This is a genomic window from Mycobacterium sp. 29Ha (assembly GCF_032883055.1).
Classification (GTDB): Bacteria; Actinomycetota; Actinomycetes; order Mycobacteriales; family Mycobacteriaceae; genus Mycobacterium; species Mycobacterium gallinarum.
Genome location: NZ_JAMQTI010000005.1, coordinates 170,860 through 228,177, shown reverse-complemented (window position 1 = coordinate 228,177; position 57,318 = coordinate 170,860). Strand labels below are relative to the sequence as shown.

General features: G+C 64.9%; 57 protein-coding genes and 1 pseudogene (2 of these 58 cut by a window edge). 28 read left to right on the top strand and 30 right to left on the bottom strand.

From position 1 onward, the window contains the following. Positions 1-105, bottom strand: partial view of an endonuclease domain-containing protein gene (locus M1248_RS08940; protein WP_163730418.1) — the 5' portion only. 756 nt of this gene lie to the left of the window's left edge; the window shows 105 of its 861 coding nt (coding positions 1-105); its start codon is at positions 103-105; its stop codon lies beyond the left edge, outside the window. A 137-nt stretch (positions 106-242) separates the two neighbouring features. Beyond that, entirely contained in the window at positions 243-1,091 is an 849-nt protein-coding gene (locus tag M1248_RS08935) for a Bax inhibitor-1/YccA family protein (protein ID WP_163730419.1), read from the bottom strand. 155 nt (positions 1,092-1,246) lie between these two features. On the opposite strand from M1248_RS08935, the gene M1248_RS08930 reads away from it, so the two are divergent. From M1248_RS08930 to M1248_RS08920, 3 genes are read left to right on the top strand one after another with little or no spacing between them, the layout of a single operon-like run. Beyond that, positions 1,247-2,296, top strand: a complete 1,050-nt coding sequence (locus M1248_RS08930) for an enoyl-CoA hydratase/isomerase family protein (RefSeq protein ID WP_163730420.1) — start codon at positions 1,247-1,249, stop codon at positions 2,294-2,296. Beyond that, entirely contained in the window at positions 2,293-3,069 is a 777-nt protein-coding gene (locus M1248_RS08925; protein WP_163730421.1) for an enoyl-CoA hydratase, read from the top strand. The genes M1248_RS08930 and M1248_RS08925 overlap by 4 nt, the downstream gene beginning before the upstream one ends. Positions 3,070-3,078: 9 nt before the next feature. After that, positions 3,079-4,779 (top strand): alpha/beta hydrolase, encoded by a 1,701-nt coding sequence (locus M1248_RS08920; protein ID WP_163730422.1) that lies wholly within the window; start codon positions 3,079-3,081, stop codon positions 4,777-4,779. Here the strand turns inward: M1248_RS08920 and M1248_RS08915 are convergent. Beyond that, complete coding sequence (locus M1248_RS08915) at positions 4,776-5,162, bottom strand: rhodanese-like domain-containing protein (RefSeq protein ID WP_163730423.1); 387 nt, start codon at positions 5,160-5,162, stop codon at positions 4,776-4,778. The genes M1248_RS08920 and M1248_RS08915 overlap by 4 nt on opposite strands. Continuing rightward, a complete protein-coding gene (locus M1248_RS08910; protein WP_317148118.1) occupies positions 5,159-5,695 on the bottom strand; it encodes a cysteine dioxygenase family protein in 537 nt (178 codons plus the stop codon). Before M1248_RS08910 ends, M1248_RS08915 begins: the two co-directional genes overlap by 4 nt. A 270-nt stretch (positions 5,696-5,965) precedes the next feature. Here M1248_RS08910 and lpqV point away from each other — a divergent pair, with 270 nt between their 5' ends. Together lpqV and M1248_RS08900 are read left to right on the top strand one after the other, a co-directional pair. Further along, a complete protein-coding gene (gene lpqV, locus M1248_RS08905; RefSeq protein ID WP_163730425.1) occupies positions 5,966-6,412 on the top strand; it encodes a lipoprotein LpqV in 447 nt (148 codons plus the stop codon). A 15-nt stretch (positions 6,413-6,427) separates the two neighbouring features. Next, positions 6,428-7,378 (top strand): patatin-like phospholipase family protein, encoded by a 951-nt coding sequence (locus M1248_RS08900; protein ID WP_317148117.1) that lies wholly within the window; start codon positions 6,428-6,430, stop codon positions 7,376-7,378. A gap of 1 nt (position 7,379) precedes the next feature. Here the strand turns inward: M1248_RS08900 and M1248_RS08895 are convergent, their stop codons facing one another. After that, entirely contained in the window at positions 7,380-8,231 is an 852-nt protein-coding gene (locus tag M1248_RS08895) for a patatin-like phospholipase family protein (RefSeq protein WP_232076158.1), read from the bottom strand. Positions 8,232-8,283: 52 nt separating this feature from the next. On the opposite strand from M1248_RS08895, the gene M1248_RS08890 reads away from it, so the two are divergent. From M1248_RS08890 to M1248_RS08880, 3 genes are read left to right on the top strand one after another with little or no spacing between them, the layout of a single operon-like run. Next, positions 8,284-9,009 (top strand): HAD family acid phosphatase, encoded by a 726-nt coding sequence (locus tag M1248_RS08890; protein WP_317148116.1) that lies wholly within the window; start codon positions 8,284-8,286, stop codon positions 9,007-9,009. Between the two features lie 7 nt (positions 9,010-9,016). Continuing rightward, positions 9,017-10,060 (top strand): zinc-binding dehydrogenase, encoded by a 1,044-nt coding sequence (locus tag M1248_RS08885; RefSeq protein ID WP_317148115.1) that lies wholly within the window; start codon positions 9,017-9,019, stop codon positions 10,058-10,060. Continuing rightward, a complete protein-coding gene (locus tag M1248_RS08880; RefSeq protein ID WP_163730429.1) occupies positions 10,057-10,803 on the top strand; it encodes an SDR family NAD(P)-dependent oxidoreductase in 747 nt (248 codons plus the stop codon). Before M1248_RS08885 ends, M1248_RS08880 begins: the two co-directional genes overlap by 4 nt. Here M1248_RS08880 and M1248_RS08875 read toward each other — a convergent pair. Continuing rightward, complete coding sequence (locus M1248_RS08875; RefSeq protein WP_163730430.1) at positions 10,800-11,849, bottom strand: dihydrodipicolinate reductase; 1,050 nt, start codon at positions 11,847-11,849, stop codon at positions 10,800-10,802. The genes M1248_RS08880 and M1248_RS08875 overlap by 4 nt on opposite strands. A 144-nt stretch (positions 11,850-11,993) precedes the next feature. Between M1248_RS08875 and M1248_RS08870 the strand changes: the two genes are divergently transcribed. The 5 genes from M1248_RS08870 (at position 11,994) to M1248_RS08850 (ending at position 16,947) form a co-directional block, all read left to right on the top strand. Then, positions 11,994-13,133, top strand: coding sequence for a BTAD domain-containing putative transcriptional regulator (locus M1248_RS08870; protein WP_163730431.1), 1,140 nt, complete (start codon positions 11,994-11,996; stop codon positions 13,131-13,133). 49 nt (positions 13,134-13,182) lie between these two features. Then, entirely contained in the window at positions 13,183-14,931 is a 1,749-nt protein-coding gene (locus M1248_RS08865) for a serine/threonine-protein kinase (RefSeq protein WP_317148114.1), read from the top strand. Between the two features lie 118 nt (positions 14,932-15,049). Then, positions 15,050-15,391 carry a DUF732 domain-containing protein gene (locus tag M1248_RS08860; protein WP_163730433.1) on the top strand — a complete coding sequence of 114 codons (342 nt, stop codon included), beginning with the start codon at positions 15,050-15,052 and terminating at the stop codon, positions 15,389-15,391. Between the two features lie 41 nt (positions 15,392-15,432). After that, the gene (locus M1248_RS08855) at positions 15,433-16,623 is read left to right on the top strand and encodes a lipid-transfer protein (protein WP_317148113.1); all 1,191 of its coding nucleotides are present in this window, start codon (positions 15,433-15,435) and stop codon (positions 16,621-16,623) included. A gap of 18 nt (positions 16,624-16,641) precedes the next feature. Then, complete coding sequence (locus M1248_RS08850; RefSeq protein WP_174262093.1) at positions 16,642-16,947, top strand: hypothetical protein; 306 nt, start codon at positions 16,642-16,644, stop codon at positions 16,945-16,947. Between the two features lie 53 nt (positions 16,948-17,000). Here the strand turns inward: M1248_RS08850 and M1248_RS08845 are convergent, their stop codons facing one another. Together M1248_RS08845 and M1248_RS08840 are read right to left on the bottom strand one after the other, a co-directional pair. Continuing rightward, positions 17,001-17,297, bottom strand: a complete 297-nt coding sequence (locus M1248_RS08845; protein ID WP_083126716.1) for a hypothetical protein — start codon at positions 17,295-17,297, stop codon at positions 17,001-17,003. Positions 17,298-17,449: 152 nt separating this feature from the next. Continuing rightward, a complete protein-coding gene (locus tag M1248_RS08840) occupies positions 17,450-18,835 on the bottom strand; it encodes a cation:dicarboxylate symporter family transporter (protein ID WP_317148112.1) in 1,386 nt (461 codons plus the stop codon). Positions 18,836-18,933: 98 nt separating this feature from the next. On the opposite strand from M1248_RS08840, the gene M1248_RS08835 reads away from it, so the two are divergent. Genes M1248_RS08835 through M1248_RS08825 form a run of 3 tightly spaced genes read left to right on the top strand, consistent with a single transcriptional unit; the run spans position 18,934 to position 22,093 of the window. Next, positions 18,934-19,824, top strand: coding sequence for an alpha/beta hydrolase (locus M1248_RS08835; RefSeq protein WP_317148111.1), 891 nt, complete (start codon positions 18,934-18,936; stop codon positions 19,822-19,824). A gap of 20 nt (positions 19,825-19,844) precedes the next feature. Continuing rightward, a complete protein-coding gene (locus M1248_RS08830) occupies positions 19,845-21,410 on the top strand; it encodes a sensor histidine kinase (protein ID WP_317148158.1) in 1,566 nt (521 codons plus the stop codon). Next, the gene (locus M1248_RS08825; protein WP_317148110.1) at positions 21,407-22,093 is read left to right on the top strand and encodes a response regulator; all 687 of its coding nucleotides are present in this window, start codon (positions 21,407-21,409) and stop codon (positions 22,091-22,093) included. The genes M1248_RS08830 and M1248_RS08825 overlap by 4 nt, the downstream gene beginning before the upstream one ends. A 9-nt stretch (positions 22,094-22,102) precedes the next feature. Here M1248_RS08825 and M1248_RS08820 read toward each other — a convergent pair whose 3' ends face one another. The 5 genes and pseudogenes from M1248_RS08820 to M1248_RS08800 form a co-directional block, all read right to left on the bottom strand. Next, complete coding sequence (locus M1248_RS08820; RefSeq protein WP_410506642.1) at positions 22,103-23,161, bottom strand: YncE family protein; 1,059 nt, start codon at positions 23,159-23,161, stop codon at positions 22,103-22,105. Between the two features lie 440 nt (positions 23,162-23,601). Further along, entirely contained in the window at positions 23,602-24,099 is a 498-nt protein-coding gene (locus tag M1248_RS08815) for an ATP-binding protein (protein ID WP_232076161.1), read from the bottom strand. Continuing rightward, the gene (locus M1248_RS08810) at positions 24,096-24,443 is read right to left on the bottom strand and encodes an STAS domain-containing protein (protein ID WP_163687177.1); all 348 of its coding nucleotides are present in this window, start codon (positions 24,441-24,443) and stop codon (positions 24,096-24,098) included. The genes M1248_RS08815 and M1248_RS08810 overlap by 4 nt, the downstream gene beginning before the upstream one ends. A 228-nt stretch (positions 24,444-24,671) precedes the next feature. Next, positions 24,672-25,179, bottom strand: a pseudogene (locus M1248_RS08805) (nucleoside deaminase). A 32-nt stretch (positions 25,180-25,211) separates the two neighbouring features. Continuing rightward, positions 25,212-26,495, bottom strand: a complete 1,284-nt coding sequence (locus tag M1248_RS08800; RefSeq protein WP_317148109.1) for a ClC family H(+)/Cl(-) exchange transporter — start codon at positions 26,493-26,495, stop codon at positions 25,212-25,214. 148 nt (positions 26,496-26,643) lie between these two features. Here M1248_RS08800 and M1248_RS08795 point away from each other — a divergent pair, with 148 nt between their 5' ends. Continuing rightward, positions 26,644-27,888 (top strand): serine hydrolase domain-containing protein, encoded by a 1,245-nt coding sequence (locus M1248_RS08795; protein WP_163730441.1) that lies wholly within the window; start codon positions 26,644-26,646, stop codon positions 27,886-27,888. A gap of 64 nt (positions 27,889-27,952) precedes the next feature. On the opposite strand, the gene M1248_RS08790 is transcribed toward M1248_RS08795, so the two are convergent. Further along, positions 27,953-28,564 (bottom strand): TetR/AcrR family transcriptional regulator, encoded by a 612-nt coding sequence (locus M1248_RS08790; RefSeq protein ID WP_163730442.1) that lies wholly within the window; start codon positions 28,562-28,564, stop codon positions 27,953-27,955. An 82-nt stretch (positions 28,565-28,646) separates the two neighbouring features. Here M1248_RS08790 and M1248_RS08785 point away from each other — a divergent pair, with 82 nt between their 5' ends. After that, positions 28,647-29,780: a Rieske 2Fe-2S domain-containing protein gene (locus M1248_RS08785; protein ID WP_163730443.1), complete on the top strand. Its 1,134-nt coding sequence runs from the start codon at positions 28,647-28,649 to the stop codon at positions 29,778-29,780. Here the strand turns inward: M1248_RS08785 and M1248_RS08780 are convergent, their stop codons facing one another. After that, positions 29,781-30,203: a nitroreductase family deazaflavin-dependent oxidoreductase gene (locus M1248_RS08780; RefSeq protein ID WP_163730444.1), complete on the bottom strand. Its 423-nt coding sequence runs from the start codon at positions 30,201-30,203 to the stop codon at positions 29,781-29,783. Positions 30,204-30,344: 141 nt separating this feature from the next. Here M1248_RS08780 and M1248_RS08775 point away from each other — a divergent pair, with 141 nt between their 5' ends. Next, the gene (locus M1248_RS08775) at positions 30,345-30,719 is read left to right on the top strand and encodes a hypothetical protein (protein WP_163730445.1); all 375 of its coding nucleotides are present in this window, start codon (positions 30,345-30,347) and stop codon (positions 30,717-30,719) included. Positions 30,720-30,806: 87 nt separating this feature from the next. Here M1248_RS08775 and M1248_RS08770 read toward each other — a convergent pair whose 3' ends face one another. Then, positions 30,807-31,685, bottom strand: a complete 879-nt coding sequence (locus M1248_RS08770; RefSeq protein WP_317148108.1) for a cutinase family protein — start codon at positions 31,683-31,685, stop codon at positions 30,807-30,809. Between the two features lie 486 nt (positions 31,686-32,171). On the opposite strand from M1248_RS08770, the gene M1248_RS08765 reads away from it, so the two are divergent. Next, positions 32,172-34,193 carry a hypothetical protein gene (locus tag M1248_RS08765; RefSeq protein WP_163730447.1) on the top strand — a complete coding sequence of 674 codons (2,022 nt, stop codon included), beginning with the start codon at positions 32,172-32,174 and terminating at the stop codon, positions 34,191-34,193. A 114-nt stretch (positions 34,194-34,307) separates the two neighbouring features. Then, positions 34,308-35,138, top strand: a complete 831-nt coding sequence (locus M1248_RS08760; RefSeq protein ID WP_163730448.1) for a lysophospholipid acyltransferase family protein — start codon at positions 34,308-34,310, stop codon at positions 35,136-35,138. Positions 35,139-35,333: 195 nt separating this feature from the next. Here the strand turns inward: M1248_RS08760 and M1248_RS08755 are convergent, their stop codons facing one another. The 4 genes from M1248_RS08755 to M1248_RS08740 form a co-directional block, all read right to left on the bottom strand. Beyond that, positions 35,334-35,588, bottom strand: a complete 255-nt coding sequence (locus tag M1248_RS08755; RefSeq protein ID WP_317148107.1) for a hypothetical protein — start codon at positions 35,586-35,588, stop codon at positions 35,334-35,336. 89 nt (positions 35,589-35,677) lie between these two features. Further along, a complete protein-coding gene (locus tag M1248_RS08750) occupies positions 35,678-37,177 on the bottom strand; it encodes a M28 family peptidase (RefSeq protein WP_317148106.1) in 1,500 nt (499 codons plus the stop codon). 224 nt (positions 37,178-37,401) lie between these two features. Continuing rightward, a complete protein-coding gene (locus M1248_RS08745; protein ID WP_317148105.1) occupies positions 37,402-39,054 on the bottom strand; it encodes an acyl-CoA synthetase in 1,653 nt (550 codons plus the stop codon). Between the two features lie 90 nt (positions 39,055-39,144). Next, entirely contained in the window at positions 39,145-39,375 is a 231-nt protein-coding gene (locus M1248_RS08740) for a hypothetical protein (RefSeq protein ID WP_163730451.1), read from the bottom strand. 227 nt (positions 39,376-39,602) lie between these two features. Here M1248_RS08740 and M1248_RS08735 point away from each other — a divergent pair, with 227 nt between their 5' ends. Then, a complete protein-coding gene (locus M1248_RS08735; RefSeq protein WP_317148104.1) occupies positions 39,603-41,978 on the top strand; it encodes a bifunctional diguanylate cyclase/phosphodiesterase in 2,376 nt (791 codons plus the stop codon). Positions 41,979-42,027: 49 nt separating this feature from the next. Here the strand turns inward: M1248_RS08735 and M1248_RS08730 are convergent, their stop codons facing one another. From M1248_RS08730 to M1248_RS08700, 7 genes are all read right to left on the bottom strand, one after another. After that, positions 42,028-42,510 (bottom strand): hypothetical protein, encoded by a 483-nt coding sequence (locus M1248_RS08730; RefSeq protein ID WP_163730453.1) that lies wholly within the window; start codon positions 42,508-42,510, stop codon positions 42,028-42,030. Between the two features lie 49 nt (positions 42,511-42,559). Then, entirely contained in the window at positions 42,560-43,876 is a 1,317-nt protein-coding gene (locus M1248_RS08725; RefSeq protein WP_317148157.1) for an amidohydrolase family protein, read from the bottom strand. Positions 43,877-44,284: 408 nt separating this feature from the next. Beyond that, positions 44,285-45,463 carry a thiolase family protein gene (locus M1248_RS08720; protein ID WP_317148103.1) on the bottom strand — a complete coding sequence of 393 codons (1,179 nt, stop codon included), beginning with the start codon at positions 45,461-45,463 and terminating at the stop codon, positions 44,285-44,287. Then, positions 45,463-45,897, bottom strand: a complete 435-nt coding sequence (locus M1248_RS08715; protein WP_163730457.1) for a Zn-ribbon domain-containing OB-fold protein — start codon at positions 45,895-45,897, stop codon at positions 45,463-45,465. The genes M1248_RS08720 and M1248_RS08715 overlap by 1 nt, the downstream gene beginning before the upstream one ends. Then, on the bottom strand, positions 45,890-47,314 hold the full coding sequence (locus M1248_RS08710) for an aromatic ring-hydroxylating dioxygenase subunit alpha (protein WP_317148102.1): 1,425 nt from the start codon (positions 47,312-47,314) through the stop codon (positions 45,890-45,892). The genes M1248_RS08715 and M1248_RS08710 overlap by 8 nt, the downstream gene beginning before the upstream one ends. Positions 47,315-47,330: 16 nt before the next feature. After that, on the bottom strand, positions 47,331-48,233 hold the full coding sequence (locus tag M1248_RS08705; protein WP_163730459.1) for an SDR family NAD(P)-dependent oxidoreductase: 903 nt from the start codon (positions 48,231-48,233) through the stop codon (positions 47,331-47,333). 84 nt (positions 48,234-48,317) lie between these two features. After that, a complete protein-coding gene (locus tag M1248_RS08700) occupies positions 48,318-49,208 on the bottom strand; it encodes an enoyl-CoA hydratase/isomerase family protein (RefSeq protein WP_163730460.1) in 891 nt (296 codons plus the stop codon). A gap of 87 nt (positions 49,209-49,295) precedes the next feature. Between M1248_RS08700 and M1248_RS08695 the strand changes: the two genes are divergently transcribed. From M1248_RS08695 to M1248_RS08685, 3 genes are read left to right on the top strand one after another with little or no spacing between them, the layout of a single operon-like run. Continuing rightward, positions 49,296-49,733 carry an SRPBCC family protein gene (locus M1248_RS08695; protein ID WP_163730461.1) on the top strand — a complete coding sequence of 146 codons (438 nt, stop codon included), beginning with the start codon at positions 49,296-49,298 and terminating at the stop codon, positions 49,731-49,733. Continuing rightward, positions 49,730-50,923 (top strand): acyl-CoA dehydrogenase family protein, encoded by a 1,194-nt coding sequence (locus tag M1248_RS08690; protein WP_163730462.1) that lies wholly within the window; start codon positions 49,730-49,732, stop codon positions 50,921-50,923. The genes M1248_RS08695 and M1248_RS08690 overlap by 4 nt, the downstream gene beginning before the upstream one ends. Then, positions 50,913-51,989 carry an acyl-CoA dehydrogenase family protein gene (locus tag M1248_RS08685; RefSeq protein WP_317148101.1) on the top strand — a complete coding sequence of 359 codons (1,077 nt, stop codon included), beginning with the start codon at positions 50,913-50,915 and terminating at the stop codon, positions 51,987-51,989. The genes M1248_RS08690 and M1248_RS08685 overlap by 11 nt, the downstream gene beginning before the upstream one ends. On the opposite strand, the gene M1248_RS08680 is transcribed toward M1248_RS08685, so the two are convergent. The 3 genes from M1248_RS08680 to M1248_RS08670 are packed head-to-tail and all read right to left on the bottom strand — an operon-like array spanning position 51,973 to position 54,852. Beyond that, complete coding sequence (locus M1248_RS08680) at positions 51,973-52,392, bottom strand: nuclear transport factor 2 family protein (protein WP_317148100.1); 420 nt, start codon at positions 52,390-52,392, stop codon at positions 51,973-51,975. The two genes, M1248_RS08685 and M1248_RS08680, sit on opposite strands and share 17 nt — an antisense overlap. Further along, positions 52,389-53,609: a cytochrome P450 gene (locus M1248_RS08675; RefSeq protein ID WP_317148099.1), complete on the bottom strand. Its 1,221-nt coding sequence runs from the start codon at positions 53,607-53,609 to the stop codon at positions 52,389-52,391. Before M1248_RS08675 ends, M1248_RS08680 begins: the two co-directional genes overlap by 4 nt. 28 nt (positions 53,610-53,637) lie before the next feature. After that, positions 53,638-54,852 carry a cytochrome P450 gene (locus tag M1248_RS08670; RefSeq protein ID WP_163730466.1) on the bottom strand — a complete coding sequence of 405 codons (1,215 nt, stop codon included), beginning with the start codon at positions 54,850-54,852 and terminating at the stop codon, positions 53,638-53,640. A 169-nt stretch (positions 54,853-55,021) separates the two neighbouring features. Here M1248_RS08670 and M1248_RS08665 point away from each other — a divergent pair, with 169 nt between their 5' ends. The 3 genes in view from M1248_RS08665 to M1248_RS08655 are tightly spaced (each overlapping or abutting the next) and all read left to right on the top strand, a layout consistent with a single transcriptional unit that may run on beyond the window. After that, complete coding sequence (locus M1248_RS08665) at positions 55,022-57,064, top strand: CoA transferase (protein WP_232076163.1); 2,043 nt, start codon at positions 55,022-55,024, stop codon at positions 57,062-57,064. After that, on the top strand, positions 57,045-57,284 hold the full coding sequence (locus M1248_RS08660; RefSeq protein WP_163730468.1) for a hypothetical protein: 240 nt from the start codon (positions 57,045-57,047) through the stop codon (positions 57,282-57,284). Before M1248_RS08665 ends, M1248_RS08660 begins: the two co-directional genes overlap by 20 nt. Beyond that, positions 57,281-57,318 carry the start of a thiolase family protein gene (locus tag M1248_RS08655; RefSeq protein ID WP_163730469.1) on the top strand. It continues 1,081 nt past the right edge of the window, so 38 of the gene's 1,119 nt are visible here — the first part of the coding sequence; it begins with the start codon at positions 57,281-57,283; its stop codon lies beyond the right edge, outside the window. Before M1248_RS08660 ends, M1248_RS08655 begins: the two co-directional genes overlap by 4 nt.

Below are 57,318 nucleotides of genomic sequence, written 5' to 3'. Positions count from 1 at the left end.
GAGGTAGACGTCGGGATACACAGCACGGAAACGCGTACGCAGTTGGTGCTTGTTTCTGACGGTGCCGTCGCGCAGGGCCTCACTGCCGAGGAAGGGATTGTCCACGCCCGCACTGTGGTCAGGCGATCAGACGCGTTCCGCGGCATAACGAAACACACCACCGCCGGATGTGGATGAATCAGGGATTGTGGAGACACGAAAAAAGCCCGGCACATTTCGTGCCGGGCCTTTCGCGGTGACTGCTAGTCGCTGTTGAAGTACGACAGCAGCCGCAGGATCTCGAGGTACAGCCAGACCAGCGTGACGGTCAGGCCGAGGGCGACGCCCCACGCGGCCTTCTCCGGCGCACCGGCGCGAATCAGCTGGTCGGCCTGGTCGAAGTCGATCAGGAACATGAAGGCCGCCAGTCCGATGCAGACCAGCGAGAAGATGATCGCCAGTGGACCACCGCTGCGCAGGCCAAAGCCCTCGCCGCCGCCGACACCGAAGATCGCGAGCACGAAGTTGAGCAGCGCGATGGCCACCACGCCGAACAGGGCCGCGACCATCATTCGCGTGAACTTCGGCGTCACCCGAATGGCGCCGGTCTTGTAGACGACGAGCATGCCGACGAACACACCGACGGTTCCGAAGATCGCCTGCGCGATCATTCCGGGGCCACCGGTGGAGACGAGGTTCGCGAACAAGAACGACGCGGCGCCCAGGAAGAGGCCCTCGAGCGCGGCGTAACTCAGCACGATCGCCGGGTTGTCCTGCTTGCGTCCGAATGTCGCAATCAACACCATCGCCAGACCGCCGAGGGCGCCGACGAGCACGAACGGCATCATCAGCGCGACGTTCTGCGCCACCAGGAAGTACGACAAGACGCCGACAGCCGTCACCACCGCAAGGGTGATGCCCGTCTTGGTGACGACATCGTCGATGGTCAGCGGCCGGGAGACACCCGTCTGCCGCTGGTCGGGATACTGCGTCACATATGGATCGGCCTGTACCGCCTGCGCACCGTAGCCTGCGGCTCCGGTACCAAACTGCGCATAGCCACCCTGCCCCTTGGGCAAGGAACGAAATACCGGGTTGCTGGACTCCCGCACCGTCGGTTCCTCTCTGATGCTTGGTTCGACTCGTTGACGAACACTCGATCAACGACTGACGATCCCGGACGGTTCCCGAAAGAACCTCCCAGGGTCTTCACAGGAAACCCTACCCGGCGAAGCTCCAGGCGGGTTGACGATCTAGATTGCATTCCGTGGACGAAAACGAGGATGTCCTAGTAAAGGTGCGGCAGGGCGTCGGCCTCATCACCCTCAACCGGCCCAAGGCCATCAATTCGCTCACCCATCCGATGGTCAACGCGATCTCACCCGTGCTGACCGATTGGGCAGCCGACGACAATGTCCAGACCGTCGTCATCGACGGTGCAGGTGAACGTGGCCTGTGCGCGGGCGGCGACCTCGTCGCGCTCTATCACAGCGCCCGTGCCGAAGGCCCCGACAAAGGCAAGGTCGCCCGAAGCTTCTGGTACGACGAGTACCGCCTCAACGCCCAGATCGGCCGGTTCCCCAAGCCTTATGTCGCCCTGATGGACGGCATCGTGATGGGCGGTGGTGTCGGCATCGCCGTACACGGCAGCGTCCGCGTCGTCACAGATACCACCAAGATGGCGATGCCCGAGGTCGGTATCGGCTTCATCCCCGATGTCGGCGGCACGCTCATCCTGTCGCGCGCCCCGGGCCTGCTCGGGCTGCACGCCGCCCTCACGGGTGCGACGTTCGGCGCAGGTGACGCGATCGCCATGGGCTTCGCCGACCACTTCGTGCCGCACGATGCGATAGCCGCGTTCAAGGAAGCCGTCATCGTCGACGGCGTCGACGGCGCCCTCACCGCCTACGCGGCCGAGGCGCCCGCGAGTCAGTTTCTGGCGCAACGGGAATGGATCGACCGGTGCTATGCCGAGGCGACCCCGCTCGAGATCGTCGCCGCACTACGCGCCGAAGACACCGACCCCGCCACCGAAGCCGCCGACCTGATCGAAGCCAAATCCCCCACCTCGGTGTCTGTTGCGCTGGAAGCCGTGCGACGAGCCGCCAAGCTCGACACACTGGAAGACGTGCTGCGCCAGGAATACCGGACCACATGCGGGGCGCTGCGCAGTCACGATTTCGAAGAGGGCATCCGCGCTCAGGTCATCGACAAGGACCGCAATCCCAAATGGTCGCCCGCCTCGCTGGCGGCCGTCACCCCCGCCGACGTCGAGTCCTACTTCGCGCCGGCCGATCGCGAACTGGAGTTCTCATGAGCTACGAGACCATTCTGGTCACGCGCGACGACCGCGTCGGCACCATCACGCTGAACCGCCCGAAGGCGCTCAACGCGCTCAACAGCCAGGTGATGAACGAAGTCGTCTCGGCCGCAGCGGAATTCGACAACGATCCGGATATCGGCGCGATCATCGTCACCGGCAGCGGCGAGAAGGCCTTCGCCGCCGGCGCCGACATCAAAGAGATGGCCGAACTGTCGTTCGCCGACGTGTTCTCCTCAGACTTCTTCGCGGCGTGGGGCAAGTTCGCCGCGACGCGGACGCCGACCATCGCCGCGGTCAACGGCTACGCACTGGGCGGCGGTTGCGAGCTCGCGATGATGTGCGATCTGCTGATCGCCGCCGACACCGCGAAATTCGGTCAGCCCGAGATCAAGCTCGGCGTGCTCCCCGGTATGGGCGGCTCGCAGCGTTTGACCCGCGCCATCGGCAAGGCCAAGGCGATGGACCTGATCCTCACCGGGCGCAACATGGACGCCGACGAAGCCGAACGCGCAGGCCTGGTGTCCCGCGTCGTGCCCGCGGACACGCTGCTCGACGAGGCCAACAAGGTCGCCAAGGCCATCGCCGGGATGTCGCTGTCAGCGTCGCGGATGGCCAAGGAGGCCGTCAACCGCGCCTTCGAATCGACGCTGGCCGAGGGACTGCTCTACGAACGCAGGCTCTTCCACTCCGCCTTCGCCACCGACGACCAGACCGAGGGCATGAACGCGTTCACGGAGAAGCGCCCACCGAACTTCCGCCACCGTTAATCTGCGTGGGTGACAGACACCGCTGAGGCTGTTGAGGACGCGCCGCCGCAGGAGGAGTCGCCCCCCAAGCCGGATTGGTGGGTCCGCCGTTACACGTTCTTCGGAACGGCACTCGGGCTTGTCTTCATCTGGTTCTCCTTGACGCCCTCGCTGCTGCCGCGCGGGCCCCTATTCCAAGGCATCGTCAGCGGCGCCGCTGGTGCGATCGGATACGGCCTCGGGGTGTTCGGGGTTTGGCTCGTGCGCTATATGGGATCGAGGGACTCCAGCCCACCGGCGCCGCGGTGGGCCTGGCTGACACTCGTGGGAGTCGGGGTCATATGCCAGATCCTGATGATCTTCTACTTCCACAGGTGGCAGGACGAGGTCCGCGACCTCAACGGCGTACCACGCCTGGAGTTCTGGGACTACCCCTGGTGCGCATTCCTGTCCATCGTGGTGCTCTTCATCTTCGTCGAGATCGGCCAGCTCATCGGCAGGTTGGTGCGCTTCCTGGTCCGCCAGCTGGAACGCGTTGCGCCGCCACGTGTTTCGGCTGTGGTGGTGGTGGTCCTGCTGCTTGCGCTGAGTATCGCGCTGCTCAACGGCGTGGTGGTGCGTTTCGGTATGAGCGCCTTGAACAAGACATTCGCCGCGGCCAACGACGAGACCGATCCCGAGTTCGCGGCGCCGACGTCCCCATTGCGTTCAGGCGGTCCCGGCTCGGCGATGTCATGGGAATCGTTGGGCCACCAGGGGCGGGTGTTCGTCTCGGCAGGACCGACCGTCGACGACCTCACCGAGTTCAACGGCCGGCCCGCCATCGAACCGATCCGCGCCTATGCCGGACTGCATTCGGCGGACGGCATCAAGGCGACGGCGGCGCTGGCCGCCCAGGAGTTGCAGCGCAAGGGCGGGCTCGATCGTGCGGTGGTCGCCGTCGCGACGACGACCGGTACCGGCTGGATCAATGAGGCCGAGGCCTCGGCGCTCGAGTACATGTACAACGGCGACACGGCGATCGTGTCCATGCAGTACTCGTTCCTGCCGAGCTGGCTGTCGTTCCTCGTCGACAAGGAGAACGCCCGACAGGCGGGGCAGGCGCTGTTCGAGGCGGTCGACGCGCTGATCCGCGAGATGCCGGAGGCTCAGCGGCCACGGCTGGTGGTGTTCGGTGAGAGCCTTGGCTCGTTCGGCGGCGAGGCACCGTTCCTGGCGCTGAACAATCTCATCGCCCGCACCGACGGTGCGCTGTTCTCCGGCCCGACGTTCAACAACACCATCTGGACTCAACTCACCCGTGATCGCGACGCGGGCTCGCCGGAGTGGCTGCCCACCTTCGACAGGGGCGAGAACGTCCGCTTCGCCGCGCGCTCGGACAATCTGAACCGGCCGGAAGGGGCCGAGTGGGGCAATCCCCGCGTGGTGTACCTCCAGCACGCGTCGGACCCGATCGCCTGGTGGAATCCGGATCTGTTGTTCGCCGAACCGGATTGGCTCAAAGAACCGCGCGGCTATGACGTGTCGGGGCGCATGCAGTGGATACCGATCGTCACCTTCCTACAGGTTTCCGCGGATATGGCGGTGGCCGTCGACGTGCCCGACGGTCACGGCCACGTCTACGTCAAGGACGTCGCCAACGCCTGGGCGGCGATCCTGGAGCCGCCGGGCTGGACGCCGCAAAAGACGGAGAAGCTGCGCCCGCTACTGTCCAACGACGAAAACGCTTAGACGAGAACGCCTTCGGCCTTCAGCGCGTGGTAGCCACCGATGACGTCGGTGGAGCGGTGCAACCCCAGGTCGAGCAGGGCTGCAGCGGCCAGGCTGGACGTGTAGCCCTCCGAGCACAGCACCACCCATTCGACGTCGTCGTCCACGGCCTGCGCAAGACGGGCGTCACTGGTGGGGTCGCAACGCCATTCGAGCACGTTGCGTTCGACGACCAACGCCGCCGGAACGTCGCCCTCGCGGTCGCGCTGGGCCTGAGGCCGGATGTCGACCAGCACCGCGCCACGGGCCAGCGCCGCGGGCACGTCCTGCGCGCTCATCCTGGTCAGCCTGCTGCGGGCGTCGTCGAGAATGCGGTCGATGCGGCTACCCAACGTCGCTGTCATCCTTCCGGCTCATCCGTGAGTTCGGTGCGCTTGCGGCGCAGCGTATTCCGGTGCGTGACCTCGTAGTACGACATCGCGGTCAACGGTGGCGAGTATGCGTGCACACTCAGCGTCGGCGCCACCCGAGCGGCGGGCGCAACCGGTGCGGCGGTGTGGCGATCGGGCGTCCACACCACGTCGTGAACCCAGCCCAGCGGAAACGCAGCCTGATCCCCCGCGTTCAGCCGCCGGCGCTTGAATACCCGACCGTCCCAGCGAGTTTCCTTCAGCGCGCCGGACACCACGGTCAGCGCTCCGAGCGAGCCGCCGTGGTCATGCAGCTCGGTCGAGCGGTCCGGGACCCAGCTGATCAACCAGACGTCGAGTTCTTCGTCGCCGTGCAGCCGCGTGAACCAGCGGTCGTTCGCCGGCAGGCCGCCGGCTGGCAACAGATCGTCGTAGCGGCCGGACAGCACGTCGTCGGCGTACCGGTCAGTGGCGTACAGCAGATCGGGTGGGCGCAGCCGAGTGGGCAGCGACAAGGTGGAAACCATGAAGACTCCAGCAATGACGAACGGAAAGGGATCGGGGCACGCGCGTCAGGCGCAACAGTCCCCGTCGCACATCAGCAGGTATCCGGTCGTCACAGGGGCAGTCTGGCATGTCAAACCGATCCTGACGGCTGCGCTGAAGCCCTGTGGCGTTAACGCCACGGTCAACAACCTGGTCAGGCGGCCACGTGCACGGCGGCCCGCAAGATTCACGGTGATCCGAAGTAGACGGGTGCCGATCGCGGCGACGCGGCCATTGCATACATTGGCCGTATGCGCAGGCATTTCCGTTGGGCCGCCCACGCGGTGGCACTCGTGGTCGTCGGCACCGCAATAGCCACCGGGTGCTCGTCCGGAGATGACGGTGAACCGGTCACCTCGACGCCGGAGACGACGTCCGCCACGGAACCCTCCGACACGCCCACCGCAGCACCCGGCGATGTCGCGGTCTCCCCCGGCGGCGTCACGACCGCCGTCGGGGCGCCTGCGGACTCCACCGAAGACGAGTACTTCAAGGCGTGCCAGGCGGCGCGCGACTGGATGGGCAAGCAGGGCGGTGACCCCAAGTCGCAACTCGAGCCCTATCTGAAGAGCGTGCAAAGTGCCGACGCCGCTCCCGGACCGGGAACGTTCGGCACGCCGTGGTCTGCGCTCCCACCGGAGCGGCAGGCCGCGGTGATCGTGGCTGCCCAGGCCGCCGCGGACGCCCTGTGCGGATAAGCGCAGAATGACCTCATGGCCGGCAAGCGAGTGGCCCTCGCCCTCGGCAGCGGAGGAGCGCGCGGTTACGCCCACATCGGGGTGATCGACGAGCTGCAAGATCGTGGCTTCGAGATCGTCGGCATCGCGGGGTCGTCGATGGGCGCCCTCGTGGGTGGGCTGCAGGCCGCCGGCAAGCTCGACGATTTCGCCGAATGGGCCAGGGCGCTCACCCAGCGGGCGATCCTGCGCCTACTCGATCCGAAGATCACCGCCGCGGGGGTCCTGCGTGCCGAGAAGATTCTCGACGCGGTCCGCGACATCCTCGGTGAAGTGACGATCGAAGAGCTGCCGATCCCGTACACAGCGGTCAGCACCGATCTGCTGACGGGAAAATCGGTATGGCTGCAACGCGGGCCCGTCGACGCCGCGATCCGGGCGTCGATCGCCATTCCGGGAGTGATCGTGCCGCACGTGCTCGACGGCCGGCTGCTGGCCGACGGCGGCATCCTCGATCCGCTGCCCATGGCGCCGATATCGGCCGTCAACGCCGACCTGACGATTGCGGTGAGCCTGGCCGGCAGCGAGGCGGGCGGCGACGAGCCCGAGGGCGACGGGCCAAGGGCGACTACGGAATGGCTGGGCCGGATGTGGCGGAGCACGACGGCGCTGTTCGACACCGGCCAATCCGAAGAGAGCGAGAACAAGCTCGTCGACACCGCCAAAGAGGCGGGCGCAAGAGAGGTATCGGTGCCACGGCTCGGCAGCTTTGAGGTGATGAACCGGACGATCGACATCGCGCAGGCCGCACTGGCCCGCCACACGTTGGCGGCCTATCCCCCCGACGTGTTGATCGAGGTGCCGCGAACCGCATGCCGCAGCCTGGAATTCCACCGTGCCGCAGAAGTCATCGACATCGGCCGCGCACTCACCGCCGCTGTGCTCGATGGGCTGGAGAAACCCGAAACCGTTTCCGCCGAGGCCTGATTCAGCGGTGCAGGAAGGCCGCGACCTCGGCCGCCACCCGCCTGCCCTGCTCACGTCCCGCCACCGCGGACGGTGCGCGACAGGCCGGATCCAACGGATTGGGACCGAAGGCTGTCAGCGACTCGTCGTCGGCGAACACCGCGAACACCGCGCCGGAGAAGTCGTCGACCTCCTCGACCGCTCCGGTGCCGAACGGTGATGGGGACGTCCGGCCCTGTGGCAGTAGCGCCACCACGACATCGCAGTCGGCGGCGAGTTCGAGATTGACGGTGCTGCCGACCCCGCCGTCCATGAATCGTCTACCGCCGATCGTGACGGGCGGCCAGACGCCAGGCACCGCACAGCTGGCGGCCACAGCGTCGACCAGATTCACCCCGGAGTTGCGATCGAGGGTCACCAATTCACCTGTGGCGGTGTCGATTGCGCTGATACGCAGTGTTTGTTCCGGCCATTCGTGCTCGGGTAACCGGTGTTCGATCACCTGACGCCGGACGATCTCCGGCACGGTCTTCGTCGACAGGGCGACGCTGCCGATCCTCTGCAGCTTCTCCTCTTTGGAGCCGGGTTGCGTCACTGCCGCAAGGAACAGTTCGGTGATCTCCTCGATGCCGACGTCGGGGTTGCGCTCGGTCGTCGACGTCTCCAGTTGCCGCTCGAACAGCGCGTCGAGACCGAGGCCACTGATGAGCTGGGCGGCCACCGTCGACCCCGCTGACGTGCCGACCAACACGTCGCTGTTGAGCAGGGCCTCGGCCGTCTCCGGCGCTTCGTCGGCGATGCCGCGCAGGACGCCCGTCTCCCACGCGATTCCCGCCAGACCGCCACCTGCCAGCACCAGTGCCCGTTTCGTCACGGGAACCGAGTCTGCCAGGCTGCCCAAAAGGTGCGGCGGCTAAGGTCTGGCCATGGTCCGCGGTGTCGTTGTCGCAGCTCTGGCAACACTGGTCCTTGCAGGCAGTCCGTCGGCCGTAGCCCAACCACCCGCACCGCCGGTCCCGATCATCCCGCTGCCCGTCCAACCGGCCAACGTCGGCGACCTCAAACGTGACGCCGTCGCGTACTACGACAGCGGCGCCTACCTGACGAACCTGCAACAGGCCGCGGCACCCGCGGTGGCGTGGATCAACGAGCAGGCCCCGCGCGTCGCGAGGCCCGCAATCGTCCTCGATATCGACGAAACCTCGTTGTCCAACTGGGAAGTCATCAAGGCCAATGACTTTGGCCGCGTCTACAACGGTCCATGTGACGACCTGCCGCACGGACCGTGCGGATTGCAGGCGTTCGGCCGACTCGCACAGTCGACGGTGATCCCGCCGACGATGGATGTGTTCACCACCGCCAAGCTGCGCGGCGCCGCAGTCTTCTTCATCACCGGCAGGCAGGAGTCGTGGCGCGCGGCAACCGAACAGAATCTGCAGGCGGTCGGCTACACCGGCTATGAACGGTTGATCATGGAACCGGCGGGCTCACTCTATGTTTCCGCCGCCGACTTCAAGGCCCCACAGCGAGCACAGATCGAGGCACAGGGCTACACGATCATCGCCAACGTCGGAGATCAGCCGTCGGACCTGGCCGGCGGGCACGCACAGCAGACATATCTACTGCCCAACCCTTTCTACCGCATCCCCTAGGAGTGACATGGCCGACACGATGAGGGCGCAACGCTTCTACGCTGACACCAAAACGTTTGCGGTAGAAGATGTTCCGATACCCGAGCCCGGACCGGGAGAGGTGTTGGTCAAGGTCGCGTTCTGCGGCATCTGCCATTCCGACCTGAGTCTGATCAACGGCACGTTCCCGGCCATGCGCCCGGTGGTCACCCAGGGCCACGAGGCGTCGGGGACCATCGCCAAGTTGGGCCCGGACGTCACCGGGTGGGCCGAAGGCGACCGGGTGGTCGTGGCCGCGGGCAGGCCGTGCACCCAATGCGCGAACTGCCGCCGCGGCAACGTCACGAACTGCCTGGCCATCCAGCTGATGGCGTTCGCCTACGACGGGGCGTGGGCCGAGTACACCGTCGCGCAGGCCGCCGGCCTGACCCGGGTGCCCGACAACGTCCCGCTCGAGCAGGCCGCGATCCTGGCCGATGCGGTGTCGACGCCGTTCGGCGCCGTCGTGCGCACCGGCAAGGTCGGCATCGGCGAATCGGTCGGCGTATGGGGTGTCGGCGGGGTCGGAACCCACATCGTGCAGCTGGCCCGGCTGGTCGGTGCCGCGCCGGTGATCGCCGTCGACGTCAAGCCGGCGGTGCTCGAGCGCGCCGTCGAACTCGGTGCGGACCATGCGTTCGACGCCCGCGACGAACGACTCTCGGAGAAGATCGCCGAGCCCACCGGCGGGCGCAAGCTCGACGTCGCGTTCGACGCGGTGGGCCTCGCGTCGACGTTCGAGCAGGCGCTCGACAGCCTGACGGTCGGCGGCCGTCTCGTCGCGGTTGGAATGAGCGCCGAGCCCGCCTGCGTTGGAAGCACCAGCATGTTCGCACTCACGCAGAAGCAGGTCCTCGGCCACCTCGGCTACCAGAACGTCGACATCGAAACGCTGGCCACGCTGGTTTCCCGTGGCCGACTGGACATCTCGCGCTCGATCAGCGACGTCGTCTCCCTCGAGGACATCGCGGTCGGCATCGAAAGGCTGCACAGCCAGGAAGGCAACCCGATCCGCATTCTGGTCCAGCCGTGACGGGTGACCTGCGGGGCCGGGTCGCGCTGCTGACCGGCGCGTCGGGCGGTATCGGCAAGGCGATCGCGCGACGACTCGCCGACGAGGGCGCTGACCTGTGCCTGTCCTACGGGCAGCACGCCGACGATGCCGAAGAGGTCGCGGCCTATGCGCGAGACCAGGGGCGGCGGGTCACCGTCCTCGCCGCCGATCTATCCGATCCGGAGGCACCGGCCGCCCTCGTCGCGCATGCGGTCCACGAACTGGGCCCGGTCGACCTGCTCGTCCCCAATGCGGGCACGGCCGACATCAAGGGGTGGCAGAAGATCGATCTGGCGTCGTGGAACGCGACGATTGCGGTCAACCTGACCGCTCCGTGGTTGTTGGCGCAACAGGTTCTGCCCGCGATGATCGAGCGGAAGTACGGACGCATCCTGTTCATCTCATCGGTCGCCGCCCTCACCGGCGGCGTGGTCGGGGCCCACTACGCCGCGAGCAAGGCAGGACTGCACGGCCTGATGCACCACCTCGCACCGCGCGTCGCGGCCGACGGAGTGACGGTCAACAGCCTGGCCCCCGCGCTGGTGGGCGAGACGAAGATGTTTCCAGCAGACCTGGAGACCGGCACTCCCCCGATCCCGATCCCCGTCGGACGCATAGGCCGGCCCGACGAGGTGGCCGACATGGCAATCGCCATGCTGCGCAACGGTTATCTGACCAACAAGGTCGTCACGCTCGACGGCGGCATTCTGCCGCGCGACTAGCTCAGCCGGGGCGCCGCCTTGCCGCTGATGAGTGGCAGATCGAGATAGGTGGCGATGCCCGGTTCGGCGGCGCACACCGCGGGCACCGAGTTCACGCAGTGCGCGGCGGTGCCGACGATCCCGTACTCCGGACCCTCGCCGCCCACCGCCGACTGAAATCCCTTCACCGTGATCGAAATATCGGGATTACCGCGAACCTCCATCTCGTAACGCTGTCCTTCCGGGCCGAATGTCCATGGCGGATCGAGCTTTTCTTCGCCCATGAGCCAGTTCACGGTGACGCGGACGACGACCTCGTCGCCGACAAGCGCCTCCCAGTGGAACTTTCGGCCGGCGACCTGGCCGGGCTCGATCACGCCGATCGGCGATTCGATAGGTGCTGTGGCGACGGCGATCTCCTGCGACGAACGCACTTTCGGGTCGGCGTTGAAGCCCGCCTTGTCGACGATCATCCGCACCGCCTGGATGAAGCCGCCGTCGAGCAGCTTCTGCATGGGTCCGCTCAGGGCCTTGTCGGGCACCTCTCCGAACCCCATCACATGGCGGACGACATCGGGTGCTTCGTAGGTGCGCAAGTCGGAATACTCCTCGGCGCGAACAAAAGTCACACCCGTGGAGAACGCCGAGAACAGCAGCGGGAACTTCTCGCTGATACCGCCGGGCGCCATGCCGGTGCCGTGCAGCGTCGAGTTGCCCTCGATCGCGGCGTCGCGAAGGGCCGCCGACTGCCGCTCGCTCGGATACACCCAGCCGACCGGAGTGACCACGTTCTTCCCCGACCGCAGCAGCGCGGCGACCTCATCGGGATTGGGCAGCAGCGGCGAATAGATGACGGCGTCGGCGTCGAGCGCCAGGATCTCGTCGACGTTGTTGGTCGCGGTGACGCCAAGTGGCTCTTCGCCGATGAGTTCGCCGACGTCCTTGCCCGCTTTGTCGGCCGAGTGCACCCAGCAGCCGACGAGCTCGAGCTCGGGATGCTCCAGCACGCCCTTGATGGCGGCGACTCCGACGCCGCCCGTCGCCCACTGCACGACCTTCAGCGCCATACCGCCTCCTCGCAACTAGAACACGTTCTACTTAGGTCTACACGACGGAGACTTCGTGCGCGGCGATCTGCGCGAGTACGGCGCGGGGCCCCCGATTTCGCGTCATGAGTGCGTGTCGCGCCGGTTCGCGATAGAACTTCGGTGATGGGTTCGGTCAAGATCGGCTTTGGCGTCCTGGGGCCACTCCAGATGACGGTCAACGCTGCGCCGGTGACGCTGGGCACGCCGAAGCTGCGTGCCGTGCTCGCGATGCTCGTCATGAATCGGAACCGCCCGGTGTCCACCGATTCCCTGATCACCGCCGCATGGGAAGAGGGACCGCCGGCGGAGGCCAGGGCCAGCCTGCACTCCTACATCTCGAATTTGCGCAAGCTGGTCAGCACCGCGGGCGCGGACCCGAAGCAGGTGTTGGTCAACGCGCCGCCGGGCTATCGGCTGAACGCCGCCGACGCGGACTGCGACATCGGCCGATTCGTGGTCGAGAAGGCGGCCGGAGTGCACGCCGCGGCGGCCGGCCGTTTCGAGGAAGCCAGCAGGCACCTGACCGATGCCCTGGCCGAATGGCGCGGACCGGTCCTCGACGACCTGCGCACCTTTCAGTTCGTCGATGTGTTCGCGACCGCGCTCACCGAGGACAAGGTCGAGGCGCACACCGCGCGGGCTGGAGCCGAAATCGCTTGCGGGCGTGCCTATGCCGTCATCTCCGAGCTGGAGAGCCTCACGGTCGAGTATCCGTACCGCGAGCCGCTGTGGGCGCAGCTGATCACCGCCTTCTATGCGGCCGAACGCCAGTCCGAGGCGCTGGACGCCTACCAGCGGCTGAAGACCACCCTGGCCGAAGACCTGGGCATCGACCCCGGGCCGACGGTGCGTGCGCTGCACGAGAAGATCCTCCGGCAGGAGCCGCTGGACGTGAAGCAGGCCGCGAAGACGACAGCCGTGCACCAGGTCAACGACATCGACATGCGGACGGCGGTCAATGCGACGGCGGCGCTGGCGACCTTGCGCTCGGCGGCTGGGCGCGCGTATCGCCTGACGGCGACGGCGACCCGGATCGGGCGGCTATCGGACAACGACATCGTGCTCGACGACAACAATGTCAGCCGCCACCATGCGGTGATCATCGACACCGGAACCAGCTTCGTGATCACCGATATGCGCTCGGCAAACGGCATCGACGTGCGGGGAGAGCGAATCCGGGGCACCGCGACCCTGGGCGACGGCGACACGATCCGCATCTGCGATCACGAGTTCACGTTCGAGATCGAGCCGCGCCCGGCCTAGCGAGGAATTAGGGTGTCTTTGCCAGCAATTCATATCTGAGGAGAAACCGATGAGCGATTCCGAGCAGGGGTCTCGCGTTGGTTCCCAGATCGGCCCATACAAGTTGCGCCGTCTGCTGGGCAAGGGCGGCATGGGCGAGGTCTACGAAGCCGAGGACACGGTCAAGGACCGCATCGTCGCGCTGAAACTGTTGCCCGAGTCGGCGTCGACGGATCCGGTGTTCCGTAAGCGGCTGCAGCGCGAGGCGCACGCCGCCGGTCGGCTGCAGGAGCCGCACGTCGTACCGATTCACGACTACGGCGAGGTCGACGGATTCCTGTTCGTCGACATGCGCATGATCGACGGCACCGACTTGCGCAAGGTGCTGAAGGGCTACGGACCCATGACGCCGGCGCGGTCGGTGGCGATCGTGCGCCAGATCGCATCGGCGCTCGACGCCGCCCACGAAGCGGGGATCACCCACCGCGACGTGAAGCCCGAGAACATCATCCTCAACCGTGAGGACTTCGCATACCTGGTCGATTTCGGCATCGCCAACGCCGTGACCGACGAGAAGCTCACCCAGTTGGGTACCGCGGTCGGCACCTACGCGTATATGGCACCGGAGCGCTTCACCAGCGACGACGTCACCTACCGCGCCGACGTGTACGCGCTCGCGTGCGTGCTGCACGAATGCCTGACCGGGGCGCAACCGTATTCCGGCGACAGCGTGGGCACCATCATCACCGCGCACCTGATGAACCCGACGCCGCGCCCAAGCGTGCAGCGCCCGGGGATTCCGCCGAAGTTCGATGAGGTGATCGGCCGCGGGATGGCGAAGAAACCCGAGGATCGCTACGCCAGCGCCGGTGACCTGGCGGCGGCGGCGACCGATGCGCTCACCCACCGGGAGCAGGATCAGGCCGCCACGATTCTGCAGCGCAGCGAGGCCGCGACCCGGCCGGTGCCGCCGCCACCTCCGCCGTCCCAACCGCGGATGTACTCGTCGCAACCACCACATCAGCCGCCGCCCTACTCGACGCAGCCCCCGCCGCCGCAGTCCGGCCCGCAGCCCGCGGCGTTCCACTCCGGTCCCCCACCGACGGGCGGGCCGCCGAGCGGACCGATGTGGGCGACGTCCCCGCCGCCACCGTCCGGTCCGCTTCACCAGACGCCTGGCGCACAGCAGCCACCGTCGGGCGGCTCAAAGGTTCCGTGGATTCCGATTGCGGCCGCAGGCGCGGTGTTGGTGCTGATCCTCGGCGCAGTGGGCATCTACCTCGGCACGCGACCCGACGACGACAAGCCGATCCCCACCGACGACACCACAACGGCCACGGCCCAGACCTCCGAGCGGACCAGGACGTCGCGGACACCGACGCCGACGCCGGATCCGAACTCGTTCGAGTCGAAGCTCATGTCGGTCTTGCCGCGCGGCTACGACGCGGGCGTGTGCGAGCCGGTGAGCCCGCCTGCGACGGGCGCACTGGCCACGGTGGACTGCGGAAAGGCCTCCCCGCAGGGTGGCCCCGAGAACGCTCGGTATTCGTTGTTCGCCGACCAGGCGGCGCTCGACAGGGCGTTCGACGACTCGGTCGCGGCGAATTCGGAACTGATGCCGTGCCCGAACAGCAACGCCGATTCACCGACGACATGGCATTTCACCGAAACGCCGGACAAGGTCGAGGGTCGGATCGCCTGCGGCATCTTCAACGGCAACCAGGACATCACCTGGACCTTCAACACCAACCTTCTGATCGGTGATGCGCAGGGCCCCAACATGGCCGATCTGCACGACTGGTGGCTGAAGTTCGCCTGACGCGCTGATTCGCAGGTTCTCCGCGCTCCAAGAATCTGGCAAGAATCCGTCAAGGCGGCTGTCCGACTCTGATGTCGACCCGGAAACAACCGGAACGACACCGACATCAGGAGTCCTCATGTTCACTCGCAACGGAGTCACCAAGTTCGCAGGCACCGCGTTCGTCGCGGGTGCGTTGGGGCTGGCCGCATTCGCCTCCGCAGGCACCGCGGCAGCGTTGAGTTCGGCCGACGACAACTTCCTGGCCGATATCACCGCCGAGGGCATCGCCTACGACAGCACGCGGGGCGCAATCTCTGCCGGACACGATGTCTGCGTCGCGCTCGACGACGGCGCCGACCCCGTCGACCTCGGCATGGAGATCATGGGCGCGACCGACCTGACCACCGATCAGGTCGCGACCTTCGTCGTCTCCGCCGTTGACAACTTCTGCCCCGAGCACAGCGCCCTCTTCGCCTAGTCGGGCTAGACAGTTTCCCCGTCGTATGTTTCTGTCGTCGCATGCCAAACAAAGTTTTCGTCGTCGGCGTCGGAATGACGAAGTTCGAAAAGCCAGGTCGTCGCGAAGGCTGGGACTATCCGGACATGGCCCGAGAATCCGGTACCAAGGCGCTCGAAGACGCCGGCATCGACTTCACCGAGGTGCAGCAGGGCTTCGTCGGCTACTGCTCGGGCGACTCGACGTCAGGCAACCGGGCGCTCTACGAGCTCGGCATGACGGGCATCCCGATCGTCAACGTGAACAACAACTGTTCGACGGGTTCCACCGCGTTGTTCCTTGCCGCACAGACGATTCGCGGCGGTCTCGCCGACTGCACCATCGCGCTGGGCTTCGAGAAGATGCAGCCCGGGTCGTTGCAGGGCGGTGCCGAGGATCGCGAGTCACCGCTCGGCCGTCACATCAAGGCGCTGGCCGAGATCGACGAGTTCGCGTTCCCGGTCGCGCCGTGGATGTTCGCCGCCGCGGGCCGTGAGCACATGCGCCAGTACGGCACCACCGCAGAGCATTTCGCAAAGATCGGCTACAAGAACCACAAGCACTCGGTCAACAATCCGTATGCGCAGTTCCAGGAGGAATACACCCTCGACGACATCCTGGCCGCGAAGATGATCTCCGATCCGGTGACCAAGCTGCAGTGCTCGCCGACCTCCGACGGCTCGGGTGCGGCGATCCTCGCCAGCGAGGCGTTCGTCGACAAGCACGGGCTGGCTTCGCAAGCCGTGGAGATCGTTGGCCAGGCCATGACCACCGACTTCGACTCCACATTCGATGGCAGCGCCCGCAACGTCATCGGCTACGACATGAATGTCCAAGCCGCACGGCAGGTTTACGACCAGTCCGGCCTCGGCGCTGAAGACTTCCAGGTGATCGAGCTGCACGACTGCTTCTCGGCCAACGAGCTGCTGCTGTATGAGGCACTGGGACTGTGCGGTGAGGGCGAGGCGCCCAAGCTGATCGACAACAACGACACCACCTACGGCGGGCGCTGGGTCGTCAACCCGTCGGGCGGCCTGATCTCCAAGGGGCATCCGCTCGGTGCCACGGGTCTGGCGCAGTGCGCCGAGCTCACCTGGCAGCTGCGAGGTACCGCCGACAGGCGCCAGGTGGACAACGTCACCGCCGCTCTGCAACACAACATCGGCCTGGGCGGCGCAGCCGTTGTGACCGCATACCAGCGCGCCGAGCGCTGAATGGGGGATACTTGGCGGGTGCGGACAACATTGATCCTCGCTGCCGGTGTCCTCGGTGTGTGCGCGCTGGCGTCAGCCGGCATCGCGTCGGCCGACGAGGGTAAATCAGCGCAGGAGACGATCCAGGACCTGCAGGACAAGGGTTACAACGTGACGATCGACAAGATCGGCACGGCACCGCTGTCGGATTGCGTGGTCACGAGCGTCCGCAATCCGCAGCAGTTCACCCAGTTGGTGCCGCTCCTCGGCGGCAACACCGACGGCGTGCTGTTCCCGCAGGTGATCAGCCAGCCGATCTCGGTGTCGCTGGACTGCTCGCGCTGATCGACGGCAAATGGAAACCCGGCCGGATCCCGGCCGGGTTTCGCATAGGGGCGTCAGCGCCGCGAGCAATCGGCGGTGACGGTGATGTTGCGTTCGGCGACCACCTCGATCAGGTCATCGCCCCGGCGCACCAATTCGGTTCGATTCCTTGCATTTCGGATGTCGGTCACGACGCACTGGTTCAGCGGTGCGCTGCCGATCCGGTTGATCTTCACGTCGAATCCCTGCGCCTCGAGATTCGCAATCGTGAGCTGAGCCGACTCCTGAGCCGACGAGATGGCTGCGGGCGCAAGGATGATTCCGCACGCCGCCGCGGCAATTCCGGTCATTATCAATAGTGTTGAGCGCATGTTTGCGTCTCCCTTCGTCGTTGTGTAGGCCCGGTGGCCTTCACGCGGTACGACGGGACACCCGCGAATGAGGTTCAAAGCAATCTCGAAAAAGTTTCAGCGACAGAGAAAGACCCGGCCGCGGGGACTCGGCCGGGTCTTTCGGTCAGCTATCAGGCGGGGGCGGGAACGCGTTCCTCGCGGGTGGACTCGCGGGTGGAATGGTCATCGTCGACCATCGTCAACTCGTCGAACGGATCCTCGCCGCGCAGGACCGAATTCACCCGGTCCTTGTCGATGGTCTTGGTCCACGAGCCGACGAGAACCGTCGCGACGGCGTTGCCGGAGAAGTTGGTCACCGCGCGGGCCTCGGACATGAACCGGTCGATGCCGACGATCAGACCGACGCCGTCGAGCAGGTCGGGACGGTGGCTCTGCAGGCCGCCTGCGAGGGTGGCCAGGCCGGCACCGGTGACACCGGCGGCGCCCTTGGACGCGACGATCATGAACACCAGCAGCCCGATCTGTTCGGGCAGCGACAGCGGGTCGCCGAGCGCACCCGCGATGAACAGCGACGCCATCGTCAGGTAGATCGCGGTGCCGTCCAGGTTGAACGAGTAGCCGGTGGGTACGACGACGCCGACGGTGCTGCGGTCGACGCCCAGGTGCTCCATCTTGGCGATGAGGCGCGGCAATGCGGACTCCGACGATGAGGTCGACACGATCAGCAGGTATTCACGTGCCAGGTAGCGCACCAGCTTGAAGATCGACACCCCGGAGACGACTCGCAGGATGGTGCCCAGCACACCGAAGACGAACACCAGGCAGGTCACGTAGAAGCCGAGCATCAGGCCGAGCAGTTGGGTCACCGCAGTCCACCCGGTCTGGCCGACGACGTTGGCGATCGCGCCGAACGCGCCGATAGGCGCGAGCCACAGGATCATCACGAGGACCTTGAACACCAGCTTCTGCAGGGATTCGATGCCGCGCAGGATCGGCTCACCCGTCGTACCCATGGCCTGCAGCGCGAACCCGACGAGCAATGCGACGAACAGCGCCTGCAGGACGCTGCCCGCGGTCAGCGACGAGAACAGCGTCTCCGGGATGATGCCCTTGACGAAGTCCATGAGACCGCCTGCCTCGTGGGCCGTTTCGGCGAGTTCGGCGCCCTTGCCCGAGGCACCTTCGGTGAGGTGCATGCCCGTGCCGGGATGCAGCAGATTGCCGACCACGAGGCCGATGGCGAGTGCGAAGGTGGACATGACGAGGAAGTAGATGAACGCCAGACCGCCGACCTTGCCGACGGTCGCGGCCTTGCGCACCGAGCCGATACCCAGCACGATCGTGCAGAAGATGACCGGCGCGATCATCATTTTGATGAGATCGACGAACATGGTCCCCAAGACGCCGACGCTCTTGCCTACGCCTGGCGCCAGGATGCCGACGGCGACACCGGCGAACACCGCGACGATGACGGCGATGTACAACCAGTGGGTGCGATCGCGGCGTGGTTTGTCCGGCGGTTCGGCTGCCGATGACGGACGCTCAAGGATGGCCATTGCTACCTCCAAGTCGGTGAATGTGATCTGCAGTCAGACTCGAGGACGACGTGAGACAGGTCACGCTTTAGTTCATTTAGTTCGGTATGTTCACGAACGTGGCCGTCGAAACCGCTGCTCACGTCACGACCGCAGACGGTCGTCGGCTCTCATATCTCGAAGTCGGCGACCCCGCTGGACCACTCGTCATCCATAACCACGGCGGCCCCAGCAGTCGGCTCGAGGTCCTGATGCTCGCGGAGTCGGCAACCAAGAGCCGCATCCGGTTGGTGGGTGTCGATCGGCCTGGCCAGGGTCAGTCCAGCCCCCAGAAGACCCGCACCTACTCCGGGTGGGCCGACGACATCGTCACCGTTGCCGACGCGTTGGGATACCGGGAATTCGGCGTGACAGGCTGGTCGGAGGGCGGCCCATGGGCACTCGCCGCGGCCGCCTACATCGACCCCGACCGGCTACTGCACGTCAGCAGTATCGCGCCCGGGAGCTATGGTGCGTTCGGCGACAACTCAGCGGCGCAATACCTTTCGAAGATCGATGCGCTCGGCGGAACACTCGCCCTGCGCTTCACGCCCGGCTTCCGGTTGATGTACGCCGCACTCGGCTTGACCGCCAAGCGCTTCCCGCCCTCATTCGTCAAACAGGTCCGCGGCACGCTCAACGACTACGACCAGCAGCTCCTCCTCCGTCCCGACATCGGCAAGGCGTTCGGCGAAACCTGCGCGGAATGCTTCGCGCACGGCTCTGACGGACTTGTCCGCGACGCCGAACTGCTCTACCGCCGTTGGGCTTTCGATGTCGCCGCGATCGAACGGCCCGTTCACATATGGCAGGGGCTCGACGACAAGCTCGTTCCCGATCCCATCAACAGGGCGGTCGCCGATGCGATGCCGGGTTCGGTGTGGCATCCCGTCGACGGCGCCGGGCACTTCATCGCCGTGGGTGAGAGCGACGCCATACTCGCGGTTGCGGCAGAGGAACTCCGCGCTTGACCCGCGCGCGATCCCGCCCGATCGGCCGCTCGCGGCCCCGCCCGATCGACCGCTCGCGGTCGTGGTCACTGGCGTCTCAGGCGATCGCATTGCAAATCATCGTGGTCGCGGTGGTGGTACTCGCAGGGAGCGCGCTGGCGGTGCTCGACGCCCGCAATGACGCGGACGAAGCCGCGCGCCAGCAGGTCCTCGGTATCGCCACCTCCCTCGCCGACTCCCCGTCGACGGCGGCTGCCATCGAATCCGGAAGGGCCACTGAGATTCTTCAGCCCGTCACCGAAGCCGTCCGCAGGCACACCGACATCGCATTCATCACGATCATGTCGCCAAATCGGATCAGGTTCACCCACACCGACCCGACCCAGATCGGCGGCGAGTACATCGGCACCATCGAACCCGCGCTGCGCGGCGAAACGCTCAGCGAGGTCTACACCGGCACATTAGGTCCCTCGATTCGCGCCGTCGCACCCGTGCGCAACCAAGCGGGCGAGATCGTCGGCCTGGTGTCGGCGGGGATCCTACAGACGAGCCTGGCCGATCGCTGGCGCTCGACGTGGCCGACCATCGCGGCGGTGAGCATTGCCGCACTGGCTATTTCGCTGGCAGGAGTCTGGTTCATCCGGCAACGGTTGTTGCGGCAGACCCACGGCCTGCGACCTGACGAACTGCGGTTGATGTACGAGCACCACGACGCGATCCTGCATTCGGTCTCGGAGGGGCTGATCGTGATGGATCGCAGCGGTGTCTTGCTGGTCAACGACGAGGCGCGCCGCCTCCTCGCGCTTCCACCCGGACCGGTCGACCGCACCGAGCTGCCGGAGTTTCTGCGAACGTACAACCCGGGAGCCCGCGACGAGGTGCACGTCACCGACGACCGCGTCCTCGTGGTGAACCGCTCCCCCGTCGACGAGGCGCACACCTCGGAGGTCGTCACGATCCGCGACCGCACCGAATTGCAGGGCGCACTGGGCGAACTCGGCTCGCTGAAGGTACTCACCGACAGCCTCCGGTCCCAAGCGCACGAAGCCGCCAACAAGCTGCACACCATCGTCACGATGGTCGAGATGGGCCGGCCCGAAGACGCGGTACGTTTCGCCACCGAGGAGCTCGCGCTCTCCCAACAGCTCGTCGACAGATTGTCCAGTGCCGTCGGCGAACCCGCGCTGGTGGCCCTGCTCCTGGGCAAGGCCGCACAGGCCGACGAGCGCGGTATCGAGCTGACGATCACCGAAGACACTCACCTGCCGTCGAATTCGGACGACGTACCGTTGACCGGCCAGGAGATGGTCACCGTCGTCGGCAACCTCATCGACAACGCGATGGACGCCTGCGACCGAGACGATCCGTGGGTGGAAGTCACCGTGCTCATGGCGGATGACACGCTCACGCTGCGCGTCGCCGACAGCGGACCGGGAATGGATCCGGCCACCTTCGAAAAGGCCATGCAGCGCGGATATTCCACGAAGGGTGACTCAGACCATCAAGGCCTTGGCCTGGCGTTGGTCAGTCAGATCGTCAAACGCCACAACGGCACGCTGAGTACCGACATCACCTATGGGTCGGTCGTGACGGTGACGGTGTCATGATCCGCGTGCTGATCGTCGAGGACGAACCGCTGATCGCCGAGGCTCACCAGACGTACCTCGGCCGACTCGAGGGGTTCTCGGTGGCCGGTGTCGCGCACACCGCCCGCGATGCGATGCGCATGGCGTCGGATGCGTCGGCCACCCACTCACCGATCGACCTGGTGTTGTTGGACCTCGGCCTGCCCGACGCGAGCGGGATCGCCCTGGCATCGGGATTGTCCGGGCTGCGGCCGATACCCGACATCATCGCGATCACCTCGGAGCGCGACCTGGAGATGGTTCGCGCGGCGGTCGGCCAGGGCGCTCTGGCGTACCTGTTGAAGCCGTTCACGTTCGCAGCGTTTCGTGACCGGCTGGATCGCTACTGCCGCTACCGCGAGGCCCTGCCCGCTGGTACCGATGCCGCCAGCCAGGCCGAGGTCGACCGCGCCCTCGCCGAACTACGGGTGAGCGATCGAGCTGTGTCGCCGAAGGGCGCCGCTCCTGGGACCAACGACGACATCGCCCGTGCCGTAAGGGATTCCGCCGACGGCATCACCGCGGACGCAGTGGCCAAGCAGGTCGGTGTGTCGCGGGTGACCGCCTGGCGCTACCTCGAAAGGTTGGCGGACGAGGGCACCGTCACCCGGCAGACCGATTACGGAAAGGCCGGCCGCCCCAAGACCCGCTACCAGTGGCGCTGACCGCGCCGATCAGACGGTAACCGGCTCAAGGTCAACAGCCTGAGGCACGTAGACGGGATCGGTCGCCACGAACTGCGAGTAGAGCAGCGGCTTGGCCGCCTCGACGGACAACCCGGTCACTGCGCCCGCATAGTCGGCCACGTACAGCCGACCCGCGTCGGAATCCACTGCGACACAAGATGGCCGAGCATCGAGCTTCACCTTGTTGACGATCTTGAGCGTGAGGGTGCACAGCACCGTGACGTTGTCGTAGTCGACGATGTACGCACGGGTCTTGTCCGCGCTGACGGTCATCTGCGTCGGAGCACCGATGCCCAGTTCGGCCATGCCGGTGATGCGGCCGTTGGTCAGGTCGACCACCTTGACCGTCCCGCCGCTGATGCGGTCGGAGGTCAGGACATAGGCGACACGGTCGGCGATGGCGATATCGCGGATCGGTGATCCGATCGACACCGTGCCCCGAACCCGCGCGGTTTCGGCATCCACCACGACGAGCGCGCTGCCGCGATCATCGGTGGTGGCAACGTACAGGCGCTTACCCGCCGGATCGACCTGAAGAGCATCGATGCCGATACCGGCGCCGGTCGCGATGTCAATGGTGCTCACCCGCTCGGCCGTCGTGTCGACGACCACAACGTCGGCGGCACCGTCACCGGTGCGGGCCGCGTACACGCGCTTGCCGTCCGGGCTGGCGGCGAGAGCCGTGACGGTGAAGGCCATTGAGTACGTGGCGACCACGGTTCGCGTGACAGTGTCGACCACGGTGATGGCGTCGCAGCTCGACGAGGAGGTGCTGACGTAGGCCCGGCCGTCGGCGACGACGACCGCGAACGGCTCACCCGGCACCTCGACGACGCCGGCCACGGCCAGGGTGCCCGCACGCAGCAGCGACACGGTGTCGTCGGCGTGGTGGGTGGCCACGATGGTGCCGTCGTCCGTGGCGGCGATGTCCGCGATGGCGCCACGCTGGACGTCGACCGCACTCACCTGGGTGACATCCGCGCTCAGGTGGGTCCCGTCCGTCACATCTGCCACAGGAGCGTTCTTGGGCATCAAAAAGTTAGCCATAAATATCGGTACCTCCGCCGGTTTGACGAGCTCCGGCTGTCGTTTCACGTCTTCATGCGTCCCACTGGGGCGCGATCTGTGTTGAGTCTAGCGATCAAAATCAATGCTTCGGAGCGGCGCAAATGGCGGTCGATGACAATGCGCGGAAACCTCTCAGACACCGCTTAGGAAACTATTCGTTATCCACTCGTTATATCTCCTTGGCTATCACAATCGTGGCTTTAAACAGCCATAATGCTTGCTCGGCAACTCTCATGTGCCGATCTGGATAGTTTGCACCGGTAACGACTTCTTAGTTTTCAAACGGAAATTGAGCGGTAAATCACAGCAGGACACGACAGCAAACTCGGCCGAGATCTCGTCAACGCTCCCACTGGCTCCGAACCGACACTTGTCGCGGTCCGGAAAGCCCGGAAACCGTGTTCGCTGGACCAGCGCTTTCAAGCCTGCGCGTAGACCTGCGGAGCGACGCCTGCGGCGCAATCGCCGAACTGCATCTGCACGTGGGTGCCGTCCGGCATCGGGGAAATCGTGGTCTGGTCGGACAGGGCGCGCATCAACGGGATGCCGCGCCCCCTGGTGTTCGGCTGGCTTTCGGGATCCACGTGCCGCCAGGTCCCGCGATCCGAGACGTCAACAAGCAATGTGCCCCGCGCGCCGTCGTAGCGGACCTGCAGAGTCATCGTGCCCTGCTGGCCTCGGTAGGCGAATTCGGCCGCGTTGGTCAACGCCTCGTTCACCGCCAGCAAGACATCGTTGAGCCGGTCGGGGTCTAGCGTGAGATGAGTCCGCAGCCACTGCGACAACTCGCGCCGCATCCTGGCCACGGTGAGTGCATCGGCGTTGTCGACTCGGACGAACTCAGAGTCCGCAGCGCTCGTAGCAAAAATCTGATCGGTCATGATGCCCAACGGATACCCCGCTGGGCGCTCAGTCATTCAGTGAGGTTCTCCACAGCATCGTCCAGTGAGGAGAACAGATCAATCAGGTCGGCGATGCCGGTGATCTTCAGCGGCCTGCTCGTGGCTGACCCGTCGGCGACCACGGCGAACCGCGTCTCCGTCCCGCCCGTCTGGTTGTGCGCCTCCATCAGCACCTGCATGCCGGCCGAGCCGAGGAAGTCGACGTTGGTGAGGTCGACGATCAATCCGGCGGGGTTTTGCGCCAGCGCGGACTGGACAGCGTCCCTCAGCTGGGGTGCCGTGAGCATGTCGAGTTCGCCCGAGGCGGCGACAATCGCCACCCGGTCGACCCACTTCTCCGTGCAAAGCTGTTCTTCCAAGCCTCACCTCTTGTTACGCGACCGGCAGATGCGGTCGGAGCTTATCTCGCGAGGCTGCAGTCTGAACCCGCGCCGCAGGCTAGCGAGTAAATCACACCGAAGCATCGGCGGACATTGCTTGTCCTGGTCAGGGCACAGGATATAGGACGTGGGGTCGGGACCTGCAACTTGCCTGCTCTGGCCGTGCTTGTGGCGACGCGACGACCGGAAATTGACTGGTTCGTCGATTCAGGGCTGCGAACGCGGCGCGCCGGACACGCGACGGTCGCCGCCGTTGCGGTGCTGCCAGAGCCGGTAAACGTCGACGGCATCCTCCCGCGGCTCGTAGCGCATCGGGAGACGACGCTGCTCCCACGACTTGGCGAACTCCGGATAGAACGTGTCGAGCTCGAAGTATTTTGCGGTCGTCGACGTAGTGCGGTTCGTAGGCGTCGCGGGTGGTCAGAAAGACCACTTCGTCGGGCGAGCAGTAGTACAACGCGCCGAGGCACATCGGGCACGGATGCGCCAAGACGTAGATGGTGGCGCCGACCAAGTGCTCAGTACCGAGACGCACACATGCGTCACGGATGGCCAGGATCTCGGCATGTGCGGTGGGGTCGTGGCTTTGCGCGACGAGATTCGGGCTCTCGGCGAGGATCTCGCCATCCCTGACGATCACGGTGGCGAACGGTCTGCCGCCGGCGGTGACGTTGTTTCGAGCGATGTCGATCGTGCGCTGAACGTAGTCGGCCACGGTCTCCGAATATAGCCCTCTGATTGGCAGGATCAGCGGCGCAAATCGGGTGACATCCGCTCTCGCAGCGAGTCGTATATCGGTGGCGATTTCGTCAGCTCCGCGACGAGAACCGCGGCGGCGGTGGCCGCGAGCATCGGGATGCCCACAGCCGTCGTCGCCGTCATTTCCATGACGAGCACCACGGCCGTAACGGGGGCGCGCACCGTCGCGCCGAAGAACGCTGCCATGCCGACCAGCGCCATCGGGACGGCCAGGCCGCTCGTGTCGCCGGGCCATACGGCGCCGAAGACGCCGACGAACAGCAGTCCCCACAGCGCACCGACCGCCAGCAGCGGCGCGAACAGACCGCCCGGCACGGCTGCCGAATACGAGAGCGGGCCCGCGACGAGACGCACCAGCAGCAGTCCGAGTACGACCGGGAAGACAATGCTCTGCCCGCTCAGAATCAACTGCGTCAGGCTGTCGCCGCCACCGACGGACTCCGGATAGATGAACATCGCCATCCCGATGACGGCGCCGATCAGAGCAGCCTTGGCGACCGCCGGAATGCGCCGGACGCCCCCGACGCGGTCGAGGAACCACAGCAACAGCCGGTTGTACCCGGCGCCCAGACATCCCGTGAGCAGACCGAAAACCACGAACAGCGGCAGCCACGCCAGGGCCGGCGCCGCGAGCGCTTCGACATGGAAGTCCGGTTCGTTCCCGAGCATGAGGCGCATGCATCCGACCGCCGAGGCGGCCGCGAACAAGGTGGCCAGCACCGTCTGCAGCCGGAACGATTTCGTGACCTCTTCGAGCGCGAACATCGTGCCTCCGACGGGCGCGTTGAACGCGACCGCGAGCCCGGCTCCGCCCACGGCGGTCTGCATCATCCGGACGTCGGCATCCGAAAGCCGGGCCCGCCGCGCCGATTCCGCGCCGATCGCCGCCCCCATGTGGACCGTCGGACCTTCGCGGCCCAGCACCAGGCCGGCCCCCATCGACAGCACGCCGCCGATGAACTTCGCCGGCAGAAGCAGAATCAGCGGCGGCTCGGCCTCACCCCGATAGACGGCTTCCACGTGCTGAATTCCGCTGCCGGCGGCCAGGGGTACCCACCGCACGATCAGCGCGGCGAGCGTCGCACCGAGCGCCGCAAAAGCGATGGGCACCAGCCATCCCGGACCCGGCAGCCCATGTGCCCAATCGACGAGTTCGACGCGTGACCGGTCCGCGGTCTCCAGGCACCAGCGGAAGGCTCCGCCGATGAAGCCGATGGCCACGCCGGCCACGACGGCGGTCAGACAGACGAGGATCGATCCGCGCCGTTGCACGCCCGTGCATCCTCCTTCTGCGAACAAACCCCGTCGATTGAAGGTCAGTTTCGCAGATCGGGACGCGCATCGTTGCGGCGCCGCGTAGGTCGAATGCGACCTAAGGTGATGCTCGGCCAACGCGTACTTCGACGGATGGGATCAAGGGATGGCGGCAATGGTGTTTCGACGGTGCGGCGTTCTCGCGTTGACTGCCGCGCTGATGTTCGTCGCCGGATGCGGCCAGGACTCGGCATCGCAGGACGGGGCGACCACCGAGACGCCGGATCCACCCGCCGCTAAGCAGGTGGACGCCGCTGTGGCACAGCGGCTCGATGACGCCATCACCAAGGCGATGGACCAGACCGGGGTGCCCGGCTCGATTGTCGGAATCTGGGGCCCGGACGGTGAATACGTCCGCGCGTTCGGCGTCGCCGACCGGGCCGGCGGCGCACCGATGCAGACGGACTTTTATCACCGAATCGGGAGCCAGACAAAGACTTTCACTGTCACCGGCGTCCTACAGCTGGCCGATCAGGGCAAGCTCGGGCTCGACGATCCCATCGCCGAGTTCGTCGACGGAGTGCCCGAGGGCGACAAGATCACGCTGCGACAACTGGCGCGGATGCAGAGCGGCTTGGCGAACTTCTCGGATTCAGTCGACTTCCAGCAGGCGCTGTTCGCCGACCCGTACCGGAACTTCACGCCGCAGGAACTTCTCGACTACGCGTTCGCCGAACCCGTGAAGTTCTCACCCGGCGAGGGCTTTCTGTACTGCAACACCAACACCGTCCTGTTGGGTCTGGTCGTGGAGAAGGTCAGCGGACAGTCATTGCCGGACTACATCCGCGACCACATCACGACCCCATTGGGCATGAGCCACACCAGCTTTCCGACGACCAACGCGTTCCCTGATCCGCACGCGCAGGGTTACACCACTCAGGACCCGGACAATTCGGAAGTGGTGGCCACCGACTGGAACCCGTCCTGGGCGTGGGCCGCGGGCGCGATGATCTCGACCCTCGATGACATGCACATCTGGGCGCCCGCACTGGCGACCGGAAAGCTGTTGACGCCGGAGATGCAGGCGCAGCGCCTGCAGACCGTCACCACCCCGGGGATGCCGGCCGAAGACGGATATGGCGTCGGGCTATTCAAGCTGGGCGGCTGGATCGGACACAACGGCAGCCTGCCCGGCTATCAGACCGTCTCGGTCTACCTGCCGCAAAAGCAGACGTCGCTGGTGATCTTCACCAACACCGACATCGCCTCCAACGGGCAGGAGCCGAGCACGCAGGTGGCCAAGGCCATCACCGAGATCATCAGCCCGGAGAACATCTACACCATGGGCGATGCGGTGCAGCCGCCCGACATCACGTCACCGCCGGCGCCGACGACCACCAAGCCGCGGTAGTCGTGGAGCTTCCAAGAAATTTCCAAGAACCGCCGCGCAATCTTTCATCAGCAAGTGCGGGGACCTAACCCGACGAGGCCCCCGCACTTGCCACATCCGCCGGCATCGGCGCAGTCAGCATCGCGGCCAGCATGGCGACGATCTCCTCTGCTGTTGCGGCATCCTCACCGGCCTGAGCCGCACGCTCTCGCTCGGCAAGAAGGGTGAACATGGTCGTGGCAATTGCTTTGACTCGTCGCGCACGCGCCGCACGATCGACGGTCGGAATGGCCTTGGCCAGCCGTTCGAGGACCCTCGGCCACACCGGCCCCTGGGACTCGTCGACGTCGGCGCGCAGGTGCATCGATGCCGCCTGCAGAAACCTGGCGTAGTACGGGCTGCCGACGCCGACGAATGGAAGCACCATGATCCGCAACCACGCCCGGACGTCATCGCGGGCGTCACCCTCCAACTCATCGACCATCTGCGCGCGCTCCCGCTCCATCGGCTCGAGCCGGCGCCGAACGATCGCATCGATGAGGTCCTGGCGATTCCGGAAGTGATAGTTGACCGCGGAGTTGTTTCGCTGCCCCGCCGCCACCGCGATGTCTCGCAACGGCACTTGGATGCCGCGCTCGGCGATCAGCCGTTCGGCCGCGTCCAGAATGTCGGCCCTGGCGCGTTCACCACGGTTCATTCGATAGATCATAAGAACTGGACTGCGATTAAGCGAATGTGCTTAAATTGGTGTCGGCCGACAGTTCCGGAGAGGTGACTCCATGACCCCGACGCACGAGATTCGTGAGATCGACGCGGGCACGCCCATGCAACGGTTCGCCCGCGGCTGGCACTGCGTCGGATTGGCCGAGGACTTCCGTGACGGAAAGCCTCACGGCATCAACGCATTCGGCACCCGTCTCGTCGTATTCGCGGATAGCGAAGGTGCACTCAAAGTTCTTGATGGCTACTGCAGGCACATGGGTGGCGACCTGTCGCAGGGCACCATCAAGGGCGATGAGGTGGCGTGCCCGTTCCACGACTGGCGCTGGGGCGGGGACGGAAAGTGCAAGCTGGTGCCGTACGCGAAGCGCACGCCGCGGCTGGCCCGGACCAGGCGCTGGCTGACGGGCGAGGTCAACGGCCAGCTGCTGGTCTGGCATGACCCCGAGGGTTCGACGCCGCCGGCGGAGCTCTTCCCGCCGACGATCGACGGCTACGACGACGGGTTGTGGTCGCCGTGGTCGTGGAATTCGATTCACATCGAAGGGTCGCACTGCCGCGAAATCGTCGACAACAACGTCGACATGGCGCACTTCTTCTACATCCACCACGCCTACCCCACGTACTTCAAGAACGTCATCGAGGGACACACGGCGTCGCAATTCATGGAATCCAAAGCTCGCCCGGACTACACCAAGAACTACGAGAATCTTTGGGAGGGAACCAAACTCCGTTCCGAGGCGACGTACTTCGGCCCGGCGTACATGATCAACTGGCTGCACAACGACGTCGCGCCGGACTTCACCATCGAGGTGGCGTTGATCAACTGCCACTACCCGGTGACACACAACTCGTTCGTGCTGCAGTGGGGTGTCGCCGTGCAGGCGGTGCCGGGACTACCCGCCGACAAAGCGACCAAACTGGCTGCGGCGATGAGCCGTTCATTCGGTGAGGGCTTTCTCCAGGATGTCGAAATCTGGAAGCACAAGACGCGCATCGAGAACCCGCTGCTGACCGAAGAGGACGGCGCGGTGTATCAGCACCGGCGGTGGTACGAGCAGTTCTACGTCGACGCGGCCGACGTGACACCCGACATGACCGACCGCTTCGAGATCGAGGTGGACACCACGCATGCCAACGAAATTTGGCAGGGCGAGGTAGCCCAGAACCTCACCGCTTTGACGCCGAGCTGATCACTCGACGACGAAAACCGGGATCTGCCGCGACGTCTTGGTCTGGTATTCGGCGTACGGCGGGTAGGCCTCGACGGCCAGCTTCCACCAGTGCTCGCGTTCGGCACCCTCGAGTTCGCGTGCGGTCATCGTCGAAACCTTGTCGCCGTCCTGGACCGTCACCTCAGGGTGCGCCTTGACGTTGAAGTACCAGAACGGGTGTTTCGGATCGCCACCCTTCGACGCGACCATGGCGTACTTGCCACCCTCTTCGACACGCATCAGCGGCACATAGCGCTTGGCGCCGGTCTTCGCTCCAGTCGTGGTGAACAGGACGACCGGGCGGTCGAGGATCTCGACGCCATCGGTGGTGCCCTGCTCCAGAATGCGTTCGGTCTGTTCGCGCACCCAATCGGTGGGGCTCAGCTTCGCTTCATCGGTCACGAGCCGTTCAACGTCATGGCGGCTTCGATATTCCGTCCCGACACGCAACGGACCTGCCCCGTAATCGAAATTGTCGTGTTGATGCGCGGTAATGTCGTGATCAGGGATGAATTCACAAAACCACTGAAAGCGGGGAGAACCATGGGCGCCACCCACCGATTCACGCGACGACTGACCATCTCAGGCGGCATCGCGGCAGTGGCGGCGGCACCGCTGGTCGCGGCGGTCCTCGTCGCACCCGCCAGCCAATCCACGTACCTCGGCCAATGTTCGAGCGGCGAAGAGGGAGACGCCTACACCGGGCAGTGCGTTCCTTATCTCGTCCCCAACTCCCCAGGCGGCAATCCCGCCGCCGCCCCTGCCGGCAACGCGGCTTCGAGTGCCTGCCCGGCCGGGGTGAGCGGCTCGGAGTGCGCGATCCAGCCCCCGGCGAATTCAGGACCCAACATGCCCGCGAACCCTCCGCCACAACAGCCTGAGCAGGAGCTCGCAGACGTGGTCACGCCTGGCTACTGACCTTCTGATCCGGACGGCGCCCGCTACGTCGTAGGACGAGAACTATTGCGGCGGAGCCGGTTTCGACGCCGGGTAGAAGATGCGGCATTAAGGCGCCAGATGGGACTGGTCCGGTGACACCGATACCGTCGGAGCGGGCCCGGGCAGCGGTCCGATGGGCCCGGGCGTCGAGACTCCGGCATGAGCTGGCGGCATGTCATCTGCGATGGGCGCCGACAGCTGCTCGGGCGATTCGGGTTCAGCCGGATCAGCGGTAGCCGCCGCTTCTGTCGCAGCATCGGCCGCCCAAAGCGTCTGGAGCTTGTGGGCGACCAATGTCGCTCCCTCGGTGGCCATACCCACGTCGGCGTAGCGGCTGTGGATGCCGAAGCTCTTGCCGTCAGGGTCGCATACGAGGTCGTCCTCGACGCACAGGTCGATGGTCTTGTCGACGTAGCTTGGGCCGATAACGATCTGCGGGTCGTTGATCGCCCGCATGAATCGCGCCGAGGGCTTTCCGAACAGCGCGACCGCGGCGACGTGGTCGGCCACGTCGAGCGGCATCGGCGTAGGCACTGTCTCAGCCGAAACCCCGTCGGGCACAACGTTCGCGGTGACAAAACCCATCACGGCCGCCCCTTGGGAGAACCCGCCGAGCACCATCTTGGTGTCCGGACACGTCGCAGCCGTGGCGAGAATGTTCGCGCGCGCATCGCTGATGCCGTCGACAGCAGTTCGAAAGTCAGTCGTGGCCGGGTAGTTCACCGGATACACGTCGACCGACTTGCCGGCGACCTGGGATTGCAACGAGTTGACGAATGCATCCCCGGTCGGGCCGACGCCGGGCTGCTCCGTGGTACCGCGGGCGAATATCACCTTCGCGTCGGGACACGCCGCCGCCTGCGCGAACGGTGGCGGAGCACCCTGCAGCAATACTGCCGCAGCCATCACCGCACCAACTACCCCAATAGTCTCAACTGCCCCCATGGGCCAATGCTGACACGGGACCAAGCAATAGACATCTCGAGCACAGAAATACACAGATAATCGCCAATATTTAATTGGCAGTTTAGAAATGCGCAAACATCGCTGAGCGCGTCACCGTCAAGTAAGTCCGCCTTCGGCAGCGAAGAGCTGCAGCGCGGCGAACGATCCCGATCAGAGGCTGGATTGTAATTAGCGGAGTCACGTCCTGGGCACGGCGCGACTATTTGTCGTCGGCCCATCGTGGAGACGGTCAGCAATTTCCATCGAACGCGCCGTCCACGCGTGATTCGCATGTCAATGCAGTACAGGCTGCTAGTCCCGCAAATGGGACACCACTCCTATAGATGACAGCTATCTATGTAAGCCGTCTTATCGACGCCTGGGTTCAATGTCTTACGACAGGCCGCAAAAGTTTGCCAACAGCACTTCTGACTGTTACGTTCCGAGCACTTTGCAGCGAAGCATCTGACGCGAGGAACACTGGCAATGGCTAAGCACAGATCGAAGCGGGCCTATCCGTTCGCCAAGAAGGCCTCGATGGTGGGTGGCGCCGCGGTGACCGCGACCGCGATGACACTGGGCCTCGCGCCTCCGGCGTCCGCAGCATTGCTCGACACGCCTTCTCCGACAGACTCGATCCCCGAGATCCCAGGGATCAACGTCATTACGACCGGATCGCCATTCGGACTGCTGAGCATCTTCGGCGACGACCCGTTCTGGGTCCCAGCACTGCCGTCGCGAATCGCCGACGAGATCAACGGCACGTCCTATCTCCCTGGCGGCGATTTGGACATCCCCGTGACGGTCCCCAACCCCGCGTACGACCCGAAATGCACAGACACCAGAATCTGTCCGCCCGAGACGATCACGGGCAGCCTCGATCTCGATCTGGTCAGTCTCCGCATTCCGATGGTCATCGCGTTCGGCCTCGGTGCGCTCGCCACCGGAATGGCCTACCCGCAAGTCGAGGCCGACCTACCGAATCAACCGGGCGGGACGGGTCCCAACGCCGAGCCGGGATCGAGCGTCACAATCGTGCCGATGCTGCTCGTGCTCAATCCCGGTCGCAACGACGGCGGCGTCGCGGCACGGTTCGCGTTCCTTTTCGAGAGGTTTGGGATCGACACCGCAACTAATGATTTCGATGTACAAACGGACGGCAACGCAGTGCTGGTGCCCGTCAAGGTCGATGTCGGTTTACAGAACGACCCGCTGTCCGACTTCGCGGCGTGGCCCAACCCAGTCACCCTGCTCAACAACGCGGCAGCGTTGGTCTTCCCGACGTACATCCTGCGCGGCTCCGATCTCGAGGGCGTCGGGCTGCAGACCCTGAATCCGTTGGTGGCCAATCTGGTCGGGAATTTCGGATCCGCGATCATCGGCGAAGGTCTGACCGTCGATCTTCCCGGCGCACTGCCGAATATCGACCTGTCGAGGGAGGAATCCATCCTCACGCTCGACCCCGTTCTGACCAGCTTGCTGGGTGACATGTTCCCGGGCATCGATATCGAGATCCCCAACGGCCCTGAGCTGGCCGACCAGTACGAGTCGCTCAACCAGTACTACACAATCGAGAACGGCGCGCAGCCCATGCTCGAACCCTTCCGCTACCCGACCGACCTATTGAGCGTCCTCAGTGGCCAGACCATCACCAACCCGTTCGCGGACGCTGTCGAGCCCGCGATCGCCATGCTGGGAAATCTCGGGTACACCAACGTCGTTCAGTACGGCGACGATCCAGACGACTTCCGCGACGACTACCAGCGCGACTTCGGTGACAACTTCGGCGGAAACGGCGGGGAAGCCATGCCGTTCTTCAGCTTCCCGGAGAACATCGAATGGGAAGCGGTGCCTGGGGACTTCGCACGCGCGTTGAGCGGCGGGATCGAGGACGCGTTCTTCTACGGCGGGATCCCGGGTCTCAACAATCCGCCACCGTCACAACGCGCCAATCCCGCGGCCCTGCTTGCCGATCTCCTTGAACAAATCATCGGGCCAATCAGCCTGAGCAGTCTCACCGACGTGAGTTCCCTGAAACATGCGGGCGATGTGCTCGACGCGATCGACGCGGTCGGGGGCAGCGCCGGCAATCTGGCCACCCCGCTCGCCGCGAACCCGCTGCCCGAACAGAACACGGAGAAGCGGGCTGTCGACGCTGCCGAGAGGACAGCGTCGCCCACACCGCCGCCGAGTGACACCTCCGGGAATGCCGTCTCGGTCCCCCCGCTCGCGACCGAGGACGTCCCGCAGACGCAGCGTCCACAGTTGAACATCTGGCGGGGAACCATGCACCCGTCGACCGGCAGTGGCGGATCCACCACAGGCGTCGGGTCGCCACGCCCCGGCTCGATACGGGACGCGATCAGCGACACCCGGCAGCAGATCCGCAGCTCCGTTCGATCCTTCGCAGGCAACGTCGGCGACGTCACAAGGAATATCGCCAAGGTGGCGACGGGCGGCAGGCCCGGCGGCGCCGGGGACACCTCCGGGGACGCGGATGCGGAGTGATGACGAGCGCCACCGAGGAACGCGCGAAGTTGCGCACCGCCGTCCGTCGCGTGCGATACTCGCCGGATAGCTAACGACTGGCGAGCAACGCCACCTCACCTCAGTGGAGAAACCGTGCTCCAAGCCACGTCCGAGCAACTGGCTCCGCTGTCGCGCATGGAGCGCTTCGCCTTCCGCTTCGCGGACATCTTCAACCGTCGATTCGGACTGTTCGCGCGCTTCTGGAACCGCACATTCATGGTGGTGGTGCTGCAAATCACGGCAGCGCGTCGTATCCGCGCGTACGGCCTCGAGCGCATCGCGGGCCTCAACGGTTCCGATCGAGTGGTGATGGTGGCGAATCACCGGTCTTTCTTCGACTACTTCACCGTCATGCACATCATCTTCCAGTCGACTCAGCTGTCCAGCCGCATCCTGTTCCCGGTCCGGTCGGCGTTCTTCTACGACAACCCCGCCGGCGTCGCCGTCAACTTCCTGATGAGTGGCATGGCGATGTTTCCGCCTGTCCTGCGCGATCCCGCGAAGCGCACGTTCAACCAGTACGCCGTCGCGCGCATCGTCTCAGAACTCCAGGTGCCCGGCAGGCTGGTCGGCTTCCATCCCGAGGGCACGAGGCAGCGCGGCGGCGATCCGTACCAATTCCTGCCCGTGCGCCCCGGCGTCGGCGAAGTCATCCAACGCGCGGGGGCGGGAGTGAAGGTGTTGCCGATCTTCGTCCTCGGCATCGACAACGATCTCCTACGAGAGACGTACCGGAATTGGCTCCGCCGCGACGAGTACCCCGTCGATGTCGTGTTCGGCGATCCCGTGGATGCTGCCGACCTACGCTGGAAAACAGACGATCCCGAGGCACACCTTGCCATCGCGAACCGGTGTGCAGACATGGTCGCGGCGCTGGGCGAGTACCAGCGCACACACGGTCGAGCGGTCTATCGCCCGGATTGACCAGCGCGAAGCACGGCGATCAACACACTGAACCCAACAGACAGCGCGAAGATGGCGAGTATCAGGTGGCGCAATCCATAGTCAGAGACGACGAACGCGACCGATTGAAGTACACCTGCGAAGACGGCGATCGCCGCGAAGAGCACGGCAGCGATCCGCAACGACTTGGACGACACCTACCAGCATAGGCACGCTCTACGCGACCGCGAGTCCGTCCTCCGCGCAAGGTGTTCCGGCCATCGCAAGGTCGATGGCGGCGCTGACAGCATGCGATGCCTCCTGAGGCCGCATGTGCCCTGCGAACGGAAGGTGCGTGTGCACGGCACCGGCGATCGATGCGGCGAGGCCGCGCTCGGCGAGCCTGCCCGCCGCCGTTGCGATCAGGACGAGCCCACTCGGCTCGACCGGTCGATCGGCAGCGGGACGTCCGAGGTACTCCAGCGCCGTCATGTCGCCCATCGAATGACCGGCGAGCGTCAACGCACAAGCTGCGCAACGCGCAATGTCGCATTTCTGCGCATTGTCCTCAGGGAGGTGGTCTACTCCTCGTCGGGCAAGGGGTGGCGGGTGCGGTCGTCGCGAGCCGGGACTCCGTTGCGTCCGCCTTCGTCTTGGGCGTAGAGACCGACGACATGGGCGATCACCCCGCCGCTGAGCGCCAGCACGTCACGGTCGATGTTCTCGATCGTGTCCTCGGCGGTGTGGTAATTCGGGTCGCACTGCTGATCGGCGGTACCGCCCCACAGTTCGACCTGCTCTGGCGACTTGATGGTGTCGGAGCCGGTGTCGAAGTTGCCTGCCGGAATCCCCGCCAGCATGAACCCGTCGTAATCGCTGCGGCCGTCGAACGGCAGATCCTGCGGCGTCTTGCCTGCGCTCTCGACGATGTCGTCCAGGGTGCGTTCTATCCCGGGTGAGCCCTCGGGGATCAGCTGATCGTAGCCGAGCTCGAGGTCCGGCGGCAGGGACCCGTCAGCGTCGGAGGTGAAGTAGCACGTGTTGGGTGAGGCCATCATGTCGAAGTTCAGGTACAGCGCAATGTCTTTCAGTGCTTCAACGTCTAGTGATCGGACATAGTCGTATGACCCGAACAGCCCTTGTTCCTCGCCTCCCCAGAACCCGAATCGCACCGCGTTCGCCACTTCTGGCGACGGGCCCATCTGCAGCGCCGTCTCCAGCACCGTGGCCACGCCTGTTCCGTTGTCGTTGATGCCCGGGCCCTCTTTGACGCTGTCGAGGTGTGCACCGACCATGACGACGTTGTCCGTGGCTCCGGTCTTGGTCTGGGCGATTACGTTGCGTGTCTTGATCTGCTCGACTTTGGCGTCGGCGATGGCGGTCGCTGTCCCGCTTTGGGATCGGAGTTTGTCGCCGTCGGCTTTGTTCACGCTCAGCACCGGAATCTTGATCTCATCGCTCTCGTCCATGACACCGCTGAACTCCTTCTCTTCGACGTCGTTCGCGATGACGAGTGCGACGGCCCCACGTTCGGTCGCTACGCCGGCCTTGTCGGCCAGTTCGCAGTCGCCCCTGTCCACCATCACGACCGCACCTGTGACGTCCAGGTCGTTGTAGTCCCTGGCTTCACATCCCAGGTGTCCGTCCCCGGAGACCACCACAAATCGTCCCGTAGCGCCCCCTGCAGGACTGGCGCCGCTGTATTCGATGGCGTGCGCCTCGAAGGGTTTCCCGTTGACGCTCAGCGACTCCTTGTCTACGGAGAAGACGGTCATCGCAAACTCAGGTGTGTCGACATCGAACCCCTTGTCGCGCAGCATCTTAGCCACATACTCGACACTGGCGTCATAGCCGGGGGAACCGGCGACGCGGGTGCCGCCGTTGGCATCGGCGATCTTCTGGAGTTCCTCCAGATGCACCATCGTGGCATCCAGGGTGACCTTCGACTGGAGATCTTGTGCGTACTCGGCCGCGCTGCTCGCCGGCGCCACTTCCCCTTGACCGCGCCCGCAGCCACCGACGGCAACCAGTGCCGTGATTGCCGCACCCACCACGAACGCACGTCGCCCCCGATTGACCATGCCCGAATGCTAAGGGCGAGAGGTGACCCACCGCAGTCGCTTCGGCAGCTGCATCAGTCCTCGTTCATCGGGGTTTGGGTCCGGCCCACGCCGAGCAACGCCACAGCGGCGCCGAAATACCACACGGTCGCGGCGAACCCGGGCAACCAAACGGCAACGCTGCCCCGACCGTGAGCGCACTGTCGGGCAGAAAAGTGGCAGCAAGGCCTTCTGCGCGGGTGGAGTCAGGCCTCGATATCCATGTCGACCAACACTCTGCGCAGCAGCTTTCCGGTGGCGTTGCGGGGTAGCTCGTCGATGAAGACCACGTCGCGGGGCACCTTGTGCCGCGCCAGGTTGTCCTTCACATACTGCTTGACCTCTGTGCCGTCCAGCTCGGCGCCGGGCTCGGAAACAATGAAGGCGCGCAACCGCTTTCCGAACTCCACGTCATCGACCCCGACCACGGCCACCTCGGCGATGTCGTCGCGCTCTTCCAGCAGATTCTCGACTTCCTGTGGGAAGACGTTCTCGCCGCCGGACACGATCATGTCGTCGTCGCGGCCGTCCACGAACAGCAGTCCGCTCTCGGTGAAATGACCCATGTCGCCGCTTGACATGTAGCCGTCGAGGATCTGCTTGTTGCGACCATCGGTGTATCCGGAGAACGGTGCCCCGTTGCGGATGAAGATCCGGCCGCGGCGATTGGCACCCTCGACCCGTTGGTCGTGCTCGTCGTACAACACCACCTCACAGGTCACTGGAGCGCGGCCCGCGGTGCCGGGGGCCGCGCGCAGTTCGGCAGGGGTTGCGACCGTGGCGATGGCACATTCGGTGGAGCCGTACATGTTGTACAGCACGTCGCCGAAGGTGTCCTGGACGCGGTTGGACAGGTCGGGGCTCAACGCCGACCCGGCGATCAGGATCACCTTCAACGATGACGTGTCGTACTTGGCGATGACGTCGGGCGGTAGCTCGACCATCCGGTGCAGCATCGTCGGGACCGCGACGAGCATGTCGGCCCTGTGGTCGGCGATGAGCTTCAACGTGTTCTCCGCCTTGAAGCGTCGGGCTGTCACGACTTTGTTGCCCAGGGCCGCACCGACGGTGTAGGTGGCCCATCCGGTGCTGTGGAAGATGGGCGACACGATGACCATGGTTCCCTTGCGCGGGAACGGGATTCGGTCGACGATCTGGGCGGTCGCAAGCGGGGAGACCGCCTCACGAGGCGCACCCTTGGGCAGGCCGGTCGTCCCGCTGGTGAGGATCACCGACCCGCCCGCCTTACTCGGCGGAGGCAGCGGGGCCGTGGAGTTCGCCGCGATGATGTCGTCGAGCATCTGCGCCCCGGCGGGCACGTCTGCACCGTCGTCCACCCACGTCAGCACACGCGGCAGATCGGGGGGAAGCGCGTCGAGCAGACCGAGGAACTCACTGTCGTGCAGCACAACGGTCACATGCTCGCGTTCGCACACCTCGGCGAACTGGGGCTTGGCGAAGCCGGTGTTCATCAGCACCATCCGAGCGCCGACCTTGCCGCACGCGGCCATGGTGATGACGAGTCCTCGGTGGTCGCGGCACAGCACGCCGACGACCGAGCCCGCGGAGACGCCGAGTCTCTGTAACCCGTGCGCCAGGGCCCAGGACTGATCGTCGACCTGCTTATAGGTCAGCGTCCCGCGCTCGTCGACAACCGCCGGCAGGTTCGCGTACTTGCGTCCACCCTGGATGGCCATCGTGGCCTGCGGGCCGTAGACGCGAGCGAGCTTAGCGGTCTCGGCGCCGCCGCGAAGGTCCGTGAGGTCGATGATTCCGGTGTCGATGAGCCGTTTGGCCGCCCTTCCCGCCTCGGACACGTGCTGCAACCTCTGCCGAATGCCGCTCAGCACATCAGCCATCGGGCCTCCTCACCATGTGTTTTGCGAGCACAGTAACAGGCACAAGTTAATGTCGAATCTGTACCTGCACGGCGAATGCCAAGCGCCGAGTCAGAGGTGGGGCTCGCTCTCGCGTCCGGCGACCAGGCCCATCGACTCCGCGTTGGCGATGACGTGCTCCCAACCGATGACGGCGGCGCCGATGACGGCGACCGCGGTCGCGAAGACGGCGATCGAGGCCACCGAATGCACCATCTCGTTACTGATGAGGAGGACGCCGGTCAGTATGGCGCCGAAAGCTGCGGCGAGTGCCGTGCGCCGCACTGCCATCGAGTTGGTCATAGGACCACTGTGCGTTCGCCGCCTGAGTAAATCCGAAGCGTTTTGTAGGGAAATCCTCTGAAACTTTCCAGGTTGGACGACGCATCGACGTCACACCGCTGCGCGAGCGTGAGCTAACCGCGACCGCACAAAACCGACCCACGAGCGGGATTCTGGCAAATGCGGTTCAGCAGTGTGATTGGCTGGCCGTTGCTATCGTTGGCCAATCCCGCAACCTGGGGGTTTACGTGGAGCGACCGAGAGTTCGGCTGATCGCGTGGATTGGCGCGATCTACCTTCTCGGTTACGCGTCGTGGCTAATGTTCGGCTGGGGCGGCCCTGGCGTGCTCACCGTTGTCAGCGATCTGGGCGCTCTGGTGGCCGAGGCCTTGGCGGTCGTCTGCGTCCTGCTGGCCGTCGCGTCCACCTCGGGCCGGCAGCGCACGGCGTGGGTAGCCCTGGCAGCCGGGCTGGCCAGCTGGTTCGTCGGCGACGCGATCTGGGCGATCTATGAGCTCGAACTCGAGGCGGAGGTGCCGTTCCCGTCACTGGCCGATCTGGGCTATCTGTCGTTTTACGTCTGCGCGCTCTTCGTGCTGGTGGTGCTGCCGACCGGCAATGCTCGCGTCACGGTCGCCCGGTTGTTCCTCGACGGGCTCCTGTTGGCGGTGTCGTTCTTCGCGCTGGCGTGGGTGTCGGGTCTGGACGACGTCGTAGCGGCGGGTGGAACGGATCCGTTGTCGTTCGCGCTGTCGCTGTTCTACCCGCTGGCTGACGTGGCGTTGTTCACGATGGCGGCGCTCATGCTGTCCCGTGCCGGCCCGGACCAACGGGTCACGATCAGTCTGCTGGCGGCCGGCATCGCGGCGGTGGCCATCGCCGACAGCGTGTACGTGTACCTCAGCATCAACGGCGCTTACCTGAGCGGCAACTACATCGACATCCTGTGGACGGGCGGGGTGATGCTGATGGCCGCTGCCGCGCTGGTGGCGGCTCAGGCGCGCTGGCATGTCGTCGATTCACACGACGCAACGCGGGTGGCGGTGTGGGTGCCGTACGTGCCGCTGCTGGTCGCGGTCGTCCCCAGCGTGTGGTACCTGTTCGGCGGTAAGAACACCGGCCCGGTATTTGCAGCGTTGCTGCTGTTGATGGCAACAGTGTTGGTGCGGCAGGTGCTGTTCGTGGCCGAAAATCGGCGGCTGCTGGACACGGTCACCGATCAGGCACTGCGCGATCCACTGACGTCGTTGGCCAACCGAGTGCTGTTCGGCGACCGGCTGGCGCACGCCGTGGCCATGCACGCGCGCGACGGTCGCGACGTCGCCGTGCTCTCACTGGATTTGGACGACTTCAAACTGATCAATGACAGCCTGGGTCATCCCGTGGGCGACGCAGTGTTGATCGAGGCCGCGGAGCGTCTACAGCGCAGCGTGCGTACCGGCGACACCGTGGCGCGGCTCGGCGGCGACCAGTTCGCGGTACTGCTCGAAGGCGGCGTCGAGCCGGCCATGACTGCGGCCGAACGCATCCTGGAGGTGTTCGACACCGAATTCTCGGTCGGCGATCAGTCGATCGACGTGCGGCCGAGCGCCGGACTGGCGGAGCTGAACCGGACCGTCACGACTGGGTTGACGTCCGAGGAGTTGCTCAAGCGGGCCAATGTGGCACTGTACTCGGCCAAGCGCACCCGTACCGGGGGGATCGCGACGTTCAACGAGGACATGAAGCTGGTTGACAGCGAGGAGATAGGACCGCCGTGCAGCGCCGGTGCTCACGACGCACGGGTGGGCGGCATGCGGCTGTTGAGCGAATTACGCACGGCGATAAGCGATGGCGCCCTGTCTGCCGAGTACCAACCGAAGTTCCACATGGTCACCGGGCGGATCATTGGTGTGGAGGCTTTGGTGCGCTGGCCGCATCCACGGTTGGGCACCCTGCTGCCGGACCAGTTCCTGCCGATCGCACGACAGAACGGGTTGATGGGAGCACTGACAGAGCTGGTACTGCACCGAGCGGCCGACGACGCCGTCGCATGGCACGCGATGGGATTCCCAGTTCCGTTCGCCATCAACCTTTTTCCGCCGTCACTGAACGAGCTCAGCCTGGCGTCGACGGTCGCCGGGGTGATGGCCGACCGCCATCTTCCGTTCGATCACGTGACAGTGGAGATCACCGAGGAACTGGTGCTGAGTAATCCGGAGCGTGCGCGTGAGGTCCTGATTCGGTTGCACGAATTCGGCATTCAAGTCGCCCTCGATGATTTCGGAAGTGGCTACTCGGCTTTGAACTACCTGATCCAGTTGCCCATCGACGAGCTCAAACTCGACCGGAACCTGGTCGCACCGATCTCGGAGGATCCACCCGCGGCGATAATCGTCCGCAAAGTCATCGAGTTGACACGGGAACTGGGCATGGTGTGCGTCGCCGAGGGTGTCGAGAACTCAGCGACCGCGGACCTGCTCATCAGCTACGGCTGTGAGGTCGCGCAGGGCTACTACTACAGCCCGCCGGTGACGGCTGACGCGCTGCAACGCATGTTGTCTGCGCAGCGCACGCCGATAGCCGAGCGGGCGACAACACTGGCCGCGCACGCACAATTCGACGAGCGCTCGATACAGCCGTAACAGCTCCGGTTGACTACTTGGCCACTGGCGATGTTGGTGACCACACCGGTCACGCAGGCCGCGTCACACACAGAGAGTTCAGAAGGTGTTCCGATCCCACGTCTGCCGGCCGACAGAAATGTTCGCTGGGATCGATCACATCGATCTGCACACCTGATGCGTGGATTGCGTGCTGTTTGAATGCACGGGCCGCGGAACCCAGAACGCGAGAGAGAGCATCACCGTCAGCAGCATCGTGCGCGCGCGCGTCGACGAATACGACCTCGGCAACCTGCCTCTTCACGGCGTACTCAACGCACTCCTTCACCCGGTTATTCGCCGCGTGAAGGCCCGTCGTGATGACGAGAACCTTTGGCAAAGACGCATCCTGATTCAGCAGCGTTTGGAGGTCACCGCATCGCGCGCCGACGATATCGATTGCGCGCGAACAGATAACGTCCGGTGCGTACACCGTCACATCCCACCCAGCTGCCGCCCAGTCAAATATGGAGCCGCCGGCGCATTGCACCGCGTCCGAGGCGCTCTGCGCCATGACGCCCAAGGCGTATCTGACCGCTGAATCAGCTATGCACCGCATTCTGCTACGAGGATCTGCCACCGGTCATTATCGTCGCCATCCGCTCGCGCATCTCGCCATACGTGAGCGCCTGCGTACCCGGCTTGGGGATGCGACCGGCATCAACTTTGGGGGTCGACAAATCCATGTCCGCGACTTCTGCGCGCAGCGCAGCGACGGTGCACTTATCCCGGCCGAGCCGTTCGACGCCGGTATAGCCAAACGCGTTCGCCGCGTTTCGCCAGCAGATTGCCTCGATTTCATCGGGACTGCACCCCTCGAGCTCCTTCGCGAGTTGTTCCGGGGCATCAGGCCAACTCGAGTCCGAATGCGGGTAATCCATTTCCCAGCAGATGGTCTCGACGCCGATACGGTGCCGGTTCTCGATGCCAACCCGGTCACGGATGAAGCAGGACAGGAAGTTTCGACGAAAGACGTCGGTAGGGGTGTTGCCATCTCCGAGGTCGTCACCGGTCCATGCACGCTGCCGACCATAGATATCCTCGAATCGCTCCAGTAGGAACGGAATCCACCCGATACCGCCCTCCGACAGAGCGAACTTGATGGTCGGGAACTCCTTGACGACGCGGGAGAACAGAAGGTCAGCGGTGAACCGTCCGGTGTCCAAAACCAGCATCGAATTGTAGGCGAGATAGCTGGTCTGATCCGAGGGCACCGGCATTCCTCCGCCCGTCCCGATGTGGATGTTGACCACCGTGTTGTTCTCACAAATGGCTTCCCACAAGACGTCCCAGTGGGGGTCCTGCCATGGCGGTTGGCCGTAATTGCCGACGTGCTGGGGCACCGTAACCGCGCGGCACCCGAGCGACGCGAGCCGCCGTACTTCGCTTGCGGATTTGACCGGATCCCACAGCGGAAGGATTCCCATCGCGATGAAGCGGTCGGGATGTGCGCCGCACCAATCCTCGATATGCCAGTCGTTGTAGGCCTTGACCATCACCGCCGAGACTTCACGGTCGCCCCGATAGGTGAACAACGCACCCGAGATGGTTGGAAACGAGGGGAAGCACACCGAGGCGAGCACTCCACTGGCGTTCATGTCTTCGACTCGGGCATCCACGTCGTAGCAGCCCTTACGCATGTCCTCGAACCGAGAGGGCTCGAAGCCCCACTCATCGTTGGGACGGCCCGCGACCGCATTCAATCCGATGTTGGGCAGCTTCATACCGTCATACACCCAGGCCACCGAGCCGTCGGCGTCTTCGACTATGCGCGGCGCGTCGTCCACATAACGTGCGGGGACCCGCTTGGCGAACATATCCGGCGGCTCGACTGTGTGGTCATCCACGCTGATCAAGACCAGATCGGCCGGATCGACCATCACAGAGTCCCTCCATACACGGACATCCGCGCAGCCACGTCATCCACCGGGCCGCATAGTCGTTGAATGAGCTGACAATACATTCAGACAGATTATGTTCTATTGCGCCAAATGACAACTACATTGCCCCACGCTGTCCGCTTGTCGAAAAAGCCGTCCAATCAGCGTTTGTGGTGAGGCCGTCATCCTCGCAGTCGTCACGAGCGAGCGGGCCAATAAGGTAATGGGCTGAACAGATATTGTTCTAGTGTTCTACCCATGGCCACTCTCTCCGTCCGCGCCCGGCTCGACTCGGCGACGCTGCCTCCGGCGAAAATGCTCATCGACGGGCATTGGGTCGACGGCGCCCTCGACACGAAGACGACCTTCCTTCGCTGAACCCAAAAGTGGCTGTCAAACGGTCGGTCGTCATGCTCGCCGGAGCAGCATCATCGTCGTACCGCTGTTGGCGCCGCCGACGCCGCATGCGGTGAGGTCGGCGTCGTCGACCTGTCGAGCACCACCGTCACCGCGTACCTGGACGCACGCCTCGTGTAAGTGGCCGAAGCCGTGCAGCCGGCCGCCCGACAGTTGGCCGCCTGCGGTGTTGATCGGCAGCTCGCCGCCCAGCGAGAAGCGCGTCGGATCGGCGACCCACTCCCCCGATTCGCCGTATTCGCAGAATCCGAAATCCTCGAGGAAGCACAGCACGAACACGCTGAAACCGTCATAGAGCGACGCATAGTCGACATCACTAGGCGTGAAGTCGGTCCTGTCCCAGATGGTCGACCACCGAGAGTTCAGCCGACCGATGTCCTGGCCGCCTTCAAAGAGGAAGCGGTCATGGTGGGCGCAATCGAGAGCCTCGACGACGACGCCCGGATGGTCGAGGGCCGACGCGTGTTCGGCGCGCGACACCACGAATGCCGTTGCGCCGTCGCAGGCGATGTCGCAGTCGTACATACACAGCGGGTCAGACACCATACGAGCATCGAGATAGGTGTCGAGGTCGATCGGCTCGCTGTAGACCGCCTTGGGATTCAGTTTGGCGTGCGCCCGTTCGACGATCGCGATCTGACCCAGTTGTTCCCTGGTGAGCCCGAATCGGTGTATGCGGGAACGGATCTGGAGGGCAGCGAGGTTGGCCGCCGCCGCCCCGTATGGCAATTGCCATCCCAACTGACCCGTCGCCCGTGATCCCGCAGCCACCCCGTAGCCGCGACGACGGTCAGCACCTTGTGCCGTTCCCTCCCAGATGCTTCGCCAACACAACACGTGATTGGCCATCCCTCCGGCCACAGCGAGCATGGCGTCGACGACGGCGCCGAGCTGGCCGGGGTATTCGACGCCGCCGGCCACCCAGTTCGGCCGAATACCAAGAGCATCGTGGATCTCGCGCAGCCCCGCTCCCGAGAATCCTTTCCCTGCCATTGACGCACCAGGGTAGGTGGTGAGGCCGTCGATGTCGGCCAGCGTCAACCCCGCATCCTCGACCGCCGCCAGACACGCATCGACGGTGAGCTGCAACGGGTCCCGGCCGAGACGACGCCCGATGTCGGACTGGCCGATGCCGCTGATGATGACATCGCTGGTCAGACGCGAGTGCATCAGCGGTCCGGAGCAAACAGGGGAAGATGAACGGCGTCCCCTTCTGTGCCGTCGTCACCACGCTGGAAGGTCACCCGCACCGGCATGCCGACGACGACATCGTCTGGAGCGACGTCGACGAGGTTGGTCAGCACGCGCGCCCGTGGATCTTCGACCGGGTTGACGAAGGCGATGACATAGGGCGTAGGGATCCCTGGGAAGAACGGATGGTGGTTGACCGTCCAGGACTCCACTGTCCCACGACCCGACATCGCCACCCATTCCGGTGTGGCGTGGTCGAATTGGCAACGCAGCGCGGGGGGATGAATGATGCGCTCGCAATCGGGGCACCGTTGCAACCGCCACACCCCCTCGGCGCCCGACGTCCAGTACGGACGGTTGAGCGCAGACAACGCGGGTAGCGGTCGGCCGCTGGGTGCCCGATCGTCAGGCACCGGGCACCGCGTCGTCGGCCGCGTCGTCGACACCGAAGATAAAGCGATCGGCAATCGTGTGTTCGTTGCGGATCGACATTTCCTGCGCGGTGTTGAGCCACAGGCCGTCGAAACCGTTGGAATGCATGCCGGCGTGGATTGCTCCGATGTTCTTGAGGTCCTGGGTCGGAAGTTCCCCCCACCCGTCATGGTCCTGCCAGCGTTCGAATTCCAGCCAACTGGTCTCGGGGACCTCGCCGGGCGCGAAGTGCTCCAATGAGAACATCTCGAACACGCACCGGTTCGGGTCGTCGGCGTCCGGCAGCATCCGATATCCGAGGATGCACGATTTCTCGACCAGGATCACCAGAGTTGGAAATACGTGCCAGTCTCCATTGCCCGCGAAGTACTGCTCCATGGTCATCTTGGGGTAATCGACACCCTCCGCGAGGGCGAGTTCCTCGCACATCTGGTGGTAGAGCACAAAGGGCGGTGTGTCGCTGGGCTCCATAGTCGCAAGCTGTTGCGCGACACGGTAATCGCGTTCGGTGGCCAGCGACCGTACTTCGAGGTAGTTGTACTGCATCGAGTTCGCGAAGACCTCCGGGCGGGCCGCCTGCTCCTTGCGCGCGCTGTCCTTGTCTCCACTGTCGGGTCGCGCCGTGTAGATGAACCGCGAGTGGTTGCGGTAGGGAATAGTCGGTGTGTAGGGCGCGTAGACGAATTCCTGAGGCGGCGCCGGTTCGGTCGACGGTCGAGGCCCCTGCGTCGCGCGCAATGTTTGCGGATGTGTGCCCGGCGTATGGTAGCCCTCGATGAAGGCGTCGATCACCGTTTTGTAATTGGCCGGCAGAAACGTGCGCTTGCGCCAGCGGAAACGCATGTCCTGCAACCGGAACGGAGCAAGCGCTGTCGGCAGGGGATCGAGCCAATCCAGCAGATCCGGCGGGTCCTCGGCCATGCTCACGAACACCCAGCCACCCCAGGTCCCTACTGCTACCGGCCGAAGCGACCACTGTTCACGAGGACGATTGAGAAACTCGTCGCGTGAGGGCACGAACGACGAGCGGCCGTCGAAAGCGTACCGCCACCCGTGAAATTCACACCGGAGCTCGCCGTCGGCGGCGCAGCCCGTTCCCCGCACGACTTTCATCCCCCGGTGCGTGCAGGCGTTGTAGAACGCTTTGATGCTCGCGTCCTTCTGCCGCACCACCATGATCGACTGCCTGCCGATCGTGTACTCGTAGTAGTTGCCGGGTTCGGGAATCTCTTCCTCGCGGCAGGCGGGTTGCCACACCTGCGTGAAAAGCCGATCGAGTTCGAGCTGGAGAAACTCGGGATCGATGTAGCGGCTCTTCGGAACGAAGGTTTCACCGCAGGCGTACCGGGGTGGCACCTTCCCGGCGGAGTCCCGCGCCACGTTGTCGACAGTCGTCATCGCACATCGCCTCCGATCAGCTGGCGGGGGGCTTGTCGAAGATGTTCGGGGACACCGAGCCCTTGAACGACGCCTCGATCTCGGCGAACGCTGTCGGTATGTCCCAGGTGCCCGACGCGGACACGATCTCGCGTTCGAAAACCGGGTTGGTCATCAGGCTGATGCGCCCGTTACCCGCGAAGATGATGCGGCGGTTGAGCCATTCAGATTGTTCGCTGGCCAGGTAGATCACCGGCGGCACAACGTTTTCCGGCGCCAGTCGCTTGTTCTCAGCTGAATAGTCCAAACTGCCCCCGCCCTTGATGCCCTGGGTCATCCGGGTGCCGGCGATCGGAGCGATGGCGTTGCTGCGAACCCCGTAACCGGCGAGTGCATTTGCACACGAGTAGGTGAGCCCGACGATGCCCATCTTGGCCGCGGCGTAGTTCGGCTGACTGGGCGCGCCGTGCAGACCGGACATCGACGTGAAGTTGATCAGCCGATACTGACCGCCGCGGTTCTCCCGCCACCATGAAGCCGCATGCCGAGTCAGGTTGAACGTACCTTTCAAATGAACCGAAACGACGGTGTCGAAATCCTGTTCACTCATCTTGAAGATCATGTTGTCGCGAAGGATTCCAGCGGCATTGACCATGATGTCGAATCCGCCCAGCGTCGACGCGGCACGGTTGATCAGCTCCTCGCAGGCGCCGAAATCGGTGATGTCGGTGGTGTCGGAGAAGGCTTTACCCCCGCGCTCGTTGATCGCGGCGGCGACACTTTCGGCCGGACCCGCATCGTGGCCGCTGCCGTCGACCGCGACGCCGGCATCGGACACCATCACAGTGGCCCCTTCGGCTGCCAACCCCTCGGCAACGGCCGCTCCGATTCCGCGCCCAGCACCGGTCACCAGCGCCTTTCGTCCGTCCAGGACTCCCATCATCGACTCCTCATCGATCAGTCACGACCAGCATACAGAACACATGCACATAATTTGTATAGCTGTCACCAGGCTTTTGACAATCTAGTCGAAGCCCCATTCCGTGTACCTGCGCTCGAGCTCGGCCATCGCCTCCCGGCCGCCGCGCGTCGTACGCTCCTTCATGAAGTTGAACTCGTCGTCGCGCCACGCAAGATTGGTGAACACGCTGTGGCCCATCGGGACCCAGTCACCGAACTGGGCCATCCCCACCGCGTTCCAGAAAGTGATCAACGCGTGCTTTCCGATCATCAGGCCGTCCGCGGAGTGGTGCGCGACCGCGCGGGCGTAGCGCATGGCCTCGTCGCGCAAACCGCCCGCAGGGACGACCGACGAGGCGACGCCCCACTCCTTGAGCTCGGCGGCCTTGACCTTGCGGCCAGTGATCATGGCCTCGTATCCGCGGTTGGGCCCCAGCTTGAGCAGGGCAAGCGGCATGATGGTCGAAAAGCCGGCGAAGCCGATTCGCGCCTGGGGCCTGGCGATGTACATGTCGTCGGAGACGACGAGAATATCCGCGGCCAAGGCCAGATTCATCCCAGCGCCCAAGGTAGCCCCCTGGCATGCGGCGATGACCGTCTTGGGGAACTCCATCCAGTTCGTGAAGTGGCGGTGCAGGCGACGGGCGTTAGCCAGTCGGGCCGTCTGCGGAAGCCTGTTACCTTTCTTCAGCCCTGCCTGTTCGACCGGCAACCGGCGGACGTCGTCACCGCTGCAGAAGTCCTTGCCTGCCGCTACGAGTACAACGACTTTGACCTCGTCGTCCGCCTCTGCGGTATCCAACCGATCCTTGAACAGCGCGTGCATCTCCGGCGACAGGATGGCGTTTCGCCGGTCGGGCCGGTTGATGGTGATGCAGGCGATGTGCGGTTCGACGACCTCGTAGGTGACCCAGTCCTCGTCCACCTCGAACTCGCTGCCCTTTTCGTCGCCCACAGTCTCACCCCTCCGCGCCAGCCGATAGTGACCTGAACATTAAGACAGTATCCGATCATTTGTTTCATCGATGATATCCTCCTTCGCATGCCGCAACTCGTCATCTCCAAGCACGTCGACGCGATACCGGCGACCGTGTGGGCGATTGTTGCGGACTTCGCCGACGTCAACTGGATCCCCGTCGCCGGAGTGGTGGAGGTCGAGGGCGAGGGCATCGGCATGCGCCGCTTGATTCACGGGAGCGGAACCACGCCTGTTGCAGAAACCTTGACGAGCATGGATCCCGACCGCATGGAGCTGAGCTACTCGATCGCCAACAACCCCCTGCCCGTCAAGCGATTCGACGCCCTCGTCTCCGTGCGCCCCACGGGCGATGCCGCAACGACGGTCACGTGGAGCGTCGACTACGACCCTGTGGGTACCGCCGAGGCAGACCAGACTGCCGCGCGCGAAGCGATCGAGGCAGTGTACGGAATGATGGCCGGCTGGCTGGCGGACGCATCGTCGACCCGTGAGGCCACGTGACCGAACGCGATTACGGCGTTCCGCTCACGTCATCGGATCGCATTTTCCGCGACGAGGTTCGCGACTTCCTCGCGGCGGCCCTAACGCCGGATCTGCGCTCACGCGAAGGCGGCGAGTCCGGCCGGCTGGATCGGATGCGCACCTGGCAGAGCCGTCTCCACGAGTCCGGGCTGGCCGCAATCTCATGGCCGACAGAATTCGGCGGCCGCAGCGCAACGCCGGTGCAGCAGTTGATCTTCAACGCCGAAATGGCGTCTGCACACGCTCCTGAGCCGATCAACCGCAGCGCAATAAATCAGCTCGGTCCCACGATCATCCAGTGGGGCAGCGACGAACAGCGATCCCATTATCTGCCGCGCATCCTCTCTGCCGAGGACGTCTGGTGCCAGGGCTTCAGCGAGCCCGAAGCCGGAAGTGATCTCGCCTCTCTGAAGACGAGAGCCATGATCGACGGTGACGAGCTGGTGATCAGCGGGCAGAAGGTGTGGACGTCAAAGGCGCAGTACGCCAACAAGATCTATCTGCTCGTTCGAACGGATCCGGCCGCCCCGCCACACGAGGGGATCAGCTATGTGCTGGCCGACCTGGCGGTCGAGGGTATCGAGGTGCGTCCCATTCGCCAGATCACCGGCGACGCCGAGTTCAACGAGATCTTCTTCGACAGCGTCCGGGTGCCGCTCGCCGGCGTTCTCGGCCCGTTGAACGAAGGGTGGCGGGTCGCGAAGTCAACGCTTGGCTACGAGCGAGTGGGCCAGAGCCGTACGCACCGAATCGAGCGCCGCCTGGCCATTCTGACATCGATGGCCAGGGAGCCGAATGCGCTCAGCGACAACGGGTTGGACGACGAATACGTAGCCGACCAGCTGGTGCGCTTCACAGCTCAGGTGGAAGCGCTACGCCAGATCGCCGCTCAGGCGACCGCCGCAGGCGTACGTGGGGTGAGCCCAGGACCCGAGGCCTCAGTCGCCAAACTGTTGACCTCGGAGGTCGACCAGGCGATGGCGAACTTCGGACTTGATCTCGCCGGTCCGGCGGGCACGCTGTTGGCTGGTTCCCCCGGTGCAGCGAAGAAGGGCAACGTCGCCAAGAGCTATCTGCTGATGCGCGCTGCGACGTTCGGAGCCGGGACGTCCGAGATACAGCGGAATGTCATCGCCGAGAAAATATTGGGACTGCCCCGTGACCCGTGACCGTGAACTGTCCTTGACCGAGATGGCCGACTCGGCGGCGGAGCTCAGCGAGCTGCGCACCACCGCGGATGACATCTTGAGTCACGCGTGGACGGTCGAGCGCACCCGCAGCCTCCTCGACGGTCCCGAACCGGCTTTCGACAAGGACCTATGGAAAACGATCGTCGAACTGGGCTGGCCCGATGTGCTGGTTTCCGAGCCCCGCGGCGGTGGCGGCGCGGGGATACGTGAACTGTGCGTACTCACCGAGGCGGCCGGCGCGATTACCCTGCCGGTTCCACTGGCCTCAGTCGCATCCGCGGCGTGGTGCGCAGACCGCTGCGTCGAGGGCATCACGCTCGTTCTCGAGGACGTGGGCGCGACACTGCGCGACGGCAAAGTCACCGGAACCTGGCCGCTGGTGCCGTTCGGTGCGGTAGCCGAACGACTGATCGTCATCGCCATGAGCGACGGAGAACCCGTGTTGGGCATCGTCGACGCGGACGGCGGCGGTGTGCAGCGGACGCCACAATTACCGCTTGACCTCAATCCCGCCAGCAGCATCAATCTCGCTGAAGCGGAGCTGCTGCAGATCAGCTCAGGACCCGATGCCGCCGACCGCCACCGCAATGCGCTGATGCGCGACCGGCTCGCCACGATTGCGGAAGTCATCGGGATCGCTTCGGCCGCCAACGACGCCGCGGTCGAATACGCGAAAGTGCGGACTACTTTCGGTCGACCGATCGGATCCCGGCAGGCGATAAAACACCGTCTCGTTGACCAGCGCTCGGTGGTCGAAGTCGCTCGCGCACTGGTGAATCGGGCCGCCGACGCCTGCGAACTCGACCATCCCGACGCCGAAGCACTGGTGTCATTGGCCGCGTTCTGGGCGGTCGACTCACTGCGGCGGGTACCCGAAGGAGCTACCCAGGTGTTCGGCGGAATCGCCTACACCTGGGAGCACGACGCGCACGTCTACCTGCGACGCGCAGCATGCCGCACCGCAGACCTGGGCTCGCGCTCACTTCACCGCTCAATCGTCGCTCGCTGGCTCGACTCAAGAATTTCGACTAACCGAAGTCCATGATGAGGTGGGTGAGTCTCGACTCGGCGAGCGCCCAGCGTCCGTCGGTGCGAACCCAACGATCGTGATAGTGCCCGAAAGCCGTCAACGACGTCCCGTTGTCCCAAAGAACACGCTCCTGCACAGGCCAAATGGCTAGGGCTTCATCCCCAGACATCTCGACTTCTGGGATGTGGACCTGATGCACGGTTCGGGCGCCTGCCACTGATTCCCTGATCGCGGCGATGACCTCGTCGCGGCCCACGATGGCTTCGATGTCCGGGTTACCGTCACTGAGATCGAGTCTGACGTCCGGCGCGAGCACTGTGGCGAACGCTTCCCAATTCTTGGTATCCAGTGTCCTGCAGTATTTCGCCTTGGCTTGATAGAGCTCCTGGATGACCATCAGAGCTGTGTCGCCACTCATGTGACCGCGAGTTCCAGCCGCTCGAGACGACGCACCAAGATGCTCGGGAGCCAACGCCCCACCGCGGCAGGCTCGATCCATTCGGTCTGTTCCAAGAGCAGCTCTAAGACGATGTGGGCTTCGAGGCGAGCGAGCGCTGCTCCGACACAGAAGTGCGCACCCTTACCGAAGGTGATGTGGCCTTTCCCTTTCGGGCGATCCAGTCGGAACTCATCGGGGCTGTCGAATTGCGAAGGATCGCGGTTGGCCGCGCCCCACAACAAGAACAAGCGACTCCCGGCCGCCAGTTCGACGCCGCCAAGGGTGGTGTCCTCGACCACGTGCCGATAGTGTCCCCGGAAGGGCGGCTCGAATCTCAAGGACTCTTCGATGAATGCGCCCAGCAAGACCGGATCAGCACGAAGCTGACGCTGGATGTCAGGGTGCGTTGCCAAAATCCAGACGGCGCTGCCCAGCAGCGACGCCGTCGACTCACCGCCGGCGCTGAACAGGGTCAACATGATCACCCGGGCGGTGTTGTCGTCGAGCGCTCCCGACCCGCACGCGGTGGCGAGGTCGCCAAGCAGGTTGTCACCCGGGTCGCTGGCTGCTTGCGCGAAGTACTCGCTGATGTAGACGCTCAGCTCGATTGCCGCATTGCCGGCTGCTGCGAGACCATCGGCGTCGATCAGTCCGTCGAGTAATTGCGTTGTGGCATAACCCGACTTGATGAGCATGTCGACATCGTCGTCGGGAACACCAATCAGCCTGGCTACCACCATCATGGGGAGGCGGTTGGCCATCGCACTCATCCACTCGATCCGCCCGTCGGTCCTTCCGGCACGCCAGAGGCGTGCAGCGGTATCGGCGACGAATCGCTCTGTCGCGCGGATGCGTTTGGCGGCGAGTTGGGGAACAAGCATCTTCCGATGGACGGCGTGAATCGGGTCGTCCGCAGTCGCGAGAACATGGGATGCACCCCCGAATCCCTCCATTTCGAATGCGCCCACCCCGTTCTCAGGGGTATAGGTCATCGTGGCGGTCAGATTTGATGAGAAGTCGTCGGGGCGTCCAATGACTTCATTGATTGCCTCCCAGCCGTAGACCGCGTAGAACTCTGAGCCGGCGACCTGCTGAACCGGGCCACGTTCGCGCATTCGCGCGTAGTACGGATAGGGGTCTTGGATCGTGGTGTCGCTGAAGAACTCGACGCCCGAAACGTCCGGATCGACGGTCACTGACTTCGCTCCCTCGCTGTAGAGGCGATCAGCGGTAATCGAGCGTGACCGGCAGCCGATCGTAAGTGTGCACCAGGGCGGACGGCCGCAACGAGCCCTCTCCCGTCACGCGAATTCCCTTGGCGCGCTTGATCACCTCGTCTAGGACGAACCGCGCCTCGCGACGTGCCAGTGCTGCCCCCATACAGAAGTGCTCACCCACGCCGAAACCGAGATGCCCCGCAGCGTCCTGGCGATGGACATCGAATTCCTCGGCAGTCGGTCCCCAATGGTCAACGTCCCGGTTGGCGGATGCGTAGGCGAGAAGAAGCCCGTCGCCTTCTCGAATCGTGGCGCCACGCAGTTCGACGTCTTGTGCCGCTTGGCGCGCCATGCTCATCACGGGCGTCCACCAGCGCAGCACCTCCTCGACCGCATTATTGCCGACCTCGGGATCCGCGAACGCTTGTTCCGCCTGATCGGGATGCATGTCGAAACACGCGGCAATACCAGCGATCAGACTTTGCGTCGTTTCACTGCCCGCCGCCAATAGCGTCAGCGCGTAGGTCATCACCTGGATCTCGTTGAGCGGCTCGGAGTCGATGCGCACCTGCGAGAGCATCGAGAGCAGATCATCGGTCGGATCCTTGGCACGCTCGGCAACCAGTGCCATCAAATAGGGGGCGACCTCACCGAAGATCAGCTCCATGTCACCATCGTCGGCGACGCCGCTACCGACCTTCGCGATCGTCGTGGCCCACCCCGCCACCTTTGGCCAGTCGGCTTCAGGCACGCCCAACAGATAGGCGAAGACATACACCGGGAACGGTTCAGCGACGTGTTCGATCCAGTCGAATTCGCCGTCGGGAAGGCCGTCGAAGATGGTGGCGATCACCTCACGCACGCGCGCCTCGAGTTTCGCGACGGCACCCGGCGTGAAGCGGACCCCGATTGCCTTGCGATGTGCGCGGTGTTCGGGCGGATCCATGAACAGGATTCCGCGAGCGCCGTAGCCCTGAGGATCGCGGCCCTCCCGACGCGCGACAAGGTCCATCATGATGGCGATACGCTCGGACTTGAACTTCTCTGGACGCGCCGAGATGGTCTTGATGTCGTCGTACTTCGTCACGACCCAGAACTGCCCCTGCTCGTACCAGTGCACCGGGTCGGTGTCACGCAGTTGCGCAAACGTCGCATTCGGATCGCCCAGATAGAACGAGGCATCATCGAAGCGGGCGTCAGAGGGTGCCGAAGTTATCGCCATGACTCTGAACAATAGAACACAATATGTGAATGTGTGAAGACTGGCTGCACATGACGCAGTTGGACATCAATAGAACGAATGTTGTTCAATTGTACAAATGAGCCATGCCGCACTCAGTAGCTGACGAAGGGTGACCGACGCCGTGCCCTCCTCAGGATTCTTGTCAGGTGTGCGTGTACTGCAGCTCGGCGACGGTATCGCGGGGTCATCGGCCGCGGCCCTACTGGCCAGCCTCGGCGCCGACGTGGCGCGCCGTCCCCTGTCGGCAGCGCACCGCGTGGGGCCCCGGATCGACACTTCTTCGGGTCCACAGACCGCCGTCGACCTGGTCCTCGATCGGCAAAAGCGGTTGTTGCGATCCGACGAGAAACCCGACCTCGGCGACTACGACATCGTCATCAACGACGGCGCAAGCGAACAGCCCACACCCGTCGAGGGGGTCGTCGTCAACCTCACACCCTTCGGCATGGACGGACGCCATCGCAATCGGCCGGGCGGCGAGATCGTCGCGCAGGCTAGCGGCGGTCTGCTGGCCACAATCGAGGACGCCGACGGTAATCCGGTACCTGCGCCGGGATACGTCGCATCGAAATCCGTGGGCGCAGTTGCGGCGTTGGCGGCACTGCACGGATTGGACCGGCACAACCGCAGCGGCGGCGCCGTCGTGGTCGACGTTTCGGCGCAGGAGGCGGTGATCTTCACCGCTGCGCTCCCCGAGTGCGCCCACACCATGTACCGGTGTCCCGGCCGCGCCGGCAGCGGACGTTACCTGGCGCCCTCGGGCGTCTTCGAATGCCAGGACGGACTCGTCCGCATCACTGCCGTGGAGAATCACCAGTGGCAACAGTTGAGAAAGACCATCGGCGATCCTGAATGGGCGGCGGGCCTCGACGAACGATCCGCGCGAATCGAGCATGCCGATCTGATCAACGCGCGGGTCACCGAGTGGACGAGAAATCAGAACAAGTCGGACTGCGCCGCGCTGTTGCAGGCCAACGGCGTCCCCTCCACCCCGGTCAACCATCCGGGCGAACTGTTGAACTCGCCGCAGCTTGCCCACCGCTCGTCGCTGCAGAACGCACGAATCGACGACCGCGATGTCACCGTGCTCGGCCCGCCGTGGACCGTGACACCCGGTCGCCCGGGGACCGGCCGCGGCACCGGCATCGCCGGACTTCGCATCGCCGAACTCACCCACGTGCTCGCCGGGCCCATCGTCGGGGCGTTGCTCGGGGGGATGGGCGCAACGGTCGTTCGGCTCGAGGATCCCGACCGGTTGGACATTTACCGCCGCAGCGGCCCGTTCGCCGACGGGGTCGCCGGCCCCGAGCGCGGCGCGTACTACGCCGTGGCCAACCACTCGAAGCAGAGCGTGCTGCTCGACCCGGAGCACATTGGCGCCGATGTCGCCGCGATACTGGCCGACTCCGACGTCCTCATCGAGAATGTCGGATCGTCTCGGTTGAAGCGCCTCGGCGTGGATCCTGCGGAACTCGCGGACACCGGCCGATTGACTCTTCGCGTGTCCGGATTCGGCTCCGATGGACCACTGGCTGGATATCGGGTGTACGCCAACAACGTTCAGGGCTACGGCGGTCTGGCGGCGCTGAGCACCACCGCCGACGGGTCGCCGGCTCGGTTGGGTACCGTTCTGGCCGATCCGCTGTCCTCGGTCGTCGGAGCATTGGTGATCGCGGCATGGGCGCTGGACCGAAATCGATCCGGCGGGGCGGTGATCGATCTGTCCATGGCCGAAGTGGTCGCGTCGACGATTGCGGAGTACGTCGCCGCCGCGTCGACAGAGCAGACGCCTTCGGCCGTCGACGTTCACCGGTTTGTCCACCGCTCGACCGACGACCACTGGGTCGCGGTCGAACTAGCCGGAACGCAATGCGAAGCCGACAGCACCGAGTTCGTCCGCGCCCTGATCGCCACCAATCGGGCCGACGACGCGGCGCTGAAGCTTCAGGGCGCGGGCATTTCGGCTGCCGTGGTCCGAAGCGGCGGCGAACTGGTGAACGACGGCCACCTCAACGAGCGCGGCTTCTTCCCCGAAATCGCCCATCCGGATCCCGATCTGAGAACGGCACGACTGGTTGGACTCCCCTGGCGGTTCGCCGGCGAAGGTCCGCTTCCGTTGAGTCCGCCGCCCGCGCTGGGGAGTTCGAACGCCCTCTACGAGAGGAACACCGATGCCGATGTCACCGCCTGATCGCCCGGCGACCGTGTGGTCGTCGACGTTCATTCCCTCGAAGTCACCCCTGCCCGGCTTCGGCGCCGAGGGTTACAGCGTGGCGTGGGTCGACAGCGGCACCGAACGACTTCAAGTGGTCGTGGACGGCGCCCGACCATCGCCTGGGACGAAGGGACGGTTGGTGGATCGCATCTTTGACGATCAGACCGTCGAGATGTTCATGGCGGATGACCGATGACCGGCGTTCATCTCGCCGGTGTCGGCGTCACCGA

Excerpts from the sequence above, each read along its gene's own strand:
- M1248_RS08925 (WP_163730421.1), top strand. The coding sequence starts at position 2,293 with ATGAGCTACGAGACCATTCTGGTCACGCGCGACGACCGCGTCGGCACC.
- M1248_RS08915 (WP_163730423.1), bottom strand. The coding sequence starts at position 5,162 with ATGACAGCGACGTTGGGTAGCCGCATCGACCGCATTCTCGACGACGCC.
- M1248_RS08910 (WP_317148118.1), bottom strand. The coding sequence starts at position 5,695 with ATGGTTTCCACCTTGTCGCTGCCCACTCGGCTGCGCCCACCCGATCTG.
- lpqV (WP_163730425.1), top strand. The coding sequence starts at position 5,966 with ATGCGCAGGCATTTCCGTTGGGCCGCCCACGCGGTGGCACTCGTGGTC.
- M1248_RS08900 (WP_317148117.1), top strand. The coding sequence starts at position 6,428 with ATGGCCGGCAAGCGAGTGGCCCTCGCCCTCGGCAGCGGAGGAGCGCGC.
- M1248_RS08890 (WP_317148116.1), top strand. The coding sequence starts at position 8,284 with ATGGTCCGCGGTGTCGTTGTCGCAGCTCTGGCAACACTGGTCCTTGCA.
- M1248_RS08885 (WP_317148115.1), top strand. The coding sequence starts at position 9,017 with ATGGCCGACACGATGAGGGCGCAACGCTTCTACGCTGACACCAAAACG.
- M1248_RS08875 (WP_163730430.1), bottom strand. The coding sequence starts at position 11,849 with ATGGCGCTGAAGGTCGTGCAGTGGGCGACGGGCGGCGTCGGAGTCGCC.
- M1248_RS08870 (WP_163730431.1), top strand. The coding sequence starts at position 11,994 with ATGGGTTCGGTCAAGATCGGCTTTGGCGTCCTGGGGCCACTCCAGATG.
- M1248_RS08865 (WP_317148114.1), top strand. The coding sequence starts at position 13,183 with ATGAGCGATTCCGAGCAGGGGTCTCGCGTTGGTTCCCAGATCGGCCCA.
- M1248_RS08860 (WP_163730433.1), top strand. The coding sequence starts at position 15,050 with ATGTTCACTCGCAACGGAGTCACCAAGTTCGCAGGCACCGCGTTCGTC.
- M1248_RS08855 (WP_317148113.1), top strand. The coding sequence starts at position 15,433 with ATGCCAAACAAAGTTTTCGTCGTCGGCGTCGGAATGACGAAGTTCGAA.
- M1248_RS08845 (WP_083126716.1), bottom strand. The coding sequence starts at position 17,297 with ATGCGCTCAACACTATTGATAATGACCGGAATTGCCGCGGCGGCGTGC.
- M1248_RS08840 (WP_317148112.1), bottom strand. The coding sequence starts at position 18,835 with ATGGCCATCCTTGAGCGTCCGTCATCGGCAGCCGAACCGCCGGACAAA.
- M1248_RS08825 (WP_317148110.1), top strand. The coding sequence starts at position 21,407 with ATGATCCGCGTGCTGATCGTCGAGGACGAACCGCTGATCGCCGAGGCT.
- M1248_RS08820 (WP_410506642.1), bottom strand. The coding sequence starts at position 23,161 with ATGGCTAACTTTTTGATGCCCAAGAACGCTCCTGTGGCAGATGTGACG.
- M1248_RS08815 (WP_232076161.1), bottom strand. The coding sequence starts at position 24,099 with ATGACTGAGCGCCCAGCGGGGTATCCGTTGGGCATCATGACCGATCAG.
- M1248_RS08795 (WP_163730441.1), top strand. The coding sequence starts at position 26,644 with ATGGCGGCAATGGTGTTTCGACGGTGCGGCGTTCTCGCGTTGACTGCC.
- M1248_RS08790 (WP_163730442.1), bottom strand. The coding sequence starts at position 28,564 with ATGAACCGTGGTGAACGCGCCAGGGCCGACATTCTGGACGCGGCCGAA.
- M1248_RS08785 (WP_163730443.1), top strand. The coding sequence starts at position 28,647 with ATGACCCCGACGCACGAGATTCGTGAGATCGACGCGGGCACGCCCATG.
- M1248_RS08775 (WP_163730445.1), top strand. The coding sequence starts at position 30,345 with ATGGGCGCCACCCACCGATTCACGCGACGACTGACCATCTCAGGCGGC.
- M1248_RS08770 (WP_317148108.1), bottom strand. The coding sequence starts at position 31,685 with ATGGGGGCAGTTGAGACTATTGGGGTAGTTGGTGCGGTGATGGCTGCG.
- M1248_RS08765 (WP_163730447.1), top strand. The coding sequence starts at position 32,172 with ATGGCTAAGCACAGATCGAAGCGGGCCTATCCGTTCGCCAAGAAGGCC.
- M1248_RS08755 (WP_317148107.1), bottom strand. The coding sequence starts at position 35,588 with ATGACGGCGCTGGAGTACCTCGGACGTCCCGCTGCCGATCGACCGGTC.
- M1248_RS08750 (WP_317148106.1), bottom strand. The coding sequence starts at position 37,177 with ATGGTCAATCGGGGGCGACGTGCGTTCGTGGTGGGTGCGGCAATCACG.
- M1248_RS08745 (WP_317148105.1), bottom strand. The coding sequence starts at position 39,054 with ATGGCTGATGTGCTGAGCGGCATTCGGCAGAGGTTGCAGCACGTGTCC.
- M1248_RS08740 (WP_163730451.1), bottom strand. The coding sequence starts at position 39,375 with ATGACCAACTCGATGGCAGTGCGGCGCACGGCACTCGCCGCAGCTTTC.
- M1248_RS08730 (WP_163730453.1), bottom strand. The coding sequence starts at position 42,510 with ATGGCGCAGAGCGCCTCGGACGCGGTGCAATGCGCCGGCGGCTCCATA.
- M1248_RS08725 (WP_317148157.1), bottom strand. The coding sequence starts at position 43,876 with ATGGTCGATCCGGCCGATCTGGTCTTGATCAGCGTGGATGACCACACA.
- M1248_RS08720 (WP_317148103.1), bottom strand. The coding sequence starts at position 45,463 with ATGCACTCGCGTCTGACCAGCGATGTCATCATCAGCGGCATCGGCCAG.
- M1248_RS08710 (WP_317148102.1), bottom strand. The coding sequence starts at position 47,314 with ATGACGACTGTCGACAACGTGGCGCGGGACTCCGCCGGGAAGGTGCCA.
- M1248_RS08705 (WP_163730459.1), bottom strand. The coding sequence starts at position 48,233 with ATGGGAGTCCTGGACGGACGAAAGGCGCTGGTGACCGGTGCTGGGCGC.
- M1248_RS08695 (WP_163730461.1), top strand. The coding sequence starts at position 49,296 with ATGCCGCAACTCGTCATCTCCAAGCACGTCGACGCGATACCGGCGACC.
- M1248_RS08680 (WP_317148100.1), bottom strand. The coding sequence starts at position 52,392 with ATGAGTGGCGACACAGCTCTGATGGTCATCCAGGAGCTCTATCAAGCC.
- M1248_RS08670 (WP_163730466.1), bottom strand. The coding sequence starts at position 54,852 with ATGGCGATAACTTCGGCACCCTCTGACGCCCGCTTCGATGATGCCTCG.
- M1248_RS08660 (WP_163730468.1), top strand. The coding sequence starts at position 57,045 with ATGCCGATGTCACCGCCTGATCGCCCGGCGACCGTGTGGTCGTCGACG.